Below are 57,666 nucleotides of genomic sequence, written 5' to 3'. Positions count from 1 at the left end.
TCCTCAAAACGCACTTACTCGGCGTTGAAACCTGTTTATTTGGATGACCAAACTTCACAGATTTCGCCTTGATTAAGCACATTTTGAGGAAAATCTCGGTGACATATGAAAGATCAACAGCCCCTAGTACTTTCGAATCGAATATTCAGCTTAAGGTTAATAAGGAATCCACGTGAAAAAATCCCTTGGTATTATTACATTTCTCATGTTGACCGCTTGCGGTCAGGCGGCAAAAGAGGGTGAGAACAACACCCCCTCTGAAGTTAGCATTACACAAGAAAAGGCACTAACAGAAAGCCAACGTCTCAACCAATGGTTTGAGACCAAGTACGAAGAAAAACTTTTACAATCCCCCATGACCCTGACCACCTTAGGTCGTAAAGAACGTTATGATGAATTAGATGATTTCAGTGAAGCAGCTGAAGATAAAAGTTTAAAATGGCAGGCTGATTCTGTTGCTGAGTTAAAGAACTCTTTTGATTACGCCGCTTTAAATGAAGATGCCAAAATTTCTTATGACCTCTGGGTGTTTCAATACGAAGCCGCAAAAGCCCAAGTGCCTTATCGCAGAAGAGGTTACGTATTTACTCAAATGCATGGACCACATGCTAGTACGCCAAATTTCTTGATTAATTTACACCAGGTTGATGAATTGCCAGATATGCATGCATATATCAAACGTATTGCTGCACTAGGTAGAGCTATGACTCAATTACTAGAACGAGCAAAAATTCATGCCAGCGAAGGTGTGCGCCCTCCATTATTTGCCTATGAGGGAGTGATTCAGCAATCTAAAAACTTGCTGCAAGGCCAACCATTTGAGCAAAGTGAAGTCGATTCTCCCTTGTTCGCTGACTTAAAAAAGGAAATTCAAGGTTTAGTCGACGCTGAAAAAATTGATGCGACACAAGCGGCAGATATACAAACTCAAGCCCAACAAGCATTACTCACACACTTTAAACCAGCTTATGAAAATCTGATCGCTTGGTTTGAACAAGACTTGGTTAATGTACCAAAACAAGCGACTGGTGCAGGAGCTCTGCCCGATGGCGAAGCCTTTTACAATGCGGCATTACTCAACGCAACTACTACAAATCTGAAAGCAGATGAAATCCATCAAATTGGCCTAAGTGAAGTAGCCCGCATATTAGCTTTAATGCAAGAAATTAAAACAGCTGTAGAATTTAAAGGGAGCTTACAAGACTTTTTTGCTTACATTAAAAGCGATGTTAAGAACGAGTTATTTTACTATCCAGATACAGACGAGGGACGTCAAGGTTATCTCGATGACTCAACAGCCTACCTCGATTACATCAAGAATAAATTACCAGAATACTTTGGATTGTTACCTAAAGCTGACTTAGAAGTGAAACGAGTTGAATCTTTTAGAGAACAACCCGGCGCAGCACAACACTACAACCCTGGCACACCAGACGGTTCACGTTCAGGTGTTTATTACGCCCACTTGTCTGATATGACTGCCATGCCCAAAAACGAAATGGAAGCCATTGCTTATCATGAAGGCAATCCAGGTCACCATATGCAAATATCTATCATGCAAGAGTTAGAAGGTGTGCCGCAATTTCGTACACAAGCTTTTTTCAATGCCTACGTAGAAGGCTGGGCTTTATATTCTGAATTGCTCGCCAAGGAAATGGGCGCGTATAACACCCCTTATTCTGACTTTGGTCGCTTAGTTACGGAGATGTGGCGAGCCATCCGATTAGTGGTCGATACTGGTATTCACTCAAAAGGCTGGACAGAACAACAAGCCATTGACTATTTCAAACAAAATTCACCTATTTCAGAAGGACAAATCATTTCTGAAGTTCAGCGTTATTTTGTTTGGCCGAGTCAAGCTACAGGTTATAAAATTGGCATGTTAGAAATATTGAAATTACGTGCTAAAGCCCAACAAGCACTAGGTGAAAAGTTTGATATAAAAGACTTTCATGATGTTGTGTTAGGCGGTGGGTCTGTGCCTTTGCAAGTATTAGAAAGAATGGTCAACAATTGGATTGAAAAAACAAAAAATCCTAGCTAATAACACCATTAGCGATCAATAATTTAGGTAAAGCCAAAGGTCTGTTGACCTTTGGCTTTACCTTTTTTATTTATTCGGGCCACTAGGAGCCATTATGCAAGACATCGAATTACGTAGTCGTCTTGACCAATACTATGGCCAAATTCAATCGGTCATTCTGGACAAACAACATCCAATCTCTGGATTACTTCCCGCCAGCACGGCTGTCACTGTGCATGGCAATTACCAAGACGCTTGGGTGCGCGACAATGTATACAGTATTTTGGCTGTATGGGGGCTTGCACTAGCCTATCGCAACTTAGACGATGATGGAGGGCGAGGTTTCGAGCTCCAGCAACGTACCGTTAAATTAATGCGCGCTTTATTACGTTCGATGATGGCGCAATCAAGTAAAGTCGAAAAGTTTAAGAAAAGCCGTCAGCCAATAGACGCGTTACATGCCAAATATGACACTGCTACCGGTGAAAGTGTTGTAGGTGATGATGAATGGGGGCATTTACAAGTTGATGCGACCTCGGTATTTTTATTGACGTTAGCGCAAATGATTGCTTCAGGATTAGAAATTATATGGACTGATGAAGAAGTCAGTTTCGTACAAAATTTAGTGTATTACATTGAACGAGCGTATCGCACGCCAGATTTTGGTATTTGGGAACGAGGCGCTAAAAGCAACAGTGGTAACGTTGAGCTTAATGCCAGCTCGCTAGGTATGGCCAAAGCGGCACTTGAGGCACTGTCTGGTTTTAACCTTTTTGGCGCCAAAGGCTCACAGTCGAGTGTTATCCATGTCATTCCCGATAACATAGCTCAATCTAATATTACTTTAACCACTATGTTGCCGCGTGAGTCTAATACCAAAGAGACAGATGCAGCGCTGCTGAGCATAGTGGGTTATCCAGCTTTTGCTGTCGATGACCCAGCACTGGCAGATAAAGTACGCAACGATATCATTACGAAACTAGAGGGCAACTACGGACTGAAACGTTTTTTACGTGATGGCCATCAAACATCTCTCGAAGATGAAGGCCGCTTGCATTACGAAGAACAAGAGCTAAAGCAGTTTGAACATATCGAATCAGAATGGCCACTGTTTTACACCTATCTATATTTAGACGCGATTTTTCGCGATGATACACAACAAATAAGTCATTACCGCGCACGTCTTGATGCTGTTTTAGTCGAGCAAAATGGTCAAAAGTTGCTGCCAGAGTTGTATTTTGTCGCCGAAGAGTGTGTTGAACAAGAACGTCTTGAACCAGGCTCACAAAAGCGTATCCCCAACGACAACGTGCCACTTGTATGGGCACAGAGTTTATATTTGCTAGGCTGTCTACTCGAAGACGGTTTGTTACGTCCGGGGGATTTGGATCCACTTGGGCGCAGGCAGCATAAAATACCTAAAAAACCTGTGGTACAGCTTATGTTTTTGGCTGAAGATCAAATATTGCAACAAGAGTTAGAAGCTTATGGCGTGCAAACTCAAACTCTTGAAGATATTTCTCCTGTACAGGTTTATCGTCCTGAAGATATTGCCAGCATTCACGCACAAATTGGTAAATGTGATGCCTTGGGTCTTTCTGGACGAACGCCCAGAAAGCTAAAAAGCTTAACCACCAGCCGTGTGTATATGATGGGCAAACAAAGGGCAATATGCCTGACTCCGTGTTTCATCCAAAGAGACTTTTTTCTAGGTTATGATATTGAATTTTTGGTGCGTCGCTTTAAATCAGAACTGAGTTATTTACACCGCAATTGGACTGAGTTGGGTCGACCAACTGTCACTGTACTACTCACTCACAATTTGTTGGATACCGATCGCACTACCTTTTATGCCTTAATGAAAGAGATTGCCAGCGGTGAAGTTGACGGCATTCCTGTTAGGCACGACATTATGGCTCAATTAATCAATACCGCAGCGGTTGAACATGTCGAGCACCTAAAAGACCTAATTTTACCCGAACAGCCATTAGCTAGTTTGTTATCTCAATCTTGTGTTTTGACCTTAGCGGGTGAGCACAAACAATTATCACCAAGTGAAGAACTTGAAATCGCCTTGCAAAAAGAAACTAACATATTAGAAGCTGGGCTGGGCCAAGCGACGAATCTTTATGAACAAATAGCGCTTCTGACTAAACTCGTTGAGCTTCAATCGATTGACACTAAAATTCACATCCATAATCAACAGCGAAGCTTGCACGACTTAATTGAAGAAGTGTATACCCAAGCTGGACGACTAAGACTGTGGTCAGTGTTGCGACAAGCATCTGGATTACAGGGCAAAATTGATGGCGATATAGGCCTAGCGGTTAGCGACTTATTAGTCGCACAAAAGTTTATTCAGGTAGGCCGTTCTTATCATGACGAATCGCTGATCACGCGCCCTTTAGCAGACGAAGAGCTGATGCAACGTATTGTGCTATATTGCCGTGAAGATGTGCGTGATCAAGTCCTAACCCAAGAAGTTCTACTTTACCTGGGTCTATTGATTAAAGCCAAGCCTGCGTTATTTAGCGAATTATTAACCTTACGCGTCAGTCTGTTGATCATTCTGCTAACCAGTCAAATTACTCGAGAACACAACACCACAACTGATGATGCCTACGAAATTTTGATGGACATGCCGCCATCAGAAATTCAATCACGTTTAGAAGCAGTGCTGGAAAATTATCAAAGCTTATCCGACCTGCCACAAAAACTCGAAACATTACATGCACAGGGTAATACTGAACACCTAAACTGGCAGCAAAACCTGGGCTTAGAGCAGCTAGAAACGCCGGAAGATGGTTGGCTGGATTGGCGACAACATCAAGGTATACTCGATCGTCGTTCGGCAGAGTTTTTAGCCCAAATTTGGAGTGTATTGAAACACACTAGTGGCCTTGTTATTGGCAATAAAATGGATAAGCGGAACCGTATCAGTAGTGACTTAGTGTTGAGTGATATGACCGAAGGAGAAAAAGCTTTCGCGTTATTAATCGAACATATGTTTAACAATATTCACTCAGCCGAATATCGTCAACTTACTATTGAAACTCTTATCGCCTTAGCCAGTTTCTTCGAACAAAATCCTAGCTTAATAGTGGAAGAAGCGATCGTCATTGACGTGACTATAGGTCATGCCGTTAATCTGGCATATATCGAAGAATTTCCAGAAAGGCAATCACACTACGATGAACATAAAAGTCATGCTTGGGAGCGTTTTTACCAACAATCGCCAGCTCGTAGTACAACCTTTATCATTTCAGCGTTAAATCACTTATTAACTGTCAGGCCAGTAGAGCATAACTAGTCATGCAATTAACAACACAGGGCATAAATTAATTATGCCCTGTAGTTTTATAAGTCAGGGATATCTCGTTGGTAGTCGTTATTTATAAATAGCGGCGAAGTGAGCAACATGTCAGCTGTAGAGACATTGCAAGCAACCGGTAGATTCCATACAGAACATAACCTAAGTAACGCTTTGACATCAGGATCATGAGGAGCGGGGTTTAACGGATCCCAGAAAAATATCAAACAATCTAGTTTACCCTCTGCTATTAACGCGCCTATTTGTTGATCCCCACCTAACGGACCACTTTTGAAACAGTGAATGTCTAAATCTAACTCTTTTTGTAATATGCCACCGGTTGTACCTGTTGCGACTAATTTATGTTTAGTTAATTCAGTTTTGTGCGCCAATGACCATTTCACTAAATCTGGTTTTTTATGGTCGTGAGCAACCAATGCTATAGTTTTTTGCATCTTGAATGAAACCTTATGACGATATTTGAAAAATAATTAGCCTAACAATCAGTTAAATTAAAAACACACCTTGTTGATCATTTGCTGCAAAATGACAACGGTAGGATTAACGTAATCCAAAGAAATATACTCATCAGGTTGATGAGCTTGTTCTATACTGCCAGGCCCCAAAACAATAGTATCGCAACCTAATTGATTGATAAAAGGTGCTTCAGTGGCGTAGTTGGCACTTTGGTATTTTTTACCTGTAAGTTGTTCAGCCAACGCTAAAATATTTTGCTCATCGCGACAGGCAAAAGCGGGCGCAGTGGGGTACATCAAATCCAAACTTAAACGGTTGGGATATTTAGCAAATACTGGCGCCAAAGCCTCATCAATCATGGCAAGGGCCTGTTCATCGTTTAGCTCAGGTACAGCGCGCATATCAAAGTTTAATTTACAATGTCCACAGATCCGGTTTTCACCATCTCCACCATGAATATGGCCTAAATTCATGGTCACATGGGGCACACTAAAAGCATCGTCATGAAACTTAGTTTTTAAATTAGTCTGCAAGTCCATCAGTTGACCAATGGCCTGATACATAATTTCGATGGCATTCACACCTTTATCAGGATCACTAGAATGCCCTGCCTTACCCTGAATATTTAAACTTTGAGCGATATGCCCTTTATGTTTATAGATAGGTATGAGCTCAGTCGGTTCACCAATAATCGCCATATTGGGTTTTATCAATTGTTGTTGAGCAAAAAAGCGAGCGCCTGCCATAGACGTTTCTTCATCTGCCGTGGCCAATATATACAAAGGTTTGTTCAATTTATTTAGGGGAATAGTTTTTAATGCTTCAAGAATAAAAGCAAAAAAACCTTTCATATCACAACTGCCCAAACCAAAGAGTTTTCCATCTTCTTGTTTCACCTTAAAAGGATCAGATTGCCAACTGCCCTCATCAAAGGGCACTGTGTCCGAGTGACCGCAAAGCAACAATCCCCCTTCTCCGCTACCCATTTTGGCTAACATATTAAATTTGTTTCGAGTCTCGGGCACTTTCTGAATAGTTATTGTAAATCCAAGATCGCTAAACCAGCCTGATAGTATGTCAATAAGTGGCCTATTGGTCTGATCTATTTTTTCATCAAAAGCGCTAATAGACGGGCTATTAATGATAGTTTCGTAGTGTTCTAAGAAAGATAAATTTGGCATAACCATCCAATTAAATAATTATTCACTATTATTGCATAAATATATAACACATGGCATTCTATAGACCAATAAGAAACGACTAATAAATCAAATAGTCGATTCAGTGTAATAACTTTTTATTTTAACTTGTTTTGGTTCGATAACGTATATGTACTTATTTTTTTTCCAGTTTGTTTCCCTGCCTAGCTTCGCCAGCATGTTTTATCGACGATAGTCGACGCTGTAGCGTATAGCTCACTCTTTGTTTTAAGCTATATAGTTTGAACAAAGAGTGCTTTTTATTTTTACCTCAATTATTAGTACACCGCTCACCATGAGCTAACAGAGAAATTTCCTATGATCAAAACCTGTATTATTGGTGCCAGTGGTTATACCGGCGCTGAGTTGGCCGCTTTAGTTCACGGCCATAACCAATTTGAATTAGCAGCATTGTATGTTTCTACAAATAGTGTTGATGCGTGGAAGTCTTTGGGCGAAATACATCCTAAGTTTTTTAACGCCATTGATTTGCCTCTTCAGCCAATAGATGAAGATAACTTATCAACCTTATCTGAAAGCTTCGATCTAATATTTTTAGCCACACCACATGAAGCAAGCCACAAATGGATGAACGAACTATGTGGTAACAAAGCAGTGATAATGGACTTGTCAGGTGCCTTTAGGATCAAAGATAAAAACAAATTCGCAGAGTATTACGGCTTTGAGCATCATGCAGATAAGTTACTAGCACAAGCTGTGTACGGTCTAGCGGATTGGCATCAAGATCAGATCAGTAGCGCCAACTTGGTTGCGGTGCCAGGTTGTTACCCAACAGCCTCTTTAACTGCCCTTAAACCACTTCAACAAAATGGCTTAATTGACTCTACGCACTTTCCTATTATCAACGCGGTATCAGGTGTATCGGGAGCAGGTAGAAAGGCAGCATTAAATAGTAGTTTTACTGAAGTCAGCTTGCAGGCATACGGAGTGTTGGGGCACAGACACCAACCAGAAATTGCAGATTATTTAGGCACTGATGTGATTTTCACCCCACATTTGGGTAATTTTAAACGCGGGATCTTGGCAACAATTACCGTAAAACTAGCCACCGATGTTTCAGCTCAACAAGTTGCCGATGCTTATCAACAGGCATACCAAGGCAACCCTATTGTTAGGCTCAGAAAAAGTTGGCCTAAAATAGACGATGTAGTGGGTACACCTTACTGCGATCTATTCTGGAAACTGGATGAAAAAACCGGCTACCTTGTTGTTACCAGTGCCATTGATAACTTATTAAAAGGCGCAGCCTCTCAAGCACTACAATGCGCTAACTTGCGTTTTGGTTTTGCCTCTCATATGGGATTAGTCAACTAACTATGAGCAATAAAAACATACTGGTTATTAAAGTTGGCGGCGCATTTATGCAAGCCGAAGATGCCGCTTTGGCATTACTAACAACCATTAGCGAATTACAGAAAAGTTATATTGTGGTCTTAGTCCATGGAGGCGGCGCAATGGTTGAAGATTTATTGTCTGCCCTTAATCTTACCAGTCAAAAAATAGACGGTTTGCGTGTTACTCCTAAAGAACATATGCCATTCATCACAGGAGCGCTTGCTGGTACCGCGAATAAACAGCTTTGCGGATTAGCCATCAAAGCAGGCATTAGTCCAGTAGGGCTTAGTTTATTAGATGGAAAAATGTGTAAGGCAACCGTTATGCGTGAAGAGTTAGGCGCGGTAGGTTCAGTTGAACCTGGTGATGCTACTTTGTTGAAAGCTTTGGCTGCCACACAAATGTTGCCCATTATCAGCTCAATTGGAGCGGATAGTGAAGGCAACCTACTCAATGTAAATGCTGACCAAGCAGCCACCGTGATTGCCCAATTATTAGATGCCCAGTTATTACTTTTGTCTGATGTTCCTGGTGTGTTAGATGCCAACAAAAATTTAATTAACCAATTAGATGCACAACAGATTGACACTCTAATCGCAGAAAATGTGATCCGTGATGGCATGATAGTTAAAGTACAAGCAGCATTGGAAGCAGCCAACAGCTTAGGACGAAGTGTCACTATTGCTAGCTGGAAAGATGCAGAAAAGTTGTTAGGTTTGTTGCAACACCAAGCAATAGGCAGCAAAATCTCATCCCAAATAAACATACTTAGTCATAAGGCTTGATTATGAAACAAGATCTTCTTTCATTTAAAGATTGGACCGCAGACCAATTACACAATTTGTTAGCCTTGGCTAAAACCATTAAAAACAACCCTGCGGGTTATCGCACTGCTTTAGATGGCAAGTCAATTGTGGCCTTATTTGAAAAGCCTTCGTTGCGCACCCGAGTCAGTTTTGACATTGGTATCAATAAGTTAGGGGGCCATATGGTGTACCTTGATAGCCAATCAAATAAACTGGCTGGCAGAGAAGACGTAAAAGATATGGGCGCCAATTTAGCTTGCTGGGCAGATGCCATTGTATCTCGGGTCTTTGCGCATAGTACGTTAGAGCAACTAGCTGAATCAGCCAAAGTACCAGTCATCAATGCTTTGTGTGATATGTATCACCCTTGTCAGGCGGTCGCTGACTACTTAACTATCAGCGAAAACTACGACGATCTAAGCAAAGTAAAACTGGCTTACATCGGAGACGGTAATAACGTCACCCATTCACTTATGTTAGTGGGCGTTGCACTGGGCTGTGAAGTAGTGGTTATTACACCAGAAGGTTATGAAGTTGACGAAAACATCATAAAACTGACTCAAGCTCGTGCACAGCAGTTCGGCGGAAAGCTAACGGTTAGCACTGACATTAACGCCGCAAATGGTTCACAAGTTTTATATACAGACACTTGGCTTTCTATGGGTGATGAAACGCCATTGGCCGATATCAAAGACACCTTCGCTGGTTACGAAATTAACGAAGCTTTGATGGAAAAAACCGGTGCAAAATATGTATTACATTGCCAACCAGCTCACAGAGATTTAGAAATCAGCGGCAGTTTAATAGACAGCGAAGCATCGTTATTAATGCAACAAGCTGAAAATCGTATGCATGGACAAAACGCTATTTTGGTACAATTGCTAGCTAGCGATTTCGAACCAAGAAATTAACCAAACGGCTACGAATTTGGTAGCAAAGTATCAAGAACAAATATTGAGTAAAGCGCTAAATATATCGCGTTTTATTAAAAAATTAAGAGATAGGAAAAAACATGGCTATTCAGGCAAAAAAAGAATTCAAGAAAGTAGTATTGGCATATTCAGGTGGCTTAGACACATCCGCTATCATTCCTTGGTTAATCGAAACCTATAACTGTGAAGTTATCGCCTTTGCAGCAGATGTAGGTCAAGGCGACGAAGAGTTAATTGGTCTTCGTGAAAAAGCGCTCGCCACTGGCGCAAGCGAATGTTACATCGTCGACTTAAAAGAAGAGTTTGTCTCTGACTATATCTACCCAACTATTACTACTGGGGCCGTATACGAAGGTGAGTACTTACTTGGCACCTCTATGGCTCGTCCTATCATTGCTAAAGCGCAAGTAGAAATTGCCCTTAAAGTCGGTGCTGATGCGCTTTGTCATGGTTGTACTGGTAAGGGTAACGACCAAGTTCGTTTTGAAGGCACCTTTGCTGCTCTTGCACCACAATTGGCAGTGATAGCCCCTTGGCGTGAGTGGGACATGGTGTCTCGTGAAGATCTACTTGATTACCTAGCCGAACGTGACATTGAATGTACTGCTTCTTTAACTAAAATTTATAGCCGTGACGCCAATGCTTGGCATATTTCTCATGAAGGTGGCGAACTAGAAGATCCTTGGTGTGAACCTACTAAAGGGATCTGGACATTAACAGTTGATCCGGAAGACGCTCCAGATAAGCCAGAACGAGTTCAACTTAGCTTCGAAGAAGGAAAATTAACTAAGGTTAATGGCGAAGAATTAACGCCTTACGGCGTATTGATGAAGTTGAACGAAATTGCCGCAGCTCATGGTGTTGGCCGTATCGACATAGTTGAAAACCGTTTAGTTGGCATGAAGTCTCGTGGCTGTTACGAAACGCCAGGTGGAACTGTGATGATGAAAGCTTATAAGGCGCTAGAGTGTTTGGTATTAGACAAAGCATCACTTAAATACCGTGAGCAAATCGGTCTTGAGTATTCACATGTTATGTATGATGGCCGTTGGTTCACAGCCTTAAACGATTCACTATTGGCTGGTGCTGCAAGTTTCGCCCAAAAAGTCACTGGCGAAATAATGGTTAAATTGTACAAAGGGCAAGCCACAGTTACCCAAAGAAAATCTCCAAACAGTTTGTATTCTGAAGACTTTGCCACATTTGGTGCAGATGATGTTTACGACCAAAGCCACGCCGAAGGTTTCATCCGTTTATACAGTTTATCTAGCCGTATTGAAGCGATGAACAAAAAAGGTATGGCCTTTAAAAACACAGGTATCGAATAATGAGCTTGTGGGGCGGGCGTTTCCAAGACGGCAGCAGTGCCATGTTTCGAAAGGTCAACGATTCGTTACCTTTCGACCGCGCACTCGCTAGTCAAGATATTCGTGGTTCTATTGCGTGGTCTAAAGCTATTTTTAAAGCTGGAGTGTTAACCCAAGACGAACAACAGCAGCTTGAACAAGCATTACAAGCTTTATTGGTAAAAGCGGAAGCAGGCACCTTAGACTTTGACGCCAGTAGCGAAGAAGACATTCATAGTTTTGTCGAAGCCACGCTAATTGAACAGCTCGGTGATATTGCTCGAAAGTTGCACACTGGCCGTAGTCGAAATGATCAGGTAGCCACAGATTTTAAACTTTGGACTCGTGAACATATTGACCTATTGCTTGGCGATTTAGAAAATGTGAAAGCCTCTCTAGTGGGCACCGCAAGCAACAACAAAACGGTTATCTTACCGGGCTATACCCACTTACAACGTGCACAACCGGTGCGTTACCCTCACTGGTGTTTGGCTTATGTAGAAATGTTTAAACGTGACATTAGCCGTTTACAAGACTTGAGGGTGCGCTTAAATCAGTCACCTCTTGGTTGTGGGGCGCTAGCAGGTACGACTTATCCTATTGATCGTCATGAGATTGCCAGTGAGTTAGGTTTTGATAGCCCCTGCTTAAATAGTTTAGATGCAGTGTCGGATCGTGATTTTGTACTAGAGCTTTTATTTGTAGCCAGTACCAGCATGATGCACATGTCACGTATGGCCGAAGACTTGATTTTCTTCAACTCTGGTGAAGCTGGCTTTATTACCTTAGGTGATGAAGTGACCTCTGGTTCTTCGTTAATGCCACAAAAGAAAAACCCTGATGCCTTAGAACTTATGCGTGGTAAATGTGGCCGTGTGTTCGGCAGCTTGCAGGGCATGTTAGTCACAATGAAAGGTTTGCCACTTGCGTATAACAAAGATATGCAGGAAGACAAAGAAGGTTTGCTTGATGCTGTGACTCAGTGGCATATCTGTTTGTGTATTGCCTGTGAAGTAATAGATAGCATTAAGTTAGACTCAGAACGTTGTGCCAAGGCCGCTCGCGAAGGTTACGCCAACGCCACCGAATTAGCCGACTACTTAGTAGCGAAAGGCATTCCATTTAGAACCGCACACGATATATCCGGTCAGGTTGTTTTAGCTGCGTTAGAGCAGAAAAAAGCCATCGAAGAAATGAGTGTTGCTGAGTTACAGCAATACTCAAATCTAATTGAAGATGATGTGTATGAAATATTACAGCTCGAATATTTAGTGGATAAACGTAGCATTTTAGGTGGTACCGGCATCGCTCCCGTTACCGCAGCGTTAAACGCTGAACTCGCTCAAAGTAAATAAGGAAATATTTGTGGTCGTCTCACATATCGACAGCGTTAAAATCATTCGTAATTCGGCGCCTTACATCAACGCTCACAGGGGTAAAACCTTTGTATTGATGTTTGGTGGCGAAGCCATAGAAGAAGCCAACTTTGCCAATATCATCCATGATATTGCTTTGTTAAATAGCTTAGGCGTGCGTTTGGTTTTAGTGCATGGTGCAAGACCACAAATTGATCAGCGCGTTGCGCTACGTAATTTACCGCCACGCTTTCACCAAAACATTCGTATTACAGACAAACAAACTCTCGAATGCGTGAAAGACGCTGCGGGTTCAGTACGTGCCCAAGTAGAAGCATTATTGACTATGGGACTTGCCAACTCACCTATGCATGGCTCACATATCAGAGTATGTTCAGGCAATTTGGTTGTGGCTATGCCTGTAGGCGTGCGTGAAGGTGTTGATTTTGAAAATACTGGCGTAGTACGCCGTATCGATGTTGATGGTATTAACGACCATCTTAATGACGGATCCATAGTGTTATTATCACCTATGGGATACTCCTCAACAGGCGAAGTATTTAACTTGTCTCATGAGGACGTGGCTACCAACGCAGCGATTGCACTCAATGCTGACAAACTCATATTATTTAATTATCAAGACGGCATTTTGAGCAAGGAAGGTCGGCTGCTAAGAAATTTAGAATTAGACGAACTCTACGGTATGTTAGATGAACCTTTTTACGCCAGTGAAAAACAATCATTGCAGGCCATAGTTTCTAGCTTGGAAGCAGGTATTAGTCGTTGTCACACTGTCAGCTTTCGTCAAGATGGGGCATTGCTTCAAGAATTATTTACCCGTGATGGGGCAGGCTCACTCATATCCCAAACATCCTACGAGCAGCTACGCCAAGCTAACATTGAAGATGTGGGTGGTATTCTTAAACTAATCAAACCATTAGAAGAAAAAGGTATTCTGGTCAAACGTTCAAGAGAACACTTAGAACAAGAAATTACTCAATTTGCCCTGATTGAACGTGACGGTATGACTATAGCCTGTGCCGCGCTTTACCCTTATACAGAAGATAAGATGGGTGAACTAGCTTGTGTTGCCACGCATAACGATTATCGTGGCGGTAATCGTGGCGAACGGTTATTAGAGTCCATAAAACGACAGGCACGAGAACAAGGTTTGCAATCTATCTTTGTGCTCACAACCGTGACAGCCCATTGGTTTCAAGAGCAAGGTTTTGTTGAAGTAAGCCTAGACGAACTACCCACTAAGAAAAAACAACTTTACAACTTTCAACGTAAATCCAAAGTGTTTAAGCTAGTGGTATAGTAATTTAAAAAATAGGCCACAAATGCGTCCATCACTATTTCGACCTTTACACCTTTTACTCCCACTTTTTATTTGCCTAATGCTGTCTGGTTGCGACTTATTTCAAGACCAAGCCATCAAACAAGCAAACCAATTTATCGCCCAACAAAACGTCGATAAAACAAAAAGCGACTGGAAAACATCTTTGCCACAACCGGCAGAATTTACGTTTAGCCAAGACAAATCCTACCTGTGGAATTTGACCACTAGTCAAGGTGAAATCAGCATTAAACTAATGCCTGACATTGCACCTAAACATGTATCTAGCTCCCTATATTTAACGACTTTAGGCTACTACGACAACACTATATTCCATCGGGTCATTCCAGGATTCATGGCCCAAGGTGGCGACCCAACAGGAACAGGTAGAGGGGATCCCGGATATAAATACGCCGGTGAATTCAGCGATACCATCAAACATACACAAGGCGGTCTTTTAAGTATGGCTAACTCTGGGCCCAACACTGATGGCAGCCAATTTTTCTTAACCTTTACAGCCACACCTTGGTTAGATGGTAAACATACTATATTTGGTCAAGTTGTTGAGGGCATGGATGTGCTTGAACGTATCGAAAAACTTGGTTCAAGACATGGTAAAACCAGCGAAGAAGTACAACTAATAAAAGCCACATTCACGGTTAACTAAGCCCTACCACGAATAACTTAGATTGATACCAATCACTTTTAGCGATTGGTATTGCCCATCAAAAAGCCTTACATTGAACTTTGTTAAACCTATGCGGATACTTGCCATGTTTTCTGTCTTACCCCAACCCCTTTTAACCTTAAGCTTTCTTTTCTTTACGACTTTGTGCTTTGCAAAATCCTCAGAAAATATACAAACAATCGATCAAATGTTTACTAAAGCTGTTTCAGGGGAAATGGTACCCGGGATTAGCGCAGCGATTGCAGACGCAGAAGGTTTAGTTTGGTCCAAAGGTTATGGCTATGCTGATATAGAAAACCAAGTCAGCATGACCAACAAACATAAAATGCGCATTGGTAGCATTGCTAAGCTAATTACGGTTGCCGGCATGATGCGTTTGTATGAACAGGAAAAATTGCAATTAGACAAAGCGGTCACTCAGTATGTTGATACTTGGCCCAAAAGCCATGCACCTGTTACCCTTAGGCAATTAGCTGCCCATACAGCCGGTGTCAGAAGCTACAAAGACAATGCGGAATTCATACTCAACCAACACTTTAGCGACACCTCATCTAGCTTAAGTTTATTCAAAGATGACCCCTTATTATTTCAACCAGGTACGGATTCGAAATATTCTACTTTTGCATACTCTTTAATTGCAGCAGCAATGGAAGGGGCTGATAAAAAACGGAATTTCAAACAAATTATTCAGCAAGAAGTATTTAATCCACTGAACATGCAAGACAGCGTATTTGACGATCAAGCCGATATTATTGCTCTACGCCAACGCCCTTACATTGTAAGAGATGGGAAACTACTCAATGCCCCGCAATCGGATCATTCTTATAAATACGCGGGTGGAGGGTTCATTGCCAGTCCAGCGGACATCTCAAGATTTGCAGTCGCACATTCGATTGAGGGTTATTTAAAGCAGTCTAGTTTGGACTCTATGTTTAGCCGAGCCAAACTAGATAACGGCAATTCTTTGGGTTTTGGCATAGGCTGGATGATAGATTTTGATAATCATAAAGATCGTTCTTATTATAAAGATAATCTGCATGCACAAAATCTAATGGCCAGTTTCGACAATGCTGTTATGCACTCCGGAGGCAGTAATGGTGGCACCACTATGATGATACTGTGCCGCGATCACCAGCGCAGCATTACCGTAGTGAAAAATGTGGATGGTGAATATAGTGCCGATGTTTTTTTATTGGCACTTGAAGCGTTAGCACTTTTTCATAGACAATAAAAAAGTCGCCTAAGCGACTTTTTATAAAACTGCAAAAACTAAACTTATTTAGCGCCTGCTACAGCCTGCTTAGCAAGTTCGGTAATTTTATCCCAATCACCATTAATCATGGCTTCTTCTGGCGCTAACCATGAACCGCCAGCACAACGCACACTAGGCAACGCCAAATAGTCGTTGTAGTTGCTTGGGCTAATGCCACCTGTTGGGCAAAATTTGATATCAGGGAATGGACCACCAATAGCTTTAAGGGCTTTTACACCACCAGACGCTTCAGCGGGGAAAAATTTCAAATGGGTATAACCATGATCAACAGCCGTCATCAGTTCTGAAATCGATGATATGCCCGGAATAAGTGCAATAGAGCCTTCATTACCTGCTTTCAAAAGATCAGTAGTCATACCGGGACTGATAGCGAATTTTGCACCCGCATCAATGACTTGTTGTAGTTGCTTACGATTAGTCACTGTACCCGCACCGATGATAGCTTCAGGCACTTCTTTAGCAATCTTAGCGATGACTTCTAACGCAGCTTCTGTGCGTAAAGTCACTTCTAAAACACGAATACCACCAGCGATTAGCGCTTTAGCTAAAGGCACCGCATGTTCAACATCTTTTATTACCAATACTGGCACAACAGGCCCTTGGCTGAATATTTCTTCTGATGTCATTTTCCAATTCTTTGTCATTGCATTTAACCTTTACAATTTTGATTTAAATAAGCCATAGCACCAATCAAACCATGATCGGGCTCGGTAATAATGAAAGTCGGGATGCCAGCTACGTAATCACGAAATCGACCTTTGGCCTCAAAACGAGCCCGAAATTCACTTTGTTTAATAAAATTGGTGAAACGGGGGGCAATGCCACCTCCAATATACACGCCACCACGTGTCCCTAAATTAAGGGCAAGGTTTCCTGCAAAACTACCCAATATTTTGCAGAATTGATTTAATGTAGCCACGCTTAATACGCAACTACCATCAAGAGCTCGTTCAGTAATATCAGCAGGATCATCCAACACGGCTGATAGATTTTTATATTTAGCAATTGCCTGATAAATATGTACTAAACCACGACCAGAAAGCACTTCTTCAGCAGAAGCGTGACCAAACTTATCGGTTAAAAACTGCCAAATAGCGATATCAACATCATCAACTGGTGCAAAATCTACATGGCCACCTTCACCATCCAACGCTAGCCAGCCTTCACTGATATGAGTTAAATGTTTTACGCCTAGGCCAGTACCTGGCCCAAATACAGCAATATTGTCTAAAGCGTTTGCTTGACCTTGGCCAACTTGTTCTTTCTGTTGAATGGACAAAACAGTGACGGCATGGGCAACAGCAGTGAAATCATTAATCACCCCCAACCATTGCAAACCAAGTTCACTTTGTAATTGAGAAATAGAAAACTGCCATTTGTTGTTGGTCATAGCAATCACATCACCATTTACTGGGCAAGCGACACCTAAACAACCTGCTGTAAATTTCAAATCTGGAAATTCAGCAAGATATGCCCCAATAACAACATCTATAGTTTTATAATCACTACACAAATATTTTTTAATATGGCTTAGCGAACCATCTTTAAGGACGGCCAAACGAATATTAGTGCCACCTACATCTGCAACAAATTTAGCCATTGTATTATTCCTGACCAAAAAATAACGAGCAAGCGCCCTGCTCTGCACCGGTTAACGTTGTGCGCATACCGGCAAACATCTCTCGGCCCATGCCAACTTGGTGTTTAGCAACGTCTGTTACTTTTGCTTCTCTATTGGCTAATATTTCATCGCTAATTAATACGTCCATCGCGCCTGTTTCAGTGTTTAACTCAATCAAGTCACCGGTTTGTATTTTAGATAATATCCCACCTTTAGTGGCCTCTGGAGTTACATGAATGGCCGCAGGTACTTTACCTGACGCACCGGACATACGCCCATCGGTAACTAGTGCCACATGAAACCCTCGGTCTTGCAATACTGCTAGAGGTGGGGTCAAGCTGTGTAGTTCTGGCATACCGATAGCAGAAGGGCCTTGAAAGCGCACTACTACCACACAATCTTTATCTAACTCACCGGCCTGAAATGCTGCATGCAACTCAAACTGGTCTTCAAATACCACAGCAGGTGCTTTAATTTTACAATGGGGTTCACGCAAGGCAGAAGTTTTCATAACTGCTCGGCCCAAATTACCGCACAACACTGATAAACCACCATCGGCTTTGAAGGGTTCACTCACACTAGCGACCACTTGTTTATCAAATGATTCTGTTGGCCCGTCACGCCATACAAGTTCGCCATGTTCTAATATAGGCTCTTTAGTATATTGCTCTAAACCTTCACCACAGATGGTTTGCACATCGTTATGCAACAAGCCACCTTCTAACAATTCTTTAATCAACAAAGCCATACCACCGGCTGCGGTAAAATGGTTAATATCAGCTGAACCGTTAGGATAAATTCGGGTTAATAAGGGTACTGCTTTGGAGATATCTGCAAAGTCATCCCAGTTAATGATGTAACCTGCCGCTTTTGCTACAGCGACCAAGTGCATAGTGTGGTTAGTTGAACCACCAGTAGCCAACAATCCCACCAAACCATTCACAATGGCTTTAGCATCAACTATGTGACCAATTGGGCGATACTCGCTACCTAAATCTGTAATACGAGTCACTTGCCTTGCTGCAGCATCAGTTAATGCATCGCGCAGTGGTGTGCCTGGATTAACAAATGACGAACCTGGCAAATGTAACCCCATGATTTCAACAACCAACTGATTACTATTGGCGGTACCATAAAAAGTACAAGTACCAGCTGAATGATAAGATTTTGATTCAGCATCAAGTAACTCTTCTCGACCTACTTTACCTTGTGCATACAATTGACGAATACGGGCTTTTTCTTTATTTGGAATACCTGAAGGCATAGGTCCTGCCGGGACAAATATTGTCGGCAAATGACCAAAACTAAGCCCACCAATCAATAACCCGGGGACAATTTTGTCGCAAATACCTAACATCAAAGTACCGTCAAACATATTATGTGACAGTGCAACAGCAGCAGACATTGCAATAATATCTCGGCTCATCAGACTTAAATCCATGCCCGGTGTTCCTTGCGTCACACCGTCACACATAGCGGGTACGCCACCCGCAAATTGCGCAACACTTCCAACCGCATTTATCGCCTTTTTAAGCTGGGCTGGGTATGCTTCATAAGGTTGATGAGCGGATAACATATCGTTGTAAGAGGAAACTATCGCAATGTTTGCTTTAGTCATACTACGCAAATCGGATTTATCTTCTGTGCCACAAGCTGCAAACCCATGAGCCAAGTTACCGCAAGACAACACACCACGATGTGGACCTTGCAAACGCGCACTTTCAATTTTTTCTAAATAACTTTTACGCGAATCCTGGCTTCGCTGAATAATTCTGTCTGTCACTTCTTGGATAACGGGGTTCATCGATTTTCCTATAACTTAAATTTAATCAGGGCGCCCAAACAAGCTCAACATCAGCGTTGTTGATGACAGCTCTAATTGGCATAACCATGGCGTCGTCATCTGACAGAACCTTATCTAACACTTCTTTTTTGCTTTCTCCGGTGAGATGCAAAAATATTTGATTGCTATTTAATAACGCTGGCAATGTTAATGACATGCGCTGATTCGGAGCGGTTGTAGGCTGAACTGCAATAAATGCATTACCAGACTCAAGATCCAATCCTTCAGCAATTTGCTTTGAACAAGGAAACAAAGACGCAGTATGGCCATCTTCACCCATGCCTAAAATCAACACGTCAAAAGGGGTACGCATTTTTTGCAGATTCTCAGTGCAGGTCAAAACCGCATCTTCGGCATCACCATGTTGAGTTTTCAAAGGCACAAAATTAGCATTTGCAGCGTTATTAATAAGTAATTTAGTACGCAGCATTTTTTCATTAGATGCATCGTCAGAGTTATCGACCCAACGTTCATCAGCCAAACTGATATCAACCTTGGTCCAGTCAAGGCTAGACTTTGACAACGTATTAAAAAGGTCAGCAGGGGTACGTCCACCTGAAACCACTAAGCTTGCTCGACCATTTTCCTCAATACCATCTCTAAGTAACTTAGTGATTTTACGAGCAAACGCCGTATTCAGTTGTTCAGTTGTTCTAAATTTAGATTGTGTTAATGCCATTATTTTTTACCTATTCTGCTTTCATACCAAGCTCTATCTTCACGAGCGAGTAACGCAATTGACGCTACTGGCCCCCATGTACCTGCCTGATAGGGTTCAGGTGGCTCGTTGCTGTTTTTCCAAGCAGCTAGAATACCATCAACCCAAGTCCATGCGGCCTCAACTTCGTCACGACGTACGAACAAGGCTTGATTACCCAACATGACTTCTAACAGCAGTTTTTCATACGCATCAGCGATACGTTCGTCTTTGAACGTATCAGAGAAACTCAGGTTTAACTTAGATTTTTGCAAGTCCATCGAACCCGTACCTGTCAAACCGGGCACTTTATTCATAACCGTAACCTCAACCCCTTCATCAGGTTGTAATCGAATGGTTAGTTTATTCGGTGGTAACTGCGGAAAACTGTCTTTAAACAAGTTATGAGGTTGACGTTTAAAATAGATAACTACCTCACTGGTTTTATTGGGTAGTCTTTTACCTGTACGCAAATAGAATGGCACACCCGCCCAACGCCAATTGTCCAATTCAACTTTTAAAGCAATAAAGGTTTCTGTTTGACTCGAGGTGTTTGCATCATCTTCGTCTAAATACCCTGGTACTTCTTGGCCTTTAACAAATCCACCAACATACTGACCACGAACGGTATTCTGACGTACATTACTCGCATCAATGGGACGTAATGATTTAAGTACTTTGAGTTTTTCATCGCGAATACTGTCAGCATCAAGGTTAGCAGGTGGTTCCATCGCAATCAGAGTCAAAATTTGCAACAAGTGGTTTTGCACCATGTCACGCATCTGACCGGCTTCGTCGAAGTATCCCCAACGACCTTCAATCCCTACTGACTCAGCAACACTAATTTGCACATGGTCGATGCAGTTGTGATCCCAATTCGTCGCAAAAATTGAATTAGCAAAACGTAAAGCGATAAGGTTTAAAACAGTTTCTTTACCCAAATAATGGTCAATCCGGTAAATCTGACTTTCATCAAAAAACTCTGCTACTTGATCATTGATCACTTTAGATGATGCTAAGTCATGTCCAATTGGCTTTTCTAACACCACTCGCATACTTTTATCGATTATTTTAGCTGCTTTAAGCCCAAGACATATATCACCGAAAATGGAAGGAGGCGTAGCAAAGTAACAAACCATCATACGTTTGGGATCGACATGATCTTTAAAAGCTTTGTAGCTAGCAACATTTTTCATATCGACTTGTACATAATCTAATTTTTCAGAGAAACGTTTCCAAGTCTCTTGGCAAAGCTCTTCTTTAGTAAATTTTTCAATGTTTTCTTTTACAAGTGCAACATACTCTTCTGTGCTGATGTCTTGACGCGCCACACCGATCACTTTTGTCTCGGCGTGCATCAGATCAGCTTTTTCGAGTTGATATAGAGAAGGTAATAGTTTGCGTCTGGCCAAATCACCTTGTGTGCCAAACAATACGAAATCACAAGGTTCGAATGAATTTTCCAAAACCATTTTTTCTGCCTACTTATTTTTTATATTGATAGTGTAAATTGCCATAAACAGTAAAGTTATATGCCAATCGACAACGCATGACGTAAAATTTAACATTATATGTAGTAATTTTACAACTTTTCACTACGTTTTTGCCGGTAAAAATGTCCTTTTGAAGGTTTTTAGTCCATTAAACCGAAAGATTTCCTGTTAAAAAATTACAATTATAGTACTCTGCTAGGAATGAGCCAAAGTTAATACTGCTCTTTTAGTGGAACCATTATAATGAAGTTTTTGATGCGCACATGAATATTCTAGAAAAAATAACTCAACATAACTCCCTCTTTAGTAAGTCTGAACGTAAGGTTGCAGAGGTCATACTGGCGAATCCGCAAACGGCTATACATAGCAGTATTGCAACCCTAGCAAAAATGTCGGGCGTAAGTGAACCTACCGTCAATCGCTTTTGTCGTAGGTTGGATACTAAAGGTTACCCAGATTTTAAATTACATTTGGCTCAAAGCCTTGCTAACGGCACGCCTTATGTAAACCGCCATGTTGAAGAAGATGACGGGCCTGAGGAATACACCCATAAAATATTTGAATCCACTATGGCTTCACTTGAGGTGGCACGCCAATCAGTAGATATAGCCACGATTAACCGAGCGGTAGACTTGTTAACCCAAGCGCAAAAAATTTCGTTTTTTGGATTAGGTGCTTCCGCCTCTGTTGCTCATGATGCATTAAATAAGTTCTTTCGCTTTAACGTTCCTGTTATCTATTTTGAAGATATTATTATGCAACGTATGAGTTGCATGAATTCTGGCGAAGGCGATGTGGTCGTTCTAATTTCACACACCGGAAGAACAAAAAGTTTGGTGGAAATAGCTCAAATCGCCCGAGGCAATGATGCAACGGTAATGGGGATTACTTCCAAGGACAGCCCGTTAGCTAAAGAATGTAACCTAGTGTTATCCCTTGAAGTCCCAGAAGATACGGATATGTATATGCCGATGGCTTCAAGGATTGCACAACTGATACTGATAGATATATTGGCTACAGGTTTCACCCTCAGACGAGGTAATAAATTCAGAGAAAACCTTAAACGAGTGAAAGATACTTTGCGTGGTTCAAGGTTTGATAAACGTAATGATTAGCGTAATAGCCTAACTTTTTTTAGTAAAATAGAGCCAATAGGCTCTTTTTTATTAGAATAATTTCACTTTTTGGTCGTTTTGCACTACTATTTTCGTAATAAAATTACAGATTTGTTAATTAACAACTATTTTGCTTATATAAACCTCTATTAAGGGAATGATTACCTTAGTAAGAGGTCGAGCTACGCTTAAACTATTGAACTCCTCCAAATCTAAGCAGTGTGTACTGCGAAGATAGGTAACATTTGCGCCATAACAACAGAGCACCCAAACTATGTTAAGACGAACAAAAATACTCGCTACCTTAGGTCCATCCACAGATACAGTGGAGCAAATTGAAGCGATTATTAAAGCCGGAACCAATGTGGTTCGAATGAATTTTTCTCATGGTACGGCCGAAGATCATATTAAACGAGCGGAAAAAGTTCGTGCAGCAGCGAAAAAACTAGGTAAATACGTAGCCATTTTAGGTGATTTGCAAGGTCCTAAAATTCGCGTATCTAAATTCGTTGACGGTTCTATCATATTGAAAATTGGTGACCACTTTATTCTAGATGCTGACATGGGCAAAGATGACGGAAACCAGCAAGCAGTAGGTATCGACTATAAAGCATTGCCTCAAGATGTGAAAAAAGACGACTTACTGTTGTTAGATGATGGACGTATTCAGTTAGTAGTGACAAGTGTTGAAGGCAACAAAGTACATACAGAAGTGACAGTAGCCGGAAAATTGTCGAATAACAAAGGCATTAACCGCCAAGGTGGTGGTTTGTCAGCTGAAGCACTAACGGCAAAAGATAAAGAAGATATCATTACCGCTGCAAAAATTGGCGTGGACTATTTAGCCGTGTCTTTCCCGCGTTCAGGTGATGATTTACGTTATGCACGTCAACTTGCTGAAAAAGCCGGCTGTAATGCGATGATCTGCGCTAAAGTAGAGCGTGCTGAAACCGTTGCATCTGATGCAGCCATTGACGATATTATTGAAGCATCTGATGCGGTAATGGTTGCACGTGGTGATTTAGGTGTCGAAATTGGTGATGCCGAACTAGTAGGTGTTCAGAAAAAACTGATTGCTCGTTCACGTCAGCTAAACAAAGTTGTTATCACTGCCACGCAGATGATGGAATCGATGATCACCAGCCCAATGCCAACTCGTGCTGAAGTGATGGACGTAGCCAACGCAGTATTGGACGGTACTGATGCCGTTATGCTATCAGCTGAAACGGCTGCTGGAGAATTCCCAGTCGAAACTGTTGAAGCCATGGCCCGAGTTTGCGTAGGCGCAGAAACACATCCAAGTGTCACTATTTCAAAACATAGAATGGACGAGAAATTTCATTCAGTCAGTGAAACGGTTGCATTAAGCGCAGTTTATTCAGCTAATCACTTAAGTACAATTAAGGCTATCGTGGCTTTAACCGAAAGTGGTAGTACACCATTATTAATGTCACGTATCACTACATCACTGTCTATTTATGCGATGTCTAGACACGAAAGCACATTAAATAAAATGGCCTTATACCGCGGTGTTAAACCTGTCTTTTTTGACTCTCGAGGCAGTGATCCGGGTAAACTTAAAGACGACGTAGTAGCCGCTTTATTAGAAAAAGGTATTTTGGAATCTGGCGACCAGTTCATCATGACTTATGGTGATGTAATGGAAACTGTTGGTGGCACCAACGCCTGTAAGATTGTTACAGCTTAAGAAAATTAGTGACTAGAGCCCTCTAGTCCATATTCAAAATATAAAACGAGTCTTTTGACTCGTTTTTTTTTGCGCGACATACAACGCTTTATTAATAAAGAATATAGTTCGCCATTACAAAAATAAATTAAAATTATAGATAATCCCTATTACACTCAACGCACAAAATAATTGGAGTGTGTAATGAGTACAAATAAAAAATTCGATATTGTTATTTATGGTGCTACTGGTTTTACAGGGCGATTAGTTGCCGAGTATTTGGTAAAGCAATATGCCGGTGATAGTTCAGTAAAATGGGCGATGGCAGGAAGAAGCAATAAAAAACTTGCACAAGTGCGCGACGAAATAGGTGCACCTGCAGATACACCTTTAGTGGTGGCCGACTCCGAAGACTTAAGCACAATCCAAGCAATGGTAGACGACACAAAGCTGGTATTAACAACTGTAGGTCCCTATCAATTATATGGCTCTGACCTGGTGGCAATGTGCGCCAAATCTGGAGTAGATTACGTAGACTTATGTGGTGAGCCAGTATGGATGAGCGAAATGATCCCTGCTCATCACGAAGCGGCTAAAGCCAGTGGTGCTCGCATTGTATTCTCATGTGGTTTTGACTCGATTCCTTCAGACTTAGGTGTGTATCGACTACAACAATTGGCTAAAGAACAATTTGGTCATCCTATGCCCAGAGTGAGATGTCGCGTTCGAAAAATGAAAGGCACATTTTCTGGTGGTACAGCTGCCAGTTTAAAAGCAACCTTAGTAGCGGCCAAAAAAGATCCAGCAAAAATGCAGGCGTTACTTAACCCATTTTCTCTCACACCAGGATTTACCGGCGCCGATCAACCTTATGGCAATAAACCATACTACGAGGAAGATTTGGGCACTTGGGTTACCCCTTTTGTAATGGCAGCTATTAATACACGCAACGTTCAACGTTCAAACTTTTTATTAGAAAGTGAATATGGCGACGATTTTGTCTATGACGAAATGTTTATGACCGGCCCTGGTGAAAAAGGCGAAGCCATTGCCAATGCTATGGCCAATGACAAAAGCATGGGCGGCGATGGCGGACCTAAACCTGGTGAAGGCCCAAGCAAAGAAGAACGCGAGAATGGCTTTTACGATTTACTTTATGTTGGCTCAGACGCCGAAGGTAACACTATCAAAGTTGCGGTAACAGGCGACAGAGATCCTGGTTACGGTTCAACCTCTAAAGTCATTGCCGAAGCAGCTATCTGTTTAGTAAACGACGCAAAAGATACCCAAGGTGGTATTTGGACATCTGCGCCTGCAATGGGTGACAAGTTGATCAAACGCCTAGTTGATAATGCAGGGTTAACATTTACACAGGAATAAGCTTTAGCGGTGGGCTTAGTATGACTTACAAGCCCACTAATTCGAGTCACTGGAATAATTAAATACAAGCATGAACGCCGTTCTAACTTGATAGAGCAGTTTGTGCCATTTACTGTTGTAGCGCTCGGAAAAATGGTTTTATGGTGCTCCTCACCCAAGATAACAAATCGGTTAAATGAGTTGCTACTCCTGTCAGTATCACGGGTGTCTAGTTAATTCATGATATTTTGTATCGATACATTCAAACCGATGTTCAGTGTTTTAAAGGATTGTGGATGCCGCATAAGCGTTATAATCGAAGAACTTGCATGTACTGAGTCTTTACAGACATTTAAAGATGTTGGGTGTGAGCTCTAAACAAAAAACTCGCCTTTAGGCGAGTTTTTGCTTCTAAATGTTATTGTCTGACTAAGCAGATTTTCTGCGTCTGTGCCACATAGCCACTATGCCAATACCCAAGATACTTAGGGCAGATGGGGCAGATACTGGTTCTGGCTTTTCAGGTGGCTTTTCTGTAATGGTGACATCACAGGGGGTATTTTTACCATTTATACCTTCTCCATCACAAGGCACTTTTGGTTTTGAAGCATGTAGGTCATCTAAAGATACCAGTATTTTATTATTATTTACGGTAGTTCCAGCATTTTTCACACCGAAGTTAGCAGGTAATAAAGATTTAATATCAAATCCAGCACCAAATAAATTACCTGTAATTTCTACTTCAATGCCAAAATCGAAATCCCACGTTTTTTCAGGAGTAAAAATATTATTTCTAGTTGTGTCTGCTAGCTTATAACAAGCTTCAGCACTGCTTGATTCGTCACCGCAGTCCACAGTTTCTGGAGATTTATCATAAAAACCATCCAAATCACCATAAAAATCACCATCATTAAGCAAGCTGGCATTGTAGTTCAGTGTTGATAAGAAACTAATCCCAAACCCATTTACTTCGACAGCTTGTGGAGTGTAGGTACCCTCGACAGCATCATGCACAATATCAATATTGTCAGCGTCTTTGTCGTCTCCAACTCCGTTCTTTCTACCTTTGTCCTCAAGTACTTCTGGGTCAAAGACAAACGTGTTGACACCTGTGCCATCGTCAAAAGAAAGTGTAAAATATTCACTTCCGATTGCATTACCTGCGTCCTTTTGTTCAGACCCTTCCCAGCCGACTAAATAGTCATCGGCTTCACTAGAAACAGCGGGGGAATAACTATCAATTACTGATTGCTTAGCTGCTTTTCCTGCCGCATCTCTTGCATTTTTACATGCCTTATCTTTACCACAGGCCCCATTTAAATTTTCATAAGCGACTTTAGCTTCTTTTTCTGCGGCTTTGGCTTCATTTTTACAGGTTTTATCACAGCTGTCTTTTGAACTAGAGCCTTCTGCATAAGACAAATCCTTAAAACCTAACGGATGGGCAATATACATGTATTGCTTGCCACCATAACTAGAAAAAGCAAGTGTCCCGCCCGTTGCTGTTTTGCCTTCGCCAAGGTCATAGTCGATGGCAAAGGCAATGTCATATTCCTCTTCAACATAATGGCCATCGTAAGTAAAACTGTCTGAAGCGTGTGCAGGTAAACTGCATAATCCCGCTATAGCGGTAACAAGTAATTTTTTCTTTAACATAATTTAATAATCCGTTTTGAAACGCGCCCAAAAGGTGTTTGCTTGGTTCTTTAAACAATATCTTGAGTATAAGCAAAAATCGATCCAGGTTGTTTTTTATGTTTTATTTCATAGACCTATATTTAACGGTAATGATTTTAACCCATAGAATTGTAAAATATCTTGACAGTATTTCAATCGTGTTGTCATTCTTTTTAACTTAGACGATTCCCTCTAAATAGAATTAAATAACGCATCTGCAAGGGCTTTTTCTGGAAAGTTCGAGTTCGCAGAGAAAGCCTTTTGTAACGCTTTTTTAGCCGCTGTAGTTTGACCGGTTTTAGCCAGGTTATAAGCAATATGATAATAAATAGATGGATTGTCAGCACTCATGGATATTGCTTCTCTGAGTAGATCTAAGCCAGCAACGTATTTTCCTTGCTGAGTTAAAATCCAACCTTTGGTATCAATAAAAGTGGCATTGGATTGTTCGATATCCAACGCTTTGTCTATGTATCGAATAGCTGCTTGGGGATCTTCAGCTAATGAAATATTGGCTAGGTTGTTATATACAAATTCTAACCTAGGTAAGGTCTCAATTTTCTCTAGTGTTAAATAATGCTGAGTAGCGTCTTCTATGTCACCTTGGGCGTATAAAAAATCGGCTAGTATATGTCTGTGAAAATGTGAATCAGGAAATGCTGTTAGGATTACATTTAAGGTACTAGAAAATTTTTCTTGTCCTACTTTTTGTATGGTGGCTAATCGATAGGCTTTTATGATGGCAATTTGATAATTATTGTTCAATTCGATAGCTCTATAGTAATGGCGTTTAGCTTTCTCGTACTGGCTTTTCGCTAAAGAGATATCACCTAATACCATCTGGATATTGGAGTGATCAATTGTCTTTTGTGACAGTGTTGCAATGATAGTTTCGGCTTTAACTATATTGTTCATTTTTATGTAAAGACGCATTAATTCTATTTTTGCGAAGAGGTAGTTGGGAGACACCTGTAACGCTCGTAATAAAGTGGTTTCTGAATCTATATACAACCTTGCAATACGCTGTTGTTGACCTAAATATAATAATTGTTGTTTGTCGTCACGCCATAGGCTGTAGAGTTGACGAAATTGCTCGCCCGCCAGCTCTAGTTCATTTTGTTTAAGGTATATTTCCGCTCTAATTTGAATATATTTAGCTTCTAATATATGAGTTCTTTGCAATTTGTCTAATTCAGCCAGTGCCGCTGGTAGGTCGTTTAATTGTCTGTGAATACTTATTGTTTTTTCATAGGGAATCGTATTGTCTCTTTCAAAAAACTTGGCTGTTCTAAAGTGATTTTTAGCGTCTTCAAATTGTCCTAGCGCCATTTTAATATTACCTAGCAATACTTGCACGCGAAAAACTTTACTATAGGTAGGTAATAATATTTCTGCGTAAGAAAGAGCGCTTTCATTATCAGCTTTTAAAAAATGTAAGTTAGCCTGATTATATTTAGGTGCAAGTATGTTTAATTTTGCTTCTAATACTTTATTGTTTACGTTTAGGGCTTCGTCGTATCGTTGCAATACGATGAGGGTTTCAATCTTCAATAACATATGGGCGATATTCGCCGGCTCTAAATCAATCAATTCATCTACTGTATTTAATGCCTTCTGTGCCTGTCCATTTTGCAAATATAAGATCGCTGCCGTTTTCTTAATTTCTAACCCTTTAGTATCCGAGAAGTGTTGATTAAAAAACGCCAGTGCCTCAACGTATTTTCCTCGAGCCTGTAATGTTTTGACTTCCATTAAATCCAATAAACGATTGGCTTTAGGATAAGTTGGTCTCAGTTCAGATACTAAGATTTGGCATTTAAGTATTTTATGTGTTTTTAAGTACAAATCACATAAGGTCATGGATAATGACAGGCTCTCTTTAACCACATCATAATGGGTTTCCATTAATTTAAGGGCAATTTTAGTTTCATCTAATCGAGTATGGGTATCGATTAATAGCTCTAATGCATATAAATTATCAGGGTTTTGATTTACATAATTGATCAACTTGTTACGAGCGACTTCATAATTTTCCGTCATATACGAGGCTAAACCCGACAGAAATAGCAATTCAATTTGTCTTAATAATCGTTCGTTAGGGATGAGGGCTAACTTGTCATTTATTTCTTCATAAGCTTTTACTGCCAATTCATTGTTGTTATCCATACTATATAAGCGGGCGCTTAAAAGCATGATGAAAGGTTCATCTGGGGAAATAGCCAGAATTTTATTAACTAGCTCTCTTGCTTCATCAAATTGTTTCAACTTAACGTGAGCATTCGCTAAAGAGCGGGTAATAAATGCTTCAGCGGGGGCTTGCTGATAGGACATTTTAAAATATTTCAGGGCGTTTTTGATATCATCTTGTCGTTCATATATCTGTCCTTGAATATGCAACGATTGGGCATCTTGTGGCTGTAAAGACAAGGCTTTGGTGACCGATTCTTGTGCTTTTTGGTCATCACCTTGCCTAAGGTAATACCTGGCTAAACCGTTAATAGCAGTGACTTTTTGAGGAGACAGCTGGTAAGCCTCTATATGTTTATCTTTGGCTTTTGCAATATTATTCAAATTTTCGTAGGCGATGGCCTGTAATAGGGTTACTTCAAAGGTGTTGTTTTCGTTAAGCTCTGATGTATTTAATTTTATTACCTTGTTGTAATCATTGATCCAGATATATGCACGTGCGAGGGGAAGGTAAGCAATATTTTTGTCTGCGCCTAATAATAGTGATTCTTCATATTCGACTATTGCAGAATGAGGGAATTTTCTTCGAAGTAATATATCACCCATCATTAACTTTGATTGCAAGTGAGACGGAGTGTCTTGCAATGCATTCTTGAGGTGAATATAGGCCTCGTCATAGTTTTGTTGGTTATAGCTAACTAAAGCCTTTTCGTAGTCAACCGCCGATTGCGCAAACAATGAACGAGACATGAGAGTAAGAATAAGCAGTAATATTAATCTAATATTTAACATTTTAATTAGGCTCACTGAAGGCATGGCGTACTTCACTTGATCCTTCAACTTTTAATAAAGGACGATACGCATACATTCAATCCATGATACGAGGGTATCAAGATCATATATTGAATTGGCGATACTTTAAAGTACGTAAATTAGATGAAACGCAAACAAGTCAACAATTTCGGTTCAAAAAACATAGAGAAAAGAATGAAAGCTAAATTCGCTATTTGCGAGTCGTTATTATGTGCCCCGTCGAGGCATAGTATTGGTTAATATGATTGAGGCAAAACTCGCTTAACTCGACCAATTGTTCGGTGGCGAATTTTGGAGGAGGATTAGTTGATTGCATTTTGGATAAGGTCATGGCTTTTAGATTGGTCCAATATATTCTATTTAGTTTTACTAATTGCTCCTCAAGGTTTTGAATTTCTAGCTCTAGGTTTTTAGGATTATTGTAAGCTTCCTCTAAATCAATGGATTGCAATAGATGGGTGAGTACAGCATGCATAATGCTGGCTTCGCCAGCCGCCGGGATAATTAACTTGGATACAATCGCATATTTACCTTTGCGAGTGATACTTGCGGGCAAGTAATCATTAACCCCTAACAAGTGATTAGGAGTCAGCTCAACGCTCAATGCTTTTACATAATTGTTGATTGTAATGTTAATACCCATTTTGGTTTTAAGTGACACTGGCACCGAATATATCCATTGTGCTGATTGATCGACAAAACCATAAACTAAAAACGTAAGTAATGGGTCATCCAGATTATAACGAGCAAACACTTCACGCCCTGCTTTACCTGAGCCAGAGTATGTTTGTAGGTTGTTAGTTTTATAATCTCTTTGAAAAGCGGGTGCACTCATATGATGATTGATAAGTTCGATTACCGGAATTATCGCCTGCTCAGACACATTTTTGGTCTTAGAGCCAATTTGTCGTAAACATGCATCCGAAAAAGACATCGTTCTGGAACCAAAAAAGCTTTGTATCACTGCCTCATCACTAATGTTTTCTATTTTGTCCGCTTTGTAATTGGCGTATGCGGTACGATTTGCGCGGGCAAAAAGTATATTGTCGATTAATTCCTCATGCCCTGCGAGAGCAAATAAGGGGTAACTGGATTTCCAATTTTCAATTTTGTTACATGCGTTAAATAGGTCCAAGACTAAAGATAAAATCTTTTTCGCATAAGGATTAAGCATATTCTTTTTTGCTGCAAAAGAAATATTGTAGTTTTTATCTAGGGAAAATTTATAATCTTCTAGAAAAGGCATACATTTAATCGGAGCCTCCATTAAAAGCTCTTCAGTGCGACTTTCTTTCATAAAACAAACGCTAATTTCACCCTTATTTTCAGTAATTTGAAGGTTTTCATGAAAAAATGCGCCCATTGATTCCATTTCAACTATTAATTTTTTTACCAAATGAACCACTTCAGAAGTATTGCCAATGACGCGACCATTTTGGGGGGGCGGTTCAATCTCTGAATAGCGGCATTCAACACCTTTTTTCGTTACTTTTCCGATATTGGCAATTCGCGATTGTACATTTTCGTACCAGGACTCATGTTTATAGTTACTTTCCAATGTCTTTAACAAACTAGCCTCTTCTACAAAGGCCTCCACTTTGTGAAATCCGTTTAAAACTGTGGTGATCTGTTTTTGACTAAAAGCTAATACTCCTTCAGTTTTAATATCCGCAGATACTTTTGATAAATAAGTTAATGCCTCATCATAGTGGCCGTTAATTATTGCTGCTTGGGCAAGTATGATGGTCGCTTCAGAGGCATATTCCATAACATTACTTAATAGCGGAGCATATTTTTCTACTGTGGCATAATCCGCTTCTGAGAAAGCTAAGGCAATTAACTTATAACGCTGTTTGGCTGAGTTAAGAGAATTGTCGATTGCTAGGTATTGCTTGAAGTATTCAATAGCATTGGGTTGTTGATTCAACTTTTCTGATAAGGTCGCCAAATTGTTTAGGGAATACAGCTTTTTCTCGGTGCTGTCTGTGCAACTGAGTGCCAATTCTGTTTTCAGTAAGGCGATTTGATAATTTTTAGTATTAAAGTGGCACAAAGCTTCAATCTCTAACACGTGATATTTTTCTAATGTGGTTTTTGGTGTGATTTTTTTAACAATCTGTAAGGCCTTCTTAAACTTTTTATTCGTTGCTAGCTGCTGAGCTTGAGCAAGTTTAGTTAACATATAATTCCCTAATGCAATAAATATCTAACTTCTGGCTTGAGGAGGGCGGTAAGCTCTGATATTAATAGCTGTAGTAGATAGCACGTTTAAATATTTCGATTGTAAAGCACTTCAATGCCAACAAACAAGCGTGAACCATAATCGATTTAGGAGGGCCTTTGTTCGTTCATAATCAATGTGCACTGCTGAATACATTACAATCCAATTACTATATTGATAATCTTGTTGATCTATTCCTCGTTCTAAATTTAGCTTTAGAGTAAGTAAAGTAAAACGTCATTCTTAATAAATGTGAATTGGGGATCTACTTTTAAAGCGTGATTTTTCCGTGCATATTATCCACCGCCTTCCCAGTTATTAACACTCGGTCGCCTTGTAATTGGCAGCTAATAAAGCCCGTTCTTGATGATAACTGCTTAGCTTTCAGCTTGTGTTTTGCTCGCTTGTGTGCCCAATACGGAGCGAATTCACAATGGGCAGAGCCAGTCACCACATCTTCATCCACATCAAGTTTTGGGAAAAAACAGCGGCTAACAAAATCAACGTTTCGCCCTGGAGCAGTGACCACCACACCTCTTAGATCAAGGCTTTTCCATAAGGCTAAATCAGGCGACAGTGCGGCCACAGCTAGTTCATCCTCTAGCTCAATAATGTAGTCAAAAGCAGCGAGTACTGCTTTAGGTTTGATACCTAGACCCAACAATAGATTATCAGGAGCAATAATGGGTTTTGGCATTGATGCTGGAAAGTCCATTTCTAGACCTTTAGATCTTTTTGTTACCAATAAATCACCACTTTTTGTAGTGAAACATATTTCAGATTTTTGATAGTTTAAATGTGTAAACAACACATGAGCAGCGGCCAAAGTGGCGTGACCACATAAGTTCACTTCATGTGAGGAAGTGAACCAACGCAATTGAAATTTGTCTTGATAAGGCACAAAAAAAGCCGTCTCAGACAAATTGTTTGCCTGAGCAATATTTTGCAATAACTCGTCAGCTATCCAAGCATCTAAAGGGTAAACTGCGGCTGGATTACCCTCAAAGACTCGTTCTGCAAAAGCATCAACTTGATAAATATCTATGTACATTTGGCCTTTCACTCCAAAGAGCTGCCCATGCAGCTGGCTATTTTCGGATAAACTTCATACCCACACCCCATCTATTTGCAAAACCAGGCCAAGGTTCATTCAACTTGCCGTCTGCTTGTTTAGATTGGGTCGCATTTTCTCTTTTAGGCAGATAATCACAAGATGATGTTTGTTGTTTTACATAACAATCTAAAAAGGCCAAGGTCATATGTTGATTAATACGGTTAAAAGTTTCACTACTCCAAGTAGGTTCGTAATAATGGCCTAGGTCTGCATCTGCTGCGTAGGCAATTTCTGGCGCTGGATGTGGGGCAATATTATGACGGGCATTCTCATACACCAACATAAAACTATCTTTTGCTGGCGACTGTTCAAATAACTTTTTCACTCCTTGCTCGTAACCAGAGACATCATCAAGTGAGCCGGTAACGTATAAACTTGGCACTTGGATCGCATCCAATTTATGTAAGTTATTTTCTTGCCCCCAAGGTGCATATGCCACCATCGCTTTCCAACGGCTATCGACCTGCTCTCGTCCCGCATTACAAATGTTAAATACGGGTAGCAAGGCTTTTGCAGCGGGTTCAGGAAAACCGAAAGCTTGTAGACCTTGCTGATTAAAGTTGTAGCAGCCGCCTACTGTATTCACCGCGCCATAACCACCCATAGAATAACCAATCACAGAAGCTAGGTTAGGGTTCACCACTTTTGCCAAGTCAGACTTGGCTGAGGTGAAATAATCCAATACAAATTGTTGGTCACGGGCGCGATTGATTAAGGTACTGGGAAAACCAGCAAAAGGCGCATTTTTAAAATCAACTTCACCTGTGGTGGAGTCAGTATGATCAATGCCTACAACTACATAACCGTGGCTCGCTAAATGCTCACCAAGATAAAACATAATAGTACGGTAACCAGTATAGCCATGGGATAACACCACCAGCGGGTAGGTTTTTTCTGGATTAGTTTTGGCGTCTCTTACACTGTTGCCTTGAAGTGAAAACGCTTTATGGGTGCGAGTGACATTCTTATAGGTCGCGCGCGCATCCGTTTCTTGAGTGACTGCTGGATACCATACTTCTAGGGTCAAAGTCCTGTCTTCTAGGCTTTGATAATCTGTGGCACTTAATTGTTGTGGGTTAGTTGCCTGTATTGTCCTAACGCCAACAGAGTAAGCACCACGCTTACCTAATTCGGGCGTGACATCAGGTTGCGATGTATACAATTGTTGCGCGCTATCGGCTGCAGAACTGCTGCACGCCACGCCACTACAAATCAGCAAAAAAGAGGCTTTGAGTGTTTGTTGAAACACGGTTTTAAAAGCAGTCATTCTATATTCCTTGGGATTATTATTCTGATTGAGACACGTTATTTGTCAGCATAAATTGACTAACACGCTGAATGGCGTTTTGACGAATGTTGCCGTAAAACAAACTATAGTCGAGTATGTGATAACTTTTATTGGGTTGAGATAAGTGGTTTGAAAAAGCGTTATCTGCCTGCTGCATCACTTCTAGCATGCCATCCTCTGAACATTTTGCCCAGGTCAATTCATTTGTTAATGCTGGTAATTCTTGAAAAACAAACCCAGGATTATTGGCTAATAACATATTAACGGGTGTGCGTTTAAACTCTACAGGCATGGCCCCTAAATGTGCTGTTTTGCCCACCTTAACTAAGGTATCTGTCCAACTTAATGGATTTACACACAATGTAGGTTTTGTTGAACCATCCTCTAATTCACTCGATTCCCAGCCTGTTTTGTACCAATGGGGTACCTTAGTGTCTAGTTGACCGTCTTGACCATAGGTATCGTAACTGACAATACAACCCGTCTGACTAGCTTCGATGCAAGGAGTTATCTGTTCAAAACCTCGGCTAAATTTATCCTTAGGCAACCAATACCCCACAACATAAGCCGCCACTAATTGTTGGAATAAAGGCGTGTTGTCGACTTTTTCTTCTAATAGACGTAATGCATGGGTGGTGCCTTGACTATGCCCGACTAAAATAAAAGGCCGACCTTGATTGAAGTGTTGTAAGTAGTAATCAAAGGCTGCTGCTACATCCTGATAGGCCAATTCTAATGCTTGGGTGCCAGGTTCAAACTTCTCTGGCATAAAAGATTGAATGTTTGCCTCGCGGTAATGGGGTGCATAAATATTACAACATCCATTAAAAATACTGGCCATGCTGGATAACATGTATTCAATTGACTGGGATTCAGAATTCTCAATTTGCATAGTCGAATTCCAACCTCCAGGCCCTACAAAACCCGTTGAATGTACAAAAAACACATCCACTGTTTTATCGGCTAAGTCGTCACTGATATCCAAAGTGGTTGGCACCAAATCAGAGGTATCACTTTTATCTGGATGTGCAACCCAGAAATAGGCATTGTTGTAATCTGGAGCAGCAGGTGCATCAGCCAATACAAAGTTTTCAGGGGGAGAAAGATAACTGAATACCCATTGGCGGCCAAACAAAATCAAAATGATAAGCAAAGCCACAACTGGCAATACAAACCAATAAACAAATTTCTTAAGGGATCTCATATATGTCTCGAATCACAAACGCGCTACATTTAGCCTATTTCGGTAAATAGACACAACTCAGCAATTTGAAGGGAAGTTTATAAGGCTAGCTTATTGGCTGGGGTCAAGATGAACTTGGGAGTTGTTGTTCAGCCTATACCAACCTGCAATACTGTATCGTTCACCATGACTAGTCAGCACCTCGTGAGGAAAAACATCACTTAGAAATATGATGCAGCTATTAAACAATGGCGGTACAACAAGCAAAGGTGACTGTTGATCATCTGCATACAAAAGTAATTCTCCGCCATCATTCTTATGCCAGTTTATATTCAAATAGAACACAGTACTTAAAATGCGATTACTGCGCCCTTTAAATGCATCTAAGTGACGCCGATAAAAGTCACCTTCTGCATAATGAGAAAAATGACATTCAAAATCAAATAGGCCCATAAACAAACGTCTATTTAAACCTACTCGCAACTGCTCCATACATTGCAAATAAGCATGTTGTTGCAGTGACTCACCATCAAGCCACAAGGTTGTATCGGTTCTTATTTGTGTATCAAGCTGCAAGTTATTTTGCCGACCAATGCCTGCGGGTTTAAAACTAATGGAAGACAATCGCTCTGCCTCTTGTTGCAATTGAGTCGCAAGCCAAGCAGGTAAGAATTCTGTTAACTGAATATAGCCGTGCTGTTGTAGCGCATCCGCTATTTCATCTATCAACAATTCACTCAAACAAATATTTTCAGTCACAGGTGTTTTCATCTTCAATTTATTAACCTTGTTATTTTAACAAGCGCATCCCCACTATAACCAGCGTTAATCCAACAAAGTGCATCCAACCTAGTGGTTCTTGCAACAAATAATTCGATAAAATGGTAGTCATTAAAGGCCCAACAGCGCCGACAATCCCAGCTTTACTCGCCCCTACGATTTTGACGCCTGCGCTGACTAAAAATGAAGGGATAAGCGTACAAAAAATGGCAATGGTTGCTGCTCCTGCATACATGGTTCCAGTAAAGGTACTCAGGTCCTGCACACCCACAGCTGTAGCGTGCATTAACATAGTAACTGCAGCTCCAATCATAGCAATACAAGTAAAACGTTGACTGCCAATACGCCGAGAATAAATTTGATTAGCCACCATATACCAAGCAGTAAAAACACTGGCGATAAACACCAATACACTACCCAACCAAAGGTTTTCTCCACCAAAACTTAAATCAGCAAAAAAGAATAAACCTATACCGCTATAAGCCACTACCAAAGCTAACCATAAACGACGTGATACGGTTTCCTTCAGAAAAACCCAAGCAAATAACATGGAAATTGCAGGGTAACAAAACAATATCATCCGTTCTAAACCCGCGCTGATGTACAACAGCCCTTGTAAATCGAGATAACTAGCAATGTGATAACAAGCCACTCCAGCCAACACTGCACCAATTAGATCTCTATTCGATATCCCCCACCCCCGACGCGACACAGCCCAATAAAGAATGACTAGATAAAATGGCAAAATAAACAGCATCCTTAACGTCTGCAATTCAAGTGCACCTAATCCAATTTGAAATAACATTTTTACGATAATAGCTTTGCTGGAAAACAACAAAGTCCCCATGACTACATAAAAAATACCTTTTTGTTGCTGTGTAAACATAATTTTAATTTTGGCTTGTGAGCCTTTATCCATGGTAAAAACGCAAAACTGCTGTGAGTTGCTATATGGAGTCAGATGGGAGTTTTATGAAAGACTTGTCTGACTACTCATATAAGCAGCCAGCACAACGCTAACCGCTTAGATAAGTAGCAGCCAGAGAGTATTGACGTTAAATTGTGTGTTGATAAAAGTGTTTTGTTGCATTATTTCACTGTTTTATAATCGGTTATTTTTTTCGCAAATTGAAAACAATTACATTGCTTTCAATACGTTACCCAAAGTAACCAATTGTCTGAGTAAATACTAGTGTTGAATAGCAAAAAATGGAGAAACTTACCTCTGTTGGTCTTTAATATGCCAGCGTAATTTCACGCAGTTCACTAAAAAGGTTTTGTATTAAAGGTAAACGAAAGTCATTCCTTCAAGGCATTTGAATAATGCAATTTACGTTGGTTATCAACGATAATACCATCGTAGCCCGGCGTACGATTCAATAGATCCATGCCTTTGTTCACACCCAATACAAAGACTGCGGTTGATAAAGCATCATTTAATGTGCTGCGCTGGCCAATAATCGACACACTTTGTACTTCATAGGCCGAGGAACCTGTTTTTGGTGACAGAATATGATGATAGCGTACCCCGTCTTGTTCAAAATAACGTTCATAATCACCTGAAGTGGATAATGCAGTATCCGCTAATGGCAAAACTACCGCCTGTTTATCTTGGTTACGAGGATCACGAATACCCACCATCCACGGTTTGCCAAGTCTATCACCTAGCAATTTAGTATCCCCTCCAGCCGTCACCAAAGCATGTTTAATGCCACGCTTTTTTAGTATATCAACAGCATTGTCTACCGCATGCCCTTTAGCGATGCCGCCTAGATCAATCTTTACATTAGGATGAGCGAAAAAAATACTGTGCTGGGCTCGATCAAATTTAATATGCCGATAATCAATGGCTTTTAATAATTCTTCAATTTTGCCTTGTTCGGGCTTTTGACCCTCTCGGTAGTTGTACAAGTACCCTACGCTGGCAAAAGTAATATCAAAGGCACCGTCTGTCTCCTTTGCTAATTCAACCGAAAGTGCAATAAGCCTGAATAATTCCTTGGAAACGGGTACCGCTCCTTCAGCAGCATGTGTATTAAGTTGACTCAGCTCGCTGTTTTTAATATATGGACTCATTAGCTGATTAATACGCTCCATTTCAAACATCACAGCTTGTACTGCTTCTTCACCTTGTTGGGTCGATTCACTCCAAAGCTCTACGTGAATATTGGTGCCCATTATCCCTTGGTTATCTTCAAACCAAGTTGCACCGCAGAGTCCTGAATAAATCAACAGTCCTAGCAACAAAGCGGGAGAGATTAAACCTTGGACTCTCATAACTTCAGTTCTAAACCAAGTTGATAAAGATGGTTTTTCTTTAAACCATATTGTTCAGCCGTCACAGCCGCCGCTTTTTTAAGGGGTAACTCTTTGACTAATAGTTTAAGTAAGTTGAGTGCATCGGCTGATACCTCTGTTTGAACTTGTTTTTCACCGGCAATCATTAATACAAACTCACCTCTTTGGTGATTGGCATCGGCCTCAAGCCAAGTTAAACAAGCTATTGCACTACCTGAGTAAAATGTTTCAAAAGCCTTGGTAAGCTCCTTTGCCACCACCATTTGGCGGTTTTCTCCTAACTCGGCAACAATCAGTTTGACCGTATCGGCGACTCTTCGAGGTGACTCATAAAAAACACTGGTACTGGTTTCGGTAAGCAAGCGCTGAAGTGCCTGCTGTTTAGCCATAGCTTTGACCGGTAAAAAACCCTCAAATTTAAATCTATCAGTGGCTAAGCCAGCGGCACATAATGCGGTGATTGCGGCACATGGTCCCGGTAATGGCACAACCGTCAAACCTGCATCTCGGCATTGATTGACCAATCCATAACCTGGGTCGCTGATAAGGGGGGTACCTGCATCTGATATCAAGGCAATATTTTGACCCAGTCGCAACTTTTCGATTAGCTGAATAGCGCGCTGAGATTCATTATGATCATGCAAAGAGGTAAGTCGCGTGGATATATCGTAGTGTTGCAACAAACGTTGACTATGCCGAGTATCTTCGGCCGCAATTAAATCGACTTCGGCCAATATACGTAAAGCCCTGTGAGTAATATCTTCCAGATTGCCAATAGGTGTGGCAACAACATACAACGTACCTGATTCAGTCAAGGATAACTCTCCAAATTAAAACAACAATCTAAGCTTTGACTAAGTATGAGTTTTATCACTCAACCTCGTCACAAAGCATTAGATATTTATAGGCAATACTATAAACTATTAAACACATTATTTAATGAGTATCAGCGATGAGTTTTCCAGCGTTTATTGTATTTAGTATCGCTACCTTATGTTTATTTTCTTGCTCGAGTGACCCAACTCGCCCAACAAAAATAGCCCCAGTGCAATCATTAGAAACAAACATCGAAGAGACAAAAGACAGTAATTTCTATCTGAACCAAGCTAAACAAAACTACGCACAGAATAATGACGTATACCAACGTAACAATGACCTTTTACAAGCCGCCGAAGCACTTCAAGCAGAACAGCAATGTGCCAAAAGCATAAGAATGCTTAAGGTGCTGCAAGCAGAGTTACAAGACAACCGCCATAAGACACATAGCAATTTAATTTTAGCAGAGTGTTATTTGATTTTGTCTGACCAAGCATTTGATAGTGTAGAAAGCATACTGACTAGTTTTGACAATACATATGGTTTCCAGACCCGAATTGCGGCTTTACAAGCTCAATTACAAGTGAATAGAAAACAATGGCTGAAAGCGGCTACTGCATTGCAAAATGCTGATATTGACGAACTGCAGAAGTCCAATACCACTTGGCAATGGATTAAAAAACTAGACTTGGCTGAATTGGAACAAGCGCGACTATCTGAGTCGGCACTGCAACCTTGGTTACAGCTAGCCATTATTGTAAAACGTTTTGCATTAGCACCAGAACAATTTAAACAACAACTCGTCAGTTGGCAGAGTAGACATCTGGGCCACCCTTTGGTGACAAGCCTTCCTGAGGAAATAGAACAGTCGTTACTGCAATCCCCTATTCAGGCAAAACGTATTGCGGTTTTATTGCCATTAACCGGCAGACTAGCGAATCAAGGCTTAGCGATTAAAGAAGGAATACTCGCCGCTTATTTGGAAGATTTAACGGGGGCAGAACTTAACCTAATTGCCCAATCCGAAGGTGACGAGTCACTAGATAAATCACCTTTAAGCCGTATTCAACAATACCGTGAAATACGTTTTTTTGATTCTGCCTTAAAAACAGCACAGCAACTAAATGAAACAGTGGCTGAGTTTGACGTAATTTTAGGGCCTTTGGTCAAAGAACAAATTATTGACCTGACTGCGGTTTTGCCCACAGATAAAATACTTTTAGCGTTAAATCGAGTGGAATTAAAAACAAATACCTCCACTATTGAACAATTAGATAGGGTCACAGAGTCAAATTTAACCGCAGCTGAGCATTATTACTTTTCGTTAGCACCTGAAGACGAAGCGCAACAACTGGCCCTACATATTCAACAAAAACAATTAGTTAGACCAATTATTTTTGCGGCAGACAATCCTACAACAAAAAGAATGGCCGAAGCATTTATTGCCCAGTGGTTAGAAACACCTAATGCCATTCAACCTGACTTAACCATATTCACTGACAACAAAGATATGCGTACTCGTGTGTCTGAAATGTTAGATGTAGCGCAAAGTAAAAAGCGTATTAGGCAAATGGAAGTAATGTCTGATGTAGAAGTGTTTGGAATGGAGAGAAATCGTCGAGATATCGATGCCATGGTGTTGTTTGCCAACCCTGAACAAACTAAGTTGCTCAATCCTATTATAGAAGCAAGCTTGAGCCCCTTTGCCAGACAATCATTATCAGTATTTGCATCTTCCCGTAGTTATAGCTCAGATTTGAACAGCAACAGTCTTAGAGATTTGCGCAACCTTACATTCACAGATATGCCTTGGATGTTACCTGAACATAGTTGGCAACCCTTGGCCAATCAAACCAAACAACTTTGGCCACAAAGACAAGATACCCTAATACGGTTATTTGCTATGGGTTTTGACGCGTACAATTTACTGCCAAATTTGCGCGTTTTAAAAACATTGCCACAAACAGTCAAACAAGGGCTTACCGGAGAAATTAATATAGATGATAAGGGAGTATTGCACAGACGTTTACCTTTGGCCCAAGTAGCCCAAGACCGAGTAAAGTTACTTGCAATGGATTAAGCAAGCACTCTCCTCGGTAATTGGCGGTGAGGCGGAGCGTTATGCTAGAACCTTCTTAGAACAGAATGGTCTTACATTTATTATGCAAAATTATCGGTGCCGTACAGGTGAAATAGACTTAATCATGCAAGACGCTGACGAACTGGTGTTTGTAGAAGTGAAATACCGGAGTAAGAGTCAACACGGCTCTGCGATAGAATTTTTTCATGCCAGTAAAAAACGTAAATTTGAGTCTGCTGTTTTACATTACATGCAAGAAAAAGGTTTCAATCCCAGCGTTATCCCACATAGAGTTGATCTGGTGGGTATTGAGGGAACAGGCCAACAACAAAATATCAATTGGTTAAAAAGTGTTTAATCAATGGCTGCGAGCAGCAGTAATTAATTTCTTAGGAGAGTTATGTTAGAAAACATTAAGGCAAATTTCACTGAGAGTATTCAAATTAAAATTGCCTCAATTGAGCTATTACCAGAGCCCATTTCCAATGCCACTTATATGATGGTTAACGCACTGATTAATGGCAACAAAATATTATGTTGCGGTAATGGTGGTTCAGCGATGATCGCTCAACACTTTTCGTCACTTTTGTTGAATAAATTTGAACGTGAAAGACCTAGTTTACCGGCGCTTGCACTGACTGCTGATGGCGCAACGTTATCCTCAATTGCCAATGACTTTTCATTTGAAGAAGTGTATTCAAAACAAGTTAGCGCCTTAGGCCAAGCGGGAGATATTTTGTTTGTAGTGTCCACCAGTGGCAACTCACAAAATGTGATTAAAGCAATGGAAGCAGCGCTTAGCCGTGATATGACAATTGTGGCTTTAACAGGTATGGACGGGGGTAAGATGGCAGGCCTAGTCAGTCAACATGATGTAGAAATACGCGTCCCTTCTAATCGAACCGCTCGTATTCAAGAGGTCCACTATTTAGTGGCACATAGTCTTTGTGAGGGAATAGACAATTCTTTGTTCCCTGAAAATTTCCAGGAGTAATACATTGCTTAAATCAAAAATAATATTTTTACCATTACTACTCTCAACCACATTATTAGTGCAGGGCTGTGCGGGATTATTGATCGGTGCGGGTATGGGTGCTGCCGCCGTTGCACATGATAGACGTACAATAGGTACGCAGGTTGACGATACAACTACAGCCGGTCGGATCTCTAATGCACTGGCAAATGACCTAGCAATACAAGAACAAACCAGTATCTCAATTCAGGTGTTTAACGGTACAGCCTTATTAGTAGGTCAAGCACCCACTCAGGAGCTGATTCAAAAAGCCCAAACGTTAGCCTCATCAGTAAAAAACATCAAAAAGTTGCACAACCAAATTCGTTTAGGTGCACCTATTCCAGCAAGTATCGTGGCGAATGATGCTTGGCTTGCCTCTAAAGTAAAAGCCAAACTGATTGCTGATAAACAAATTGATGGTCTTCACATTGAGATAGAGGTCGAAAATGGCGAAGTGTTTCTAATGGGATTGGTCAGTGAACAAGAATCGAATATTGCCGTCAATATCACGCGTAATATTGTAGGTGTTAAACAAGTCATCAAGGCGTTTGAATATACTTAATACCTATTCCAATATCGTTTCTAAAAATGAAAAAAGCGCCGAAAGGGCGCTTTTTTTTGGGAGCTCACTTTTTATCGTACGGTTATTTTACAACCGTTAAAGTAGGCTTGCCCTTTTTAGGTTTTTGTTCTGCATCATGAGCAACAGATTGCTCTTCCACTTCGCCTGAACCAATATTTTCTTCTACAGTAAATACCGTACCTGCGCCATTTTCTTTAGCATAAATAGCTAAAACGGCGGGGCAAGGTACAACGATATTTCTTGGCACACCACCAAAACGTGCATCAAACATAATGTCACTCATACCTAACTGAAAGTTACCAGTAGAGGAAGGAGACACGTTTAGCACTATCTGCCCATCTTGGACAAACTCTTGCGGTACTTGTGTACCAGCATAATGAGCATCGACTACTATGTAAGGAGTGAGATTGTTATCCACAATCCACTCGTAAAATGCGCGTAATAAATATGGCTGATTAGGTGTCATATCAGTTCTACCCATTAAAGTGGGTTATGTATCTCACGTTCTTGATCAGTCAATGATGCGATGAAAGAAGGTCTTTCAAAAATGCGCTTCATATAAGCTTTCACATCTTTACTACCAGCACCTGTCAATTCGATACCCAATGCAGGTAAACGCCACAACAATGGTGCTAAGTAACAATCAACTAGACTGAATTCTTCACTCATGAAATAAGGTGTTTCAGCAAACAATGGAGCCAAAGACAAAAAGGCTTCACGTAATTCGTTACGAGTGGCTTCTAAATCGCCCTTTTTAGCCATAATTTTTTCAGCTAATACATACCAATCATTTTGGATTCGATGCATAGTCAAACGACTTTGGCCACGAGAAACGGGATAAACCGGCATCAAAGGTGGATGAGGGAAACGCTCGTCCAAGTATTCCATGATGATATGCGAGTTATATAAAACCAATTCTCTATCAACAAGAGTAGGCACAGTGCCATAAGGATTAAGTTCAAGAAGATCTTCTGGCAACTCATTAGGAACCGTAAAACTGATTTCTACGCCTACACCTTTCTCGGCTAACACTATGCGTGCTTGGTGACTGTATATATCTATTGTGTCTGAAAACAACGTCATTATAGAACGTTTATTGGCGGCTACAGCCATCTATATTTCTCCTAAATTCATACATAATCGCATCGTGCCTAAGCATCTATGCAGTGTTCTTTTACTAGTGATTAGTACGTCGCCAATCAGCTAATTAAAAACGGAAAAGAAGGGGCATAAAGCCCCTCCCAAAAATTTTTGCGGATTATACACTAGATTCATCTAAAAGGTGTGATGATTTAGTGTACATCTCTCCAATAATCTTTCTTCAACAAATACACCAACACTAGCAATACGAGTAAAAATATCATTACCCAACGGCCGATACTTTCAGACTGTAAGCGTGAAGGTTCACCGATATAAACTAGGTAGTTAACTAAATCCAACACTGCAGTGTCGTATTCAGCGGCACTTAATTCGCCACTTCCATCAGTTTTAATGCCTACATAACGGTCGACCATCTCACCGTCGATTAACATTTTCTCATTAGTTTTTCTCGGAACCCCTTGGAGTTCTTGTAATGCATGAGGCATTCCAACATCAGGAAAGACTAAGTTGTTCACACCAAACTTGGTACTCTCATCGGCATAAAATGTTCTGAGATAAGTGTAAATCCAATCTGCACCACGAACACGAGCAACCAAAGTTAAATCTGGAGGAGGCGCACCAAACCATTTAGCACCTGATTCAGCTGGCATGGCATTTTTAATATGCTCGCCAGGTTTCTCACCAGTAAACTGCAAGTTTTCACTTCCTAGTTCTAATGGAATATCTAAATCTTCAAACGTACGTTGGTAACGCTGATACTGAGTTTGATGACAACCTAAGCAGTAATTCATAAACAACTGAGCACCACTTTGCAAAGACGCTTTGTCGGTTAGGTCATACTCTGCTTTATCAAGATGTACATTACCACCAGCAGCTAGAACACCAGCGGATAAAAACAAGGACACTACAAAAATTAACTTTCTCATTCTGTAATCCTCGCAGGCACTGGAATAGTGCGTTCGTTTTTACTGTAGATAAATAACAATACAAAGAAACCAAAATACATGATGGTCGCTATTTGCGAGGCAATAATTTTCCAAGCTTCTTGAGGTGTACCACCTAAATAACCTAAGAAAACAAATACCGCTGCAAAGATAAGCAGGTTCCATCTATGTAATCCACAACGATAACGCCACGACTTCACTTTACCTCTATCAAGCCAAGGTAATAGTGCTAAGAATATAATCGCTGCAAACATGGCAATAACACCACCCAATTTATGCGGTACGGCTTTCAATATTGCGTAGAAAGGCGTGAAGTACCAAACAGGGAAGATATGCTCAGGCGTTTTCAACGGGTTAGCGATTTCAAAGTTAGGATGTTCTAAGAAGTATCCACCCATTTCTGGATTGAAGAACATGATGTAGCAGAATGCCAACAAGAAGAAAGCGAAACCAACTAAGTCTTTCAACACTATATGCGGGAAGAACGGTACTATATCGTCAACGATGTCGTATTTATCGGTGTAATATTCGTGAATTTTGAAAGTGGTTTTTTCATCTTCCTTTAGAGAACCTTTCTTACGTTTAACGTCAGTTCCATCAGGGTTATTAGAGCCTACTTCATGCAATGCCACTATGTGCAAGAACACCAAAATCACTATCACTAGAGGTAGTGCAATAACATGCAAAGCGAAGAATCGGTTTAATGTGGCACCAGAAATAACATAATCACCTTGGATCCAAATAACTAAATCTGGGCCAATCACTGGAATAGCACTAAACAAAGATACAATAACTTGAGCACCCCAATAAGACATTTGTCCCCATGGAAGTACATATCCCATGAAGGCTTCAGCCATAAGCGCTAAGTAAATAAACATACCGAACAACCACAATAACTCACGGGGCTTTTGATAAGAGCCGTAAATCATGCCTCTGAACATGTGCAAATAAACAACAATAAAGAACGCCGACGCTCCCGTACTATGCATATAGCGTAGTAAGTAACCGTATTCGACATCACGCATGATGTATTCCACTGAAGCAAATGCTTCTTCAGCAGTAGGTGTATAGCTCATAGTTAGCCATACGCCTGTAACGATTTGGTTAACTAATACTATGGTCGCTAAAAATCCAAACATGTACCAAAAGTTCATGTTTCGAGGGGCGGGATATTGAATGGCGTGCATATTGGCAACGCGCATTATGGGAAGACGATATTCAACCCAGTCCATCAAATTTTTCCACATGTTATGCTGCCCCTTCTTCGGAACCAATCAAAATAGTATTGTCGTCAATAAACATATAGGGCGGTACAACCAAGTTCAAACCTGCTGGTACATTTTGAAAAACCCGACCAGCCATATCAAACTTAGAGCCATGGCAGGGACAGAAAAACCCTTCCGCTACCCCTTCAACGTATTCTTCAAATGCGCCATCTTTCAAATGTTGTGGTGAACATCCTAAATGAGTGCAGATTCCCACCAATACCAAATATTCTTCTTTTAAAGAACGATATTGATTTTTAGCGAATGCTGGCTGCTGCTCTTCATCGGAGTTGGGATCTTTCAGTTGATCTTCAACATTAGATAATGAAGCAAGTAATTCAGGCGTTCTGCGGGCAATCCAAACGGGTTTGCTTCGCCAGATAACTCTGATCAACTGACCTGGTTGGATTTTACTAATATCCGCTTCAACATCAGCACCAGCAGCTTTTGCTTTGATACTGGGGTTCCAGGATGCGATAAAGGGTACTGCAGCACCGACTACACCGACACCACCAACAACAGAAGTCGCAACCGTTAAAAATCGGCGTCTATTACTATTGCTTGGTTGGTTTTCGGCTTCAGACGAATCATGCGCATCTAAAGATACATTGCTCATCCACTAATCTCCGAGAGTTAATTTGACCACACTTTATATTTCAAATGACTTATATGAGACTTAAGAAATAAAGTTTTCTTATTAACCGAAAATGATAAAAGAAAACCCACATAAAAGACAAGGAAATCGTTAATAAAATGAAGAATTACCGATACTTAACAGATTTTTAAGAGAATATTGATTGGATAAAGGATATTTGTACAAAAGGTAGGCAATAAAAAACCCAGCAAAAGCTGGGTTTTTGAAAAGTCTTTGTCGTCTGACAATTAACGTTTTGAGAATTGTGGACGTTTACGTGCTTTATGAAGACCCACTTTCTTACGCTCAACTTTACGTGCATCACGAGTAACAAAGCCCGCTTTACGTAATGCTGGACGAAGTGTTTCGTCAAATTCCATCAAGGCACGTGTAATGCCGTGACGAATTGCACCAGCTTGACCACTAATACCACCACCGGCAACGGTGATGTAAAGGTCAAACTTTTCAGTCATCTCAACTAACTCTAGCGGTTGACGCACGATCATACGTGCAGTCTCACGACCAAAGAAAACGTCAAGAGGACGTTGATTAACTACAATGTTGCCACTACCTGCGCGAAGAAAAACACGAGCGGTAGAACTTTTGCGTCGGCCAGTGCCGTAATATTGATTATCTGCCATCTGTAATGCTCCTTAAAGGTCTAAGACTTGAGGCTGCTGAGCAGCATGTTTATGCTCAGGGCCAGCGAAGACTTTCATTTTGCGGAACATATCGCGTCCAAGTGGACCTTTAGGCAACATACCTTTAACCGCTTTTTCAATGATCATCTCTGGTTTGAAAGCTTGTAACTTTTCAAACGTCGTATCTTTAAGACCGCCTGGATAACCAGAGTGAGAATAATAAATCTTGCCCTTAGCTTTATTGCCAGTAACAGTGACTTTCTCAGCGTTGATCACAACTATATAATCACCAGTGTCCACATGAGGAGTGTACTCTGGCTTATGCTTACCGCGTAAACGGCTAGCAATCTCAGTCGCTAAACGACCAAGAGTTTTGTCTGCGGCGTCAACCACATACCATTCACGTTTTACCGTTTCTGGCTTTGCAACAAAAGTTTTCATTTAAAATTACCCGAAATATATAAATAATCGTTACATGATTTTGTGTTCGATATTTCACTACCGACTGCTACACAAAACCGCTAAAAATCAATACCTTGACCCCTTCGAGTCGTATGATTCATCCGCTTTCCCACAAGCGGGGGCAACTGGGCAGGGCGCGAATTATACAGAAGTTAAGGGAAAACGCGAGGGTAAATATTAAGCTTTTTGTTTATTACTAAGCTTTTACTCTAAGTTTAACGCTTAGGTACCAAAAGTGCGGGATCTAATCTTTCTTTAAACCAGTTAATTCGCCAGTCTAGATGAGGGCCAGTAGCGCGACCTGTGGCACCAATTTCTGCCACCAAATCTCCTTGTTTTACTATGGTTCCCGCTTCTACATGCCCCTTACTTAGATGCAAAAACGTAGAAGACACGCCATGCCCATGATCGATGATCATGGTGCCACCTGAATAATACATATCCGGAACAAACAACGTTACAATGCCGTTAGCAGGAGCATATACGGACGTACCAGTTGGTGCAGCCACATCAACACCAAAATGAGGGCGTTTGGGTGTGCCATTAAATACGCGCTGACTGCCATACACCCCACTAATGGGTCCCGCAGCGGGCCAAATAAAGTCTTGAAAAAAGTCGGTTCGTTCATCATTTAAGGTTCTAGCTTTACCGACTTGTCGATTGTCGAGTTTGATACGTTCACTTACTTTTTTGGGTGGGCTAACGTATTTACTAGGAATACCTTCAATTTTTTGAATCGCGTACGTTCTCGCTTGTAATTGCAGCAACTGGAGATGTTCTGTACCTTGATTATCTGACCATTTGAGCTCGTGAGATAGTTTTTCGTCTCGACCAAATCCAAAAGCAAAATATCCATCGGGTGATACTTTTATTGGCTTATCGTTTAACCAAACTTGGTTTCCGACTGGCACTTGGCCACGGATCAAGCTTCCTTGAGTCATTTCGCCTTTGAGTTGAATGTCACTAGCGAATGCCGCGAAGGTAGAAAAACAAACAGTCACTAAACAAATTAAAACAAGTCTAAGCAAACGCTATTGCTCCTTTACCCACGCCCTCATAAGCCAACACTTTGAACGCGCTACTACTGTCTAAACGTTTATGTTCATCTGCCATATACTGAGCTAAACATTCAACCGTGGTATCTGTATCAATCATTTCTGATTCTGATTTAGGGATAGCCAATTCAAAACGACCTTGTGAAGATTCATATGCAAATACATGGTGTTGTTCTGCTTTTGTATACAACAACGAAAAAACGGTTTCATTAATGTCTACAATATCTTCATTAGATCCAATGTATATGTCACACCATCTTTTTGCCCAGTATTCTTGCCATTTGATACTTTCATGTTGGTTTTCGAACACCACAACTTTAGAACGATGACCATGAGCAATGCGTTGGCAGTTTCCATCATGCTTTTTAAGGCCGTGAGTGTAGTGGTAAAATGGCGTATTGATTACTTCCGCTCGTAAATTCAACTCAATGCCGGCTACATTCTCAGGTAAGTGTGTGGCAATCACATCTTTAAGATAATCGCTCACAGAAGGCATAGTGACATTTTGAGAATACACAAAAGCATAGGCTTCAGCCGGGCAGTTCAAATGAATAGATTTATTGTTCGGGCGAATAAAATCAACTTTTACTCTGTCTGATTTTTCGTCATGCTCAACTTGACTGTATTCATGCTCAACAGGCACTAAAAGCTTATGATCTATGTATTCGTCAATAAGATGTTTAAGTTGTTTCTTGACCTTACCGAAGTCCAAAACCATGCTTTCTTCATTCAAATCACCACTTAGGACCACGTCTACTATCCAGCTTTCGCCCACCATACCGCGCTCAGGGCAAAGGTAAGAAAAATCCATCACGGTCAAATCATTAACGAATAATTGCATAAAGAATAGTTGTGTCCTGTTCTGTGTAAAGTGTCTGTTGTTATATTAACTGTATTATATAGATAAGCAGCCAGATGTCAGCTTTGTGACTTCAAAAGCTGATCTTTCAAATTAGGTGGAATACCTCTGATCATTAAAGTGTCCGAACCTGCATCATAACTCACCCTATCACCCAATAATTTACGTTCAAAGCTAAGTGAAACACCTCCACCTTGACCACTGAATTTGGCAAGGGTTTTCAATGCACTGCGGTCAGCTTGAAATTGTTCTTCGACCGGCGCTTCAGCTTGTTGGTTAAATTCTTCAAAACTTATATGGTCACTAGGTAACTTGGCGGCCAATTCCTGAATCTGAATATCTTCACCCAGCTCAAGTTTTTCTTTGTAATACGCAGACACAGTATCTCGTGCTTGGTGCTTTTCAGTTGGGTCTAGTTGTTCAGATGCTAAAAACGCATCCACTGTAGTCAACAACTGTTTATTTTGTTGTTTAATATCAACCAATTCTTCACAGCCGATAAAGTGCATAAAAAAATCAGAAACTTTTCGCCCCATTCGCCCTTTAATAAAACTGATATAACGCAGTTGTTCAGCACTCACGGCTAATTGAGTCATATCAATTCTAACCGCCAATTGCATTTTGGCTAAATCTAAATGGTCACTACTGGTTAGCTCTAAGTCGCCAGTAATCTCAACATGATGTTTAGTATTAATGATCGCAATCATTAAATAATCTGTGGCTAAGAATTGGTAATGGCAAAACACCACAAACCCAGTTTCAAGCGTACCTGTATCAATTAAAGACTTTTTCAACAACTCACTGGCTTGAACACTAAATTCAACAAAGTCGTTCTGTTCAGACTGCATGTCTTCTAACAATGTTTTAAATGACACAGCGTGGGGAGTTAACACTTTAGGCTCTTCATCATCTGAACTTTCGCTACTTACACTGACTATTTCTGCTTGTTCAGTCACAAACGCGCCTACCCCTTTACCGGGTTTAGTATTAAAAGCATGATTGATTTGTTGCGCTAAGTTTTCAATCTCAGGGCTCACATCAAAACAACTCGCTCTTGGCACTAGCGTAAGCTCTTGTTGTTGGTTAACAGCTAATTGGTGTACAACAAAGTGATGGATTAACGCACTCACATTTTTTCCTTAACAAAAATCAATTAAATTTGGTCGCTGCTTTATTCGCATTTTATCTAGACCATTGATACTATCGCAGCAATACACATTGCTATTATTTTTGAGTTAAGCAACATGCCACAACAATCCAAATACTCTGACAGCCAATTTGAAGCCATCATGCATGACGTCATTATTGCGTTAGAGAAGAATCAAGCGACCCGAGACCTCTCACTTATGGTGTTAGGTAATGTTGTAACTAGTATTTTCCAACAACAAGTTCCAGAAAACCAGCGCCAACAAATGGCCGAACAGTTTACACAAGTGCTATTAAAAAGTATCAATGGAAAATAAAAAAAGGTCGACAGGTTAAATGATCCTAGCAGAAACACCACGCAGAAAATTAGTTACCCAGTTAGTTAATTGGGGCCATTGGTTTGCGCTGCTTAATATTGTTATTGCTGTCACTATTGCTGCAATTTATATTCTCAACTCCCCAGCTCCTGGCTCAGTAATCGGCATATTATACTTATTCACCAATTGGATAAGCCATATTGGTTTTCTGACATTTTTTGGTTTTGTTATACTTATTTTGCCACTTTGTTACTTGGTGCCTAATGCAAAAGTGGTAAAAGTGCTAAGTTCAGTGTTAGCCGCATCTGGTTTGGCCTTGTTAGCCTTTGATGCCTTACTTTATAACAAATATGGCGTGCACCTTAGTCTTAACTCGGCAGAACTTATTCGCAACGAAACCCAAACGGCTATGGCTCAGTTTGGTTGGCAGCAATGGGGATTCTTACTGCTATTGTTTGTTGTGTGGTTGTCTTTTCAATTAATTGTTGCCAACGCTTTATGGCAACGTATTGGTAGAGTACAAAAACGCAAATTTGGTTTACCTATAAGCAGTTTTTTTGTCAGTTGTTTTGTTATTACCCATGCATTACATGTTTGGGCCGATGCCAACCTCTATCAGCCAATTGTTCAACAAGACAATATGTTTCCCCTGTCCTACCCAGCGACTGCTAAAACGTTAATGGCTAAATATAGTTTGCTTGATATAGAAGACTATCAACAACGTAAAGCTTTGCAGTTTAATAAAACAATTAAAGGCATCACCTATCCAGCGGAACCCGTTTATTGTTCGGTCGATAGCAGCAAAAGAGTATTGTTACTGTCTCTAGTAGAAGGAGAAATGCCGAATACCATCACTGGTCTGTCTAAATTTGAGCATCACTATTTATTACAATCCTCTTTAGACAATGGCATCACCACTATTTTATACGGGTTACCTGAGCTATATCACGGAGCCTTACAAAGCTACGCGCCATTATTACTACAGTTACCCAGTTCAATGGGACTTAGCGTATCTTTGTATCTAGACAATAGCAGCAGTCAACGGCTTGCTACTTATCAGCAAGATTGGCAGCAGTTTAAGCAAAATATCTTCAATGCCTCGAGTAATTTATCTGTTGGTTTTGTTCAAGTTGGTCAATTAAATGAGCTTTTAACTGAAAATGTCTTAGCCCAATATCACGTTATAGTGACCAATTTGGTTAATCAAGACACTCTCAACAATGCATTACTAAGCAATATTACAATTAATAAATCCATGGCTAGTCTGGAAGACATTGCCCCGACTGCTTTAAATTTATTGGGCTGTGCAGCACAATCTAAGGCATACAGCACTGGCAATACGCTTACCCAAAAAGGCAATCTTAACTATATTGTCAGTACACAAGGCAGCAAAGTATTGTTACTCACCAGTAAACAACGGATTGAGATAATGAATAATGGAAACGTACGTGTTTTTGATTTACAAACAGGTGACGAAGCCCTTAGTCAGGTTGACCCCAATATTCTTAGCCAAGGTATTAAACACCTAAGTCGCTTCTCTGCTAAGCGTTCAATTCGTCCCTTATAAACATCCTAAATTTAAAAAGACTTATTTTCTCTATCCTGATTGTCAGACACTAATGAAATGCCCCTGATGTCTTATGGCGTCAGGTTAGTCATTACCAATGGAGCTATTTCCCCCCCCCCACTTTTACCAGCCCAGAAAAAGCTAAATTTGCCCTAGATGAAACAAAGACTTATCTACATGGATATCGTATCTGGACAAATTTTGCCTAGCGATGCTGCTGCATATAATCAATCAAGTATTAGGTTTCCAACCTTGGGCCTAACAGCACTGTTTATGTCAGTAGCCGAGTACCAAGATAAAAAACAAACCAATTGAAGGGCTTTATTGGTCAGTTGCCAACCCTGATAATAGGCAGATTTCAGAACACCAATAGGGATCAATTTAATTCAGACAAAAGCTGTTTTATTTCATCAAAATGTCGAATACTTAGTAACTCTGCTTTTTGTTCTAAGGCACTAAAATCAGTGTGCCCTGCCGCTGCAAAATACAAACACGACAACATAAATAACACCAATTCATCCTGTTGGCTTCCTTTGACTCTTAGCCTACTAATTTTATCCAAATGGTTAAGCTGTTTAACTAAACTTGCATCAATATGCCACAACGACAACATCAATGAGGAGGCTGAATAAAGACTTATGGCCATTGATTCGCGAATATGCTGATTTAGTGAGTGTAGATCATCTATGCCTTGTAACGCATATAACATCATCTCATGCTTATATGTGCTTTTATGACTTAACAAAAATATTCCTAATAGAGAAAACACCAAGACTTGTTCTGTTAGTCCAATATCAAATGTAATATCAGGAACCAACAGCCTTCTCACACATTGAAACAACCTTGGAGCCAATAATAAAGCCGGACTATATCGGTCAATAATAACCTGCTCAACATGTTCTTGTAGTGCATCTTGAACCGCATAAACAATGGCAAAATTAACAACGTTATCAATGCCTAATTTTCGACCAACCGCATCTTCTAGGGTTTTCGGAGTGCTACCATAAATGGCTTTACTCGCAAGTCCCATAATTCGACCAGAAAAAATAACGTCTTTACCAATAATCTCAATCACCCGGCTCAGATCTAGGCTGCCTAGGTCCTTTTCTCGCAACAACTGCTGACAGCTATCACGCATCGGTGGCATATTTTCAGCTATCTCAGTCAGTTTCTGATAACTACTCTCAACACTACCTATTAAAGATAGTTCACGAAACTGTGACGGTGTAATCCCAAACTTTTTCCGAAATGCTCGCTCAAATGTTGCACGTTCCGAATACCCCAACTTAATTGCCAGATCATCAATCTTGGTTTGCATCGTTAGTAATACTTTGACGCACAGTTCATTTAAAAATTTACTTTGAATGAGTTTAAAACTTGTTTCTTCTTGAGTGAGTTTGCGCCTAAACGAGGTCATACTCATGGCCAAAGCAGATGCACTCTGCTCAATAGTCAATGATGCTGGTAACTCAGAATCACTTAGTAAGCGATTAACGGCTTCCGTTAGAAACAATGATGATTGATGTTTATTCATCTGCACAAAGTGATAGTGAAAACACTATTATGTGATCAAACCACAAATGCACAAGCACTTAATTTAGCGATGTTCTTTAACAACAAATTTTATTAAAGAGTCAAGTTAAGTCTCTTTACTAAACCATTTGAATTTTCCCTGCTTAAATACTGTCTTATTGAGCCTTAATATAGATGATGTAAATTTGTTCATTATTCTAAGATTGGACAGTTTGGCCATATTTTAATTTTTATCGTCTGGTTATCCTATTGATAATCTAGCAGAGTTAATAGGAACTAAAAATGACGATTTTAAGACTGATAAGAGATGTAATAGTTGGTTCAATCTTAGTTGCGTTTTATGCTGCTTCGGCTAACGCCAATTTGATTGTAAATGGTGGATTTGAAGATAATTCTCCTAACTCAGCACTCGGCGGTGGCGGAGGCTGGAAATACTATGACTCTAATGACGTACTTGGTTGGGATGGCAGTAATTTAGAATTATGGGGTACTTTAGGGATAGACTCTTATGAAGGAAGTTATCATGCAGAGCTTAATTCACATGGTCAGAATAGTGGTACTTGGACTATATCCCAAACATTTAACACGATAGCTGGCCAAAGCTACGATTTGTTTTTTGCCTATAGTGCAAGGTTAGCCAATGCTAGCGGAAGCCTTGAGAGTTTTAGTGTCCAAGTTGATGGCTTATATTATGAACTTGACGATCATGTTGTAGGTGATTGGAGTACTTACTCTGATAGTTTTATTGCAGATGATAATACCGCCACATTAACTTTTTCATCCATTGACCAACATCGTTGGACTTATGGTAATTTTCTGGATGATGTAAGGGTCTCTTCTGTTCCAGAACCTAGTTCGTTAGCGTTACTGGCGTTAGGTTTTCTTGGTCTAGGTGCGGTTAGAAAAAGAATAAAATAGGTTACTAGCTCTTTGTTATGAATACTTAAAATAGCGTATTTAAATGGCTATTTCTTTTGACTAAACTGATGCTGGAATTATTCTCAATTGCAGCATTAGTTTGGAATTAATGTCTTGTTTTAAGCTAACCGTTTTATTTATGTGTACGGCCACTAATCACTACAAAATAATGCATTAAATATTTCGTGGAGACATTCTCTGCAAATCCATTATAGCTATTGATAATCCTCCCCCCTATTTTAAATAGCCTAAACAATGTATTTAAAATATTTCACGTAAGTTTCATAGTATTAAGAGAAACGCTCTAAAAAGCTATTTTGTGCAATCGTTATTTTCACCTTTGAAAGATAATTCGATGTCCAGTGGTCTTTGGTTACGTACTCACATGTGAATAGTGCAACACAGTATTTTAATAACTAACCTAAACTCCAGGATGTTGTTTGGTTAGTTTTAAAAACGCTGCAATGTATACCAAACAGAATAATTAATTGGTATTACCTTTGATTAAACACATTTATTTACAGGACATTAAAACATGAACAAACTTACTGGTGCAGCAATGGCAATGATGGTTGCCGGATTCGCTGGTTGCGGTGCGACCGCTAATACAAATTCAACCGATGTTGCAGCATCTTCTCTAGGTGGCGCAAAAACAGATTTAGTACATTGTTATGACGCCAACATTTGTGGTGGCCATAATGATTGTAAAACAGCAGCCAATGCCTGTGCGGGCCAAGCATCTTGTAAAGGTGAAGGTTTTGTAGCCATGCCTTCTAAGGCGTGTGGTGATATAGGTGGCAGTGTCAAAGATAGCTGGGTTGGCACAATTGCCAAGGCGGATTTAGTGCACTGTAATGATGTGAATATTTGCGGTGGCCATAACGATTGTAAAACAGCTACAAATTCTTGTGCTGGGCATGCCTCATGTAAAGGTCAAGGTTTTGTCGCTATGCCTGCTAAATCTTGTGCGGATGTTGGTGGTAAAGTCGGCTAGAGTATTGTGAGCCAACCGGCGCAAGTTGTGTTGGCTTACATTTCATTATTTCAATCTAATCAGTAGCAACCTTTTATGTCAGATAAATTTCTTGGTTTTGGCCTAGGCCTTAGAACACAACATTTTGCCGAAGTAATAGATAACAACCCCAAAGTAGATTGGTTTGAAATCATCTCTGAGAATTATATGGTTGCCGGTGGAAAACCGCGTTATTACTTAGAGCAAATTCGTGCTAATTACCCGATCGTGATGCATG

The 57,666-nt window shown here is 40.5% G+C and carries 51 protein-coding genes; 23 read left to right on the top strand and 28 right to left on the bottom strand.

All coding sequences use genetic code 11. The features are described 5' to 3' along the window. Window positions 1-172 precede the first annotated feature (172 nt). A complete protein-coding gene (locus QZ488_RS04100) occupies window positions 173-2,044 on the top strand; it encodes a DUF885 family protein (protein ID WP_293746491.1) in 1,872 nt (623 codons plus the stop codon). Between the two features lie 94 nt (window positions 2,045-2,138). After that, the gene (locus tag QZ488_RS04095) at window positions 2,139-5,333 is read left to right on the top strand and encodes a glycoside hydrolase family 15 protein (RefSeq protein ID WP_293746489.1); all 3,195 of its coding nucleotides are present in this window, start codon (window positions 2,139-2,141) and stop codon (window positions 5,331-5,333) included. Between the two features lie 47 nt (window positions 5,334-5,380). On the opposite strand, the gene QZ488_RS04090 is transcribed toward QZ488_RS04095, so the two are convergent. Beyond that, entirely contained in the window at window positions 5,381-5,788 is a 408-nt protein-coding gene (locus QZ488_RS04090; protein WP_293746488.1) for a methylglyoxal synthase, read from the bottom strand. 57 nt (window positions 5,789-5,845) lie between these two features. Further along, window positions 5,846-6,991 (bottom strand): acetylornithine deacetylase, encoded by a 1,146-nt coding sequence (argE, locus tag QZ488_RS04085; protein ID WP_293746486.1) that lies wholly within the window; start codon window positions 6,989-6,991, stop codon window positions 5,846-5,848. 336 nt (window positions 6,992-7,327) lie between these two features. Between argE and argC the strand changes: the two genes are divergently transcribed. The 8 genes from argC (at window position 7,328) to QZ488_RS04045 (ending at window position 16,062) form a co-directional block, all read left to right on the top strand. Continuing rightward, the gene (argC, locus tag QZ488_RS04080) at window positions 7,328-8,344 is read left to right on the top strand and encodes an N-acetyl-gamma-glutamyl-phosphate reductase (RefSeq protein ID WP_293746484.1); all 1,017 of its coding nucleotides are present in this window, start codon (window positions 7,328-7,330) and stop codon (window positions 8,342-8,344) included. 2 nt (window positions 8,345-8,346) lie between these two features. Beyond that, window positions 8,347-9,150 carry an acetylglutamate kinase gene (gene argB / locus QZ488_RS04075; RefSeq protein ID WP_293746483.1) on the top strand — a complete coding sequence of 268 codons (804 nt, stop codon included), beginning with the start codon at window positions 8,347-8,349 and terminating at the stop codon, window positions 9,148-9,150. 2 nt (window positions 9,151-9,152) lie between these two features. Beyond that, a complete protein-coding gene (locus QZ488_RS04070) occupies window positions 9,153-10,082 on the top strand; it encodes an ornithine carbamoyltransferase (RefSeq protein ID WP_293746482.1) in 930 nt (309 codons plus the stop codon). A gap of 101 nt (window positions 10,083-10,183) precedes the next feature. Next, window positions 10,184-11,431 (top strand): argininosuccinate synthase, encoded by a 1,248-nt coding sequence (locus QZ488_RS04065; protein ID WP_293746481.1) that lies wholly within the window; start codon window positions 10,184-10,186, stop codon window positions 11,429-11,431. Next, window positions 11,431-12,804 (top strand): argininosuccinate lyase, encoded by a 1,374-nt coding sequence (gene argH, locus QZ488_RS04060; protein WP_293746480.1) that lies wholly within the window; start codon window positions 11,431-11,433, stop codon window positions 12,802-12,804. Before QZ488_RS04065 ends, argH begins: the two co-directional genes overlap by 1 nt. 10 nt (window positions 12,805-12,814) lie before the next feature. Next, on the top strand, window positions 12,815-14,125 hold the full coding sequence (argA, locus tag QZ488_RS04055) for an amino-acid N-acetyltransferase (protein WP_293746479.1): 1,311 nt from the start codon (window positions 12,815-12,817) through the stop codon (window positions 14,123-14,125). A 22-nt stretch (window positions 14,126-14,147) separates the two neighbouring features. Continuing rightward, complete coding sequence (locus tag QZ488_RS04050; protein WP_293746478.1) at window positions 14,148-14,810, top strand: peptidylprolyl isomerase; 663 nt, start codon at window positions 14,148-14,150, stop codon at window positions 14,808-14,810. A 208-nt stretch (window positions 14,811-15,018) separates the two neighbouring features. Then, window positions 15,019-16,062, top strand: coding sequence for a serine hydrolase domain-containing protein (locus tag QZ488_RS04045; protein ID WP_293746476.1), 1,044 nt, complete (start codon window positions 15,019-15,021; stop codon window positions 16,060-16,062). Between the two features lie 44 nt (window positions 16,063-16,106). On the opposite strand, the gene QZ488_RS04040 is transcribed toward QZ488_RS04045, so the two are convergent. Genes QZ488_RS04040 through zwf form a run of 5 tightly spaced genes read right to left on the bottom strand, consistent with a single transcriptional unit; the run spans window position 16,107 to window position 21,737 of the window. Beyond that, window positions 16,107-16,748, bottom strand: coding sequence for a bifunctional 4-hydroxy-2-oxoglutarate aldolase/2-dehydro-3-deoxy-phosphogluconate aldolase (locus tag QZ488_RS04040; protein WP_293746474.1), 642 nt, complete (start codon window positions 16,746-16,748; stop codon window positions 16,107-16,109). Window positions 16,749-16,753: 5 nt separating this feature from the next. Then, a complete protein-coding gene (locus QZ488_RS04035; RefSeq protein ID WP_293746473.1) occupies window positions 16,754-17,704 on the bottom strand; it encodes a glucokinase in 951 nt (316 codons plus the stop codon). 4 nt (window positions 17,705-17,708) lie between these two features. Next, the gene (gene edd / locus QZ488_RS04030) at window positions 17,709-19,529 is read right to left on the bottom strand and encodes a phosphogluconate dehydratase (protein WP_293746471.1); all 1,821 of its coding nucleotides are present in this window, start codon (window positions 19,527-19,529) and stop codon (window positions 17,709-17,711) included. A gap of 25 nt (window positions 19,530-19,554) precedes the next feature. Further along, entirely contained in the window at window positions 19,555-20,247 is a 693-nt protein-coding gene (gene pgl / locus QZ488_RS04025; RefSeq protein ID WP_293746469.1) for a 6-phosphogluconolactonase, read from the bottom strand. After that, on the bottom strand, window positions 20,247-21,737 hold the full coding sequence (gene zwf, locus QZ488_RS04020; protein WP_293746467.1) for a glucose-6-phosphate dehydrogenase: 1,491 nt from the start codon (window positions 21,735-21,737) through the stop codon (window positions 20,247-20,249). The genes pgl and zwf overlap by 1 nt, the downstream gene beginning before the upstream one ends. A gap of 284 nt (window positions 21,738-22,021) precedes the next feature. On the opposite strand from zwf, the gene QZ488_RS04015 reads away from it, so the two are divergent. The 3 genes from QZ488_RS04015 (at window position 22,022) to QZ488_RS04005 (ending at window position 25,940) form a co-directional block, all read left to right on the top strand. Next, the gene (locus QZ488_RS04015) at window positions 22,022-22,873 is read left to right on the top strand and encodes a MurR/RpiR family transcriptional regulator (protein ID WP_293746465.1); all 852 of its coding nucleotides are present in this window, start codon (window positions 22,022-22,024) and stop codon (window positions 22,871-22,873) included. A 274-nt stretch (window positions 22,874-23,147) separates the two neighbouring features. Further along, complete coding sequence (pyk, locus tag QZ488_RS04010) at window positions 23,148-24,581, top strand: pyruvate kinase (RefSeq protein WP_293746463.1); 1,434 nt, start codon at window positions 23,148-23,150, stop codon at window positions 24,579-24,581. Window positions 24,582-24,764: 183 nt separating this feature from the next. Further along, complete coding sequence (locus tag QZ488_RS04005) at window positions 24,765-25,940, top strand: saccharopine dehydrogenase NADP-binding domain-containing protein (protein WP_293746461.1); 1,176 nt, start codon at window positions 24,765-24,767, stop codon at window positions 25,938-25,940. Between the two features lie 408 nt (window positions 25,941-26,348). On the opposite strand, the gene QZ488_RS04000 is transcribed toward QZ488_RS04005, so the two are convergent. The 10 genes from QZ488_RS04000 to rsmI form a co-directional block, all read right to left on the bottom strand. Then, window positions 26,349-27,575, bottom strand: coding sequence for a hypothetical protein (locus tag QZ488_RS04000; RefSeq protein WP_293746459.1), 1,227 nt, complete (start codon window positions 27,573-27,575; stop codon window positions 26,349-26,351). Between the two features lie 213 nt (window positions 27,576-27,788). Continuing rightward, a complete protein-coding gene (gene prsT / locus QZ488_RS03995) occupies window positions 27,789-30,575 on the bottom strand; it encodes an XrtA/PEP-CTERM system TPR-repeat protein PrsT (protein WP_293746457.1) in 2,787 nt (928 codons plus the stop codon). A 211-nt stretch (window positions 30,576-30,786) separates the two neighbouring features. Next, on the bottom strand, window positions 30,787-32,778 hold the full coding sequence (locus tag QZ488_RS03990; protein WP_293746455.1) for a hypothetical protein: 1,992 nt from the start codon (window positions 32,776-32,778) through the stop codon (window positions 30,787-30,789). Window positions 32,779-33,088: 310 nt separating this feature from the next. After that, window positions 33,089-33,868 (bottom strand): PhzF family phenazine biosynthesis protein, encoded by a 780-nt coding sequence (locus QZ488_RS03985; RefSeq protein ID WP_293746453.1) that lies wholly within the window; start codon window positions 33,866-33,868, stop codon window positions 33,089-33,091. Window positions 33,869-33,905: 37 nt separating this feature from the next. Next, a complete protein-coding gene (locus QZ488_RS03980) occupies window positions 33,906-35,198 on the bottom strand; it encodes an acetylhydrolase (protein WP_293746451.1) in 1,293 nt (430 codons plus the stop codon). A 19-nt stretch (window positions 35,199-35,217) separates the two neighbouring features. Next, window positions 35,218-36,423, bottom strand: a complete 1,206-nt coding sequence (locus tag QZ488_RS03975; RefSeq protein ID WP_293746449.1) for a DUF3089 domain-containing protein — start codon at window positions 36,421-36,423, stop codon at window positions 35,218-35,220. 90 nt (window positions 36,424-36,513) lie between these two features. Then, the gene (locus QZ488_RS03970; RefSeq protein WP_293746494.1) at window positions 36,514-37,173 is read right to left on the bottom strand and encodes a 2OG-Fe(II) oxygenase; all 660 of its coding nucleotides are present in this window, start codon (window positions 37,171-37,173) and stop codon (window positions 36,514-36,516) included. A 19-nt stretch (window positions 37,174-37,192) separates the two neighbouring features. Continuing rightward, on the bottom strand, window positions 37,193-38,101 hold the full coding sequence (locus QZ488_RS03965; RefSeq protein ID WP_293746447.1) for a DMT family transporter: 909 nt from the start codon (window positions 38,099-38,101) through the stop codon (window positions 37,193-37,195). 380 nt (window positions 38,102-38,481) lie between these two features. Next, a complete protein-coding gene (locus QZ488_RS03960; RefSeq protein WP_293746445.1) occupies window positions 38,482-39,459 on the bottom strand; it encodes an FAD:protein FMN transferase in 978 nt (325 codons plus the stop codon). After that, on the bottom strand, window positions 39,456-40,295 hold the full coding sequence (gene rsmI / locus QZ488_RS03955) for a 16S rRNA (cytidine(1402)-2'-O)-methyltransferase (RefSeq protein ID WP_293746443.1): 840 nt from the start codon (window positions 40,293-40,295) through the stop codon (window positions 39,456-39,458). The genes QZ488_RS03960 and rsmI overlap by 4 nt, the downstream gene beginning before the upstream one ends. 137 nt (window positions 40,296-40,432) lie before the next feature. Between rsmI and QZ488_RS03950 the strand changes: the two genes are divergently transcribed. Genes QZ488_RS03950 through QZ488_RS03935 form a run of 4 tightly spaced genes read left to right on the top strand, consistent with a single transcriptional unit; the run spans window position 40,433 to window position 43,953 of the window. After that, entirely contained in the window at window positions 40,433-42,376 is a 1,944-nt protein-coding gene (locus QZ488_RS03950) for a penicillin-binding protein activator (RefSeq protein ID WP_293746441.1), read from the top strand. Then, a complete protein-coding gene (locus QZ488_RS03945) occupies window positions 42,363-42,734 on the top strand; it encodes a YraN family protein (protein ID WP_293746439.1) in 372 nt (123 codons plus the stop codon). The genes QZ488_RS03950 and QZ488_RS03945 overlap by 14 nt, the downstream gene beginning before the upstream one ends. Window positions 42,735-42,776: 42 nt before the next feature. Beyond that, the gene (locus tag QZ488_RS03940; RefSeq protein ID WP_293746437.1) at window positions 42,777-43,370 is read left to right on the top strand and encodes a phosphoheptose isomerase; all 594 of its coding nucleotides are present in this window, start codon (window positions 42,777-42,779) and stop codon (window positions 43,368-43,370) included. A 4-nt stretch (window positions 43,371-43,374) separates the two neighbouring features. Continuing rightward, a complete protein-coding gene (locus QZ488_RS03935; protein WP_293746435.1) occupies window positions 43,375-43,953 on the top strand; it encodes a BON domain-containing protein in 579 nt (192 codons plus the stop codon). An 82-nt stretch (window positions 43,954-44,035) separates the two neighbouring features. Here QZ488_RS03935 and QZ488_RS03930 read toward each other — a convergent pair whose 3' ends face one another. The 10 genes from QZ488_RS03930 to yejK all read right to left on the bottom strand — a co-directional run bounded on the left by QZ488_RS03930 (window position 44,036) and on the right by yejK (window position 52,065). Further along, complete coding sequence (locus QZ488_RS03930; RefSeq protein WP_293746433.1) at window positions 44,036-44,440, bottom strand: ClpXP protease specificity-enhancing factor; 405 nt, start codon at window positions 44,438-44,440, stop codon at window positions 44,036-44,038. A 14-nt stretch (window positions 44,441-44,454) separates the two neighbouring features. After that, window positions 44,455-45,087: a stringent starvation protein SspA gene (gene sspA / locus QZ488_RS03925; RefSeq protein ID WP_293746431.1), complete on the bottom strand. Its 633-nt coding sequence runs from the start codon at window positions 45,085-45,087 to the stop codon at window positions 44,455-44,457. A 179-nt stretch (window positions 45,088-45,266) separates the two neighbouring features. Continuing rightward, window positions 45,267-46,001, bottom strand: a complete 735-nt coding sequence (locus QZ488_RS03920) for a cytochrome c1 (protein WP_293746430.1) — start codon at window positions 45,999-46,001, stop codon at window positions 45,267-45,269. Further along, on the bottom strand, window positions 45,998-47,266 hold the full coding sequence (locus QZ488_RS03915; RefSeq protein WP_293746428.1) for a cytochrome b N-terminal domain-containing protein: 1,269 nt from the start codon (window positions 47,264-47,266) through the stop codon (window positions 45,998-46,000). The genes QZ488_RS03920 and QZ488_RS03915 overlap by 4 nt, the downstream gene beginning before the upstream one ends. 1 nt (window position 47,267) lies before the next feature. Beyond that, window positions 47,268-47,900: a ubiquinol-cytochrome c reductase iron-sulfur subunit gene (gene petA, locus QZ488_RS03910; protein WP_293746427.1), complete on the bottom strand. Its 633-nt coding sequence runs from the start codon at window positions 47,898-47,900 to the stop codon at window positions 47,268-47,270. Window positions 47,901-48,166: 266 nt separating this feature from the next. Beyond that, the gene (gene rpsI, locus QZ488_RS03905; RefSeq protein WP_215927513.1) at window positions 48,167-48,559 is read right to left on the bottom strand and encodes a 30S ribosomal protein S9; all 393 of its coding nucleotides are present in this window, start codon (window positions 48,557-48,559) and stop codon (window positions 48,167-48,169) included. Window positions 48,560-48,571: 12 nt separating this feature from the next. After that, window positions 48,572-49,000 carry a 50S ribosomal protein L13 gene (gene rplM, locus QZ488_RS03900; protein WP_293746423.1) on the bottom strand — a complete coding sequence of 143 codons (429 nt, stop codon included), beginning with the start codon at window positions 48,998-49,000 and terminating at the stop codon, window positions 48,572-48,574. Window positions 49,001-49,236: 236 nt separating this feature from the next. Then, window positions 49,237-50,031, bottom strand: a complete 795-nt coding sequence (locus QZ488_RS03895; RefSeq protein ID WP_293746492.1) for a M23 family metallopeptidase — start codon at window positions 50,029-50,031, stop codon at window positions 49,237-49,239. 10 nt (window positions 50,032-50,041) lie between these two features. Further along, a complete protein-coding gene (locus tag QZ488_RS03890; protein WP_293746421.1) occupies window positions 50,042-50,917 on the bottom strand; it encodes a 6-carboxytetrahydropterin synthase in 876 nt (291 codons plus the stop codon). Window positions 50,918-50,994: 77 nt separating this feature from the next. Further along, on the bottom strand, window positions 50,995-52,065 hold the full coding sequence (gene yejK / locus QZ488_RS03885; protein WP_293746420.1) for a nucleoid-associated protein YejK: 1,071 nt from the start codon (window positions 52,063-52,065) through the stop codon (window positions 50,995-50,997). A gap of 114 nt (window positions 52,066-52,179) precedes the next feature. On the opposite strand from yejK, the gene QZ488_RS03880 reads away from it, so the two are divergent. The 3 genes from QZ488_RS03880 to QZ488_RS03870 all read left to right on the top strand — a co-directional run bounded on the left by QZ488_RS03880 (window position 52,180) and on the right by QZ488_RS03870 (window position 54,280). Continuing rightward, entirely contained in the window at window positions 52,180-52,398 is a 219-nt protein-coding gene (locus QZ488_RS03880) for a DUF1414 domain-containing protein (protein ID WP_293746418.1), read from the top strand. A gap of 19 nt (window positions 52,399-52,417) precedes the next feature. Continuing rightward, a complete protein-coding gene (locus tag QZ488_RS03875) occupies window positions 52,418-53,965 on the top strand; it encodes a DUF3413 domain-containing protein (protein ID WP_293746416.1) in 1,548 nt (515 codons plus the stop codon). A gap of 177 nt (window positions 53,966-54,142) precedes the next feature. Then, window positions 54,143-54,280, top strand: coding sequence for a hypothetical protein (locus QZ488_RS03870; RefSeq protein WP_293746415.1), 138 nt, complete (start codon window positions 54,143-54,145; stop codon window positions 54,278-54,280). A gap of 61 nt (window positions 54,281-54,341) precedes the next feature. On the opposite strand, the gene QZ488_RS03865 is transcribed toward QZ488_RS03870, so the two are convergent. Then, the gene (locus QZ488_RS03865) at window positions 54,342-55,499 is read right to left on the bottom strand and encodes a helix-turn-helix domain-containing protein (RefSeq protein WP_293746413.1); all 1,158 of its coding nucleotides are present in this window, start codon (window positions 55,497-55,499) and stop codon (window positions 54,342-54,344) included. Between the two features lie 281 nt (window positions 55,500-55,780). Between QZ488_RS03865 and QZ488_RS03860 the strand changes: the two genes are divergently transcribed. The 3 genes from QZ488_RS03860 to QZ488_RS03850 all read left to right on the top strand — a co-directional run. Further along, on the top strand, window positions 55,781-56,416 hold the full coding sequence (locus tag QZ488_RS03860; RefSeq protein WP_293746411.1) for a PEP-CTERM sorting domain-containing protein: 636 nt from the start codon (window positions 55,781-55,783) through the stop codon (window positions 56,414-56,416). Window positions 56,417-56,951: 535 nt separating this feature from the next. Then, window positions 56,952-57,410 (top strand): hypothetical protein, encoded by a 459-nt coding sequence (locus QZ488_RS03855; protein WP_293746409.1) that lies wholly within the window; start codon window positions 56,952-56,954, stop codon window positions 57,408-57,410. Between the two features lie 75 nt (window positions 57,411-57,485). Continuing rightward, window positions 57,486-57,666 (top strand): DUF692 family multinuclear iron-containing protein (locus tag QZ488_RS03850; RefSeq protein WP_293746408.1); only part of this gene is annotated, 181 nt, incomplete at its 3' end.

This window comes from uncultured Paraglaciecola sp., assembly GCF_913020055.1.
Lineage (GTDB): Bacteria > Pseudomonadota > Gammaproteobacteria > Enterobacterales > Alteromonadaceae > Paraglaciecola.
The sequence above is the reverse complement of the archived record's forward strand: the minus strand, read 5'-3'. Positions and strand labels throughout refer to the sequence as shown.

What these genes read in the sequence shown, in the direction of transcription:
- QZ488_RS04095 (WP_293746489.1), top strand. Translation starts at nt 2,139, where the DNA reads ATGCAAGACATCGAATTACGTAGTCGTCTTGACCAATACTATGGCCAA.
- QZ488_RS04090 (WP_293746488.1), bottom strand. Translation starts at nt 5,788, where the DNA reads ATGCAAAAAACTATAGCATTGGTTGCTCACGACCATAAAAAACCAGAT.
- argE (WP_293746486.1), bottom strand. Translation starts at nt 6,991, where the DNA reads ATGCCAAATTTATCTTTCTTAGAACACTACGAAACTATCATTAATAGC.
- argC (WP_293746484.1), top strand. Translation starts at nt 7,328, where the DNA reads ATGATCAAAACCTGTATTATTGGTGCCAGTGGTTATACCGGCGCTGAG.
- argB (WP_293746483.1), top strand. Translation starts at nt 8,347, where the DNA reads ATGAGCAATAAAAACATACTGGTTATTAAAGTTGGCGGCGCATTTATG.
- QZ488_RS04070 (WP_293746482.1), top strand. Translation starts at nt 9,153, where the DNA reads ATGAAACAAGATCTTCTTTCATTTAAAGATTGGACCGCAGACCAATTA.
- QZ488_RS04065 (WP_293746481.1), top strand. Translation starts at nt 10,184, where the DNA reads ATGGCTATTCAGGCAAAAAAAGAATTCAAGAAAGTAGTATTGGCATAT.
- argH (WP_293746480.1), top strand. Translation starts at nt 11,431, where the DNA reads ATGAGCTTGTGGGGCGGGCGTTTCCAAGACGGCAGCAGTGCCATGTTT.
- QZ488_RS04050 (WP_293746478.1), top strand. Translation starts at nt 14,148, where the DNA reads ATGCGTCCATCACTATTTCGACCTTTACACCTTTTACTCCCACTTTTT.
- QZ488_RS04045 (WP_293746476.1), top strand. Translation starts at nt 15,019, where the DNA reads ATGTTTACTAAAGCTGTTTCAGGGGAAATGGTACCCGGGATTAGCGCA.
- QZ488_RS04040 (WP_293746474.1), bottom strand. Translation starts at nt 16,748, where the DNA reads ATGACAAAGAATTGGAAAATGACATCAGAAGAAATATTCAGCCAAGGG.
- QZ488_RS04035 (WP_293746473.1), bottom strand. Translation starts at nt 17,704, where the DNA reads ATGGCTAAATTTGTTGCAGATGTAGGTGGCACTAATATTCGTTTGGCC.
- edd (WP_293746471.1), bottom strand. Translation starts at nt 19,529, where the DNA reads ATGAACCCCGTTATCCAAGAAGTGACAGACAGAATTATTCAGCGAAGC.
- pgl (WP_293746469.1), bottom strand. Translation starts at nt 20,247, where the DNA reads ATGGCATTAACACAATCTAAATTTAGAACAACTGAACAACTGAATACG.
- zwf (WP_293746467.1), bottom strand. Translation starts at nt 21,737, where the DNA reads ATGGTTTTGGAAAATTCATTCGAACCTTGTGATTTCGTATTGTTTGGC.
- QZ488_RS04015 (WP_293746465.1), top strand. Translation starts at nt 22,022, where the DNA reads ATGAATATTCTAGAAAAAATAACTCAACATAACTCCCTCTTTAGTAAG.
- pyk (WP_293746463.1), top strand. Translation starts at nt 23,148, where the DNA reads ATGTTAAGACGAACAAAAATACTCGCTACCTTAGGTCCATCCACAGAT.
- QZ488_RS04005 (WP_293746461.1), top strand. Translation starts at nt 24,765, where the DNA reads ATGAGTACAAATAAAAAATTCGATATTGTTATTTATGGTGCTACTGGT.
- QZ488_RS04000 (WP_293746459.1), bottom strand. Translation starts at nt 27,575, where the DNA reads ATGTTAAAGAAAAAATTACTTGTTACCGCTATAGCGGGATTATGCAGT.
- prsT (WP_293746457.1), bottom strand. Translation starts at nt 30,575, where the DNA reads ATGTTAAATATTAGATTAATATTACTGCTTATTCTTACTCTCATGTCT.
- QZ488_RS03990 (WP_293746455.1), bottom strand. Translation starts at nt 32,778, where the DNA reads ATGTTAACTAAACTTGCTCAAGCTCAGCAGCTAGCAACGAATAAAAAG.
- QZ488_RS03985 (WP_293746453.1), bottom strand. Translation starts at nt 33,868, where the DNA reads ATGTACATAGATATTTATCAAGTTGATGCTTTTGCAGAACGAGTCTTT.
- QZ488_RS03980 (WP_293746451.1), bottom strand. Translation starts at nt 35,198, where the DNA reads ATGACTGCTTTTAAAACCGTGTTTCAACAAACACTCAAAGCCTCTTTT.
- QZ488_RS03975 (WP_293746449.1), bottom strand. Translation starts at nt 36,423, where the DNA reads ATGAGATCCCTTAAGAAATTTGTTTATTGGTTTGTATTGCCAGTTGTG.
- QZ488_RS03970 (WP_293746494.1), bottom strand. Translation starts at nt 37,173, where the DNA reads ATGAAAACACCTGTGACTGAAAATATTTGTTTGAGTGAATTGTTGATA.
- QZ488_RS03965 (WP_293746447.1), bottom strand. Translation starts at nt 38,101, where the DNA reads ATGGATAAAGGCTCACAAGCCAAAATTAAAATTATGTTTACACAGCAA.
- QZ488_RS03960 (WP_293746445.1), bottom strand. Translation starts at nt 39,459, where the DNA reads ATGAGAGTCCAAGGTTTAATCTCTCCCGCTTTGTTGCTAGGACTGTTG.
- QZ488_RS03950 (WP_293746441.1), top strand. Translation starts at nt 40,433, where the DNA reads ATGAGTTTTCCAGCGTTTATTGTATTTAGTATCGCTACCTTATGTTTA.
- QZ488_RS03940 (WP_293746437.1), top strand. Translation starts at nt 42,777, where the DNA reads ATGTTAGAAAACATTAAGGCAAATTTCACTGAGAGTATTCAAATTAAA.
- QZ488_RS03930 (WP_293746433.1), bottom strand. Translation starts at nt 44,440, where the DNA reads ATGACACCTAATCAGCCATATTTATTACGCGCATTTTACGAGTGGATT.
- sspA (WP_293746431.1), bottom strand. Translation starts at nt 45,087, where the DNA reads ATGGCTGTAGCCGCCAATAAACGTTCTATAATGACGTTGTTTTCAGAC.
- QZ488_RS03920 (WP_293746430.1), bottom strand. Translation starts at nt 46,001, where the DNA reads ATGAGAAAGTTAATTTTTGTAGTGTCCTTGTTTTTATCCGCTGGTGTT.
- QZ488_RS03915 (WP_293746428.1), bottom strand. Translation starts at nt 47,266, where the DNA reads ATGTGGAAAAATTTGATGGACTGGGTTGAATATCGTCTTCCCATAATG.
- petA (WP_293746427.1), bottom strand. Translation starts at nt 47,900, where the DNA reads ATGAGCAATGTATCTTTAGATGCGCATGATTCGTCTGAAGCCGAAAAC.
- rpsI (WP_215927513.1), bottom strand. Translation starts at nt 48,559, where the DNA reads ATGGCAGATAATCAATATTACGGCACTGGCCGACGCAAAAGTTCTACC.
- rplM (WP_293746423.1), bottom strand. Translation starts at nt 49,000, where the DNA reads ATGAAAACTTTTGTTGCAAAGCCAGAAACGGTAAAACGTGAATGGTAT.
- QZ488_RS03890 (WP_293746421.1), bottom strand. Translation starts at nt 50,917, where the DNA reads ATGCAATTATTCGTTAATGATTTGACCGTGATGGATTTTTCTTACCTT.
- QZ488_RS03880 (WP_293746418.1), top strand. Translation starts at nt 52,180, where the DNA reads ATGCCACAACAATCCAAATACTCTGACAGCCAATTTGAAGCCATCATG.
- QZ488_RS03875 (WP_293746416.1), top strand. Translation starts at nt 52,418, where the DNA reads ATGATCCTAGCAGAAACACCACGCAGAAAATTAGTTACCCAGTTAGTT.
- QZ488_RS03870 (WP_293746415.1), top strand. Translation starts at nt 54,143, where the DNA reads ATGGATATCGTATCTGGACAAATTTTGCCTAGCGATGCTGCTGCATAT.
- QZ488_RS03865 (WP_293746413.1), bottom strand. Translation starts at nt 55,499, where the DNA reads ATGAATAAACATCAATCATCATTGTTTCTAACGGAAGCCGTTAATCGC.
- QZ488_RS03860 (WP_293746411.1), top strand. Translation starts at nt 55,781, where the DNA reads ATGACGATTTTAAGACTGATAAGAGATGTAATAGTTGGTTCAATCTTA.
- QZ488_RS03855 (WP_293746409.1), top strand. Translation starts at nt 56,952, where the DNA reads ATGAACAAACTTACTGGTGCAGCAATGGCAATGATGGTTGCCGGATTC.